Consider the following 55,991-nt stretch of genomic DNA (forward strand, 5'->3'; position numbering starts at 1 on the left):
GACCGCCGAGGCCAAGCCCCGCCGGACCCGGAAGACCACCGCCGCCGCCGAAGCCGCCGTGGACACCGCCGAGGCCACCGAGGCCAAGCCCCGCCGTCGCACCCGTAAGGCAGCGGAGCCGGCCGCCGAGGCCGCGTCCGTCGTGGCGGAGGCCCCGACGGAGGAGCCCGCCCCGGCGACCAAGCCGCGCCGCACCCGCAAGACGGCCACTGCCGCCGAGACGGCCACGGCCACCACCGAGACCGCCGAGGCCAAGCCCCGCCGGACCCGGAAGACCACCGCCGCCGCCGAAGCCGCCGTGGACACCGCCGAGGCCACCGAGGCCAAGCCCCGCCGCACGCGGAAGACCGCCGCCGCCGCACCCGAGGCCCCCGAGGCCGAGGCCAAGCCGCGACGGACCCGCAAGACGGCCGCTGCCGCGCCGGAGACGGCCGAGGCCCCCGAGGCCGAGGCCAAGCCCCGCCGGACCCGGAAGACCACCGCCGCCGCCGTCGACACCGCCGAAGGCGCGGAAGCCAAGCCCCGTCGTACGCGGAAGACCGCCGCCGCCGCACCCGAAGCCGCCGAGGCCGAGGCCAAGCCGCGACGGACCCGCAAGACGGCCGCTGTGGAGATCCCCGCACAGGCGACCGAGGAGCCGGAGGCCAAGCCGCGCCGCCGTACCCGCAAGGCCACGGCGGCCGTCGAGGCCGTCGAAGGCTGATCCGGCACACCGTCACCGACGGCCCGGTCCACTCAGGTGGGCCGGGCCGTCGCGTTTCCGCCCGCACCGGCCCGATAGCCTCTCCCCATGAGCAGGCCCGCCACCTTCGTCCCGCCGCCCGGTGCCCGGGCGTACTCCCTGCGGACCGCGCGGGGGGAGTTCGCCGTCGTCGACGCTCCCGTGGCCGACGGGGTGGAGCCCCGAGGGGTCGCGCTGTTGCTGCCGGGGTTCACCGGGAGCAAGGAGGACTTCAATCCGCTGCACGTGCCGCTCGCGGAGCGCGGGTACCGGACCGTCGCCGTCGACGGGCGCGGCCAGTACGAGTCGGACGGGCCCGAGAGCGATCAGTCCGCCTATGCGCAGGAGGAGTTGGCGCGGGACGTGCTGGCCCAGGCCGAGGCGCTGGGGCAGCCGGTGCATCTGCTGGGTCACTCCCTCGGCGGGCAGATCTCCCGCGCCGCCGTGCTGCTCGATCACGCCCCCTTCCGGTCGCTCACCCTCATGGCGTCCGGCCCCGCACAGATCTCGGAGTCCCAGCAGCAGCGCGTGAAGCTGCTGCGGGACGCGCTCGCGGTGATGTCGATGGCGGAGGTCTGGGACGCGATGCGGGCGATGGAGACGCCCGAGGAGACCGAGACGGCCGCACTCGACGGCGGCCTCGACGACCGGGACGACCTGCGGCGCCGCTGGCTGGGCACCCGGCCCGCCCAGCTCCTCGCCACCGGGCGCCAGTTGTGCACGGAGCCGGACCGGGTCGCGGAACTGGCCGCCGTACCGCTGCCGTTCCACATCCTGTCCGGCTCCCGGGACGACACCTGGCCGCTGCCCCTGCTGGACGACATGGCGGTACGGCTGGACGCGCGGCGGACGGTGATCGAGGACGCCGAGCACTCCCCCAACACCGACCGGCCCCTGGCCACGGCGCGCGCCCTCGCCGACTTCTGGGACACCACGGGCGGAGAAGGTTAGAACTGCGCCTGCAGATGCCCCCAGAAGCCGTCCCTGAGGGCGCGGCGCAGGTCCGCCTGGCCGCGCAGGGAGTACTGCAGCAGGCTCTCCGCCTCGACCAGCAGGTCCTGGTCGACGGAGCCGGGCAGGTAGGGGTGGCCGGGGAGCAGCTCGACGAGGGCCTCGCGGCCCCGGGAGGCCAGCCACTTGGCCGCGATCTGGGCGCCGACGAAGCGGACGTCCTCGCGGGTGGGGCGGGCGCCGGCGGTGGCGTCGTAGGCGGCGGCCGTGCGGCGGGAGACGTACGGCTTGAAGAACTCCAGGTCGAGGGTGCGCTGGCTGTCGACTTCCCAGAGCAGCGGCTCGGCCTGGTTGCGGCCCTCGGGCGCCTCGATGCCCCACAGGTGGACACGGGCGCCGTACCCCTGCGCCGCCTCGACCGCCGAGACCAGGTCCTCGTCGCCGCCGAGGAGCGCCGCGTCGCTGATGGCGCGGTGCCGGGCGAGGGACTCCAGGTCCGTGCGGATCAGTGAGTCGACACCCTTCTGCTGGTTGTTGGCGTTGAGGTTGCCCAGGCGGACCTTGACGTCGGGCAGTTCGGCGATGGCCTGCTGCTCGGCGGTGTGGATGCGGCGGCGGGCGCCGTCGTACCAGTAGACGCGCAGCAGGCGGCTGTCCGCGAAGACCGAGCGGGCCCGGTCGATGAGGGCCTCGATCAGGCCCTCGGCGTCCAGGTCGAAGGCCCGGCGGTCCTCGGTCCCCGCGACCAGCCGGCCCACCGCCGCGTACAGATAGCCCGCGTCGACGAAGATCGCGTGGGTGGAGGGCGTCTTCGCCACCTCGGCGAGCATGCGCTTCAGCAGCTCGTTCGTGTGGTCGATGCGGGCGCCCAGGGCCGCGAGTTCGTCGTTCATCGCGACCATTGTCCTGGTCGTCACAGTGCGAACACAACCGGTCCCGATCGGTCCCGGGGAGCACCGAGGGGACCGACTTACCGGTCAGTAATTAGTCGTTCGAAAAATTTCTTTAGCGTAGGGAATGTTTGTAACAAGGAACGTGTTGACTCCGTACGACACCGGATACACAACCGGTGCGCCAAGTAGTTCTCCGCAGGAGGATGACCAGACGAAGGGAGAAGCCCTTGCGCTTCGAGATCATGCGACTCGACGAGGTCGACGGCACCACCGTGGACAGCACCGTCGTGGACGCCGCCTCCGTCAACCGGATCGTTCAGCAGGCCGCCGCCATCGGACAGCGCCTGTGGATCCGCCCGGCCGAGACCAAGGCCTCGTAACGCTCACGCGTTCCGCGCCACTCAAGCCTTCCGGGGGAGCCGAGCCGACGAGGGCTCAGCTCCCCCGGATCACCTGAGTGATCCCGTTGATGATCTGCTGCACCGCGATCGCGGAGAGCATCATGCCCGCGAGCCGGGTCACCAGCACCACACCGCCGTCCTTGATGACGCGGATGATCAGCAGCGAGTAGCGCATCACCAGCCACAGCACGACATGGATCGCGAGGATCGCGGACCACACCGAGATCTGCGTGGACACGCTGTCGGCCTTCTGCACGGCCAGGATCACGGACACGATCGCCCCGGGCCCCGCCAGCAGCGGCATGCCCAGCGGTACGAGCGCGACGTTCACGTCCTTGGTCTGCTTCGGCTCGTCGGTCTTGCCGGTGAGCAGGTCCAGCGCGATCAGCAGGAGCAGCAGACCGCCCGCGATCATCAGCGCGGGGACGGAGACGTGCAGGTAGTCGAGGATCTGGTGGCCCAGGACGCCGAAGGTGGCGATGACCCCGCCCGCCACGCACACGGCCTGGAAGGCCATGCGCTTCTGCACCTTGGCCGGACGGCCGGCGGTGAGGGCGAGGAAGATCGGGGTGATCCCGGGGGGATCCATGATGACGAAAAGGGTCAGGAACAGGGAGCCGAAGACGGCGATGTCGAACATGGGGGAAGTACTGGCCTTGCTGGAAAAGGGTGAACTACGGGCGTGTGAGGGCCGCTGACGGCCTCAGGCTCCGCCGGTGCCCGGCACCGGGAACGCGCCGGTCGCCCGTCGCGTGATCTCCCCGTACACCTCGGGGTCGGTCGTGTACGCGCCCAGCGACACGGTCTTGCGGCTGCCGTGGTAGTCCGAGGAGCCCGTGACCAGCAGGTCCAGCTCCTTCGCCAGGCCCCGCAGCCGCTCGCGCGCCTCGGCGTCGTGGTCCATGTGGTCGACCTCGACGCCGTCGAGACCGGCCGCGGCCATCTCGGCGATCGCCGCCTCCGGGACCGTACGACCCCGCTTGGCGGCAGCCGGGTGCGCGAAGACACAGACCCCGCCCGCGCCCTTGACCAGCCGGATCGCCTCGAACGGGTCGGTCTCGTGCTTCTCCACGAAGGCCCGGCCGCCGTCGGCCAGCCACTGCTCGGTGAACGCGTCGCTCACCGTCGGTACGACGCCCAGCTCGACCAGCGCCGTCGCGACGTGCGGGCGCCCCACGGAACCGCCGGCCGCGATCCGCTCGACCTGCTCCCAGGTGACCGGCACGCCCAGCGCGTTGAGCTTGGCGATCATGCCCTTGGCCCGCGGCACCCGGTCGTCCCGCACCAGCTCACGCTCGGCGAGCAGAGCGGGCTCCTCGGGGTCGAAGAGGTAGGCGAGCAGGTGCATGGAGACGCCGTCGATGCGACAGGACAGCTCGGCGCCGGTGACCAGCGTCAGCCCCTCGGGCAGCGCGGCGACCGCCTCGGCGTGTCCACGGGTGGTGTCGTGATCGGTCAGCGCGACGACGTCCAGCCCGGCGGCGGCGGCATTGCGCACGAGCTCGGCCGGGGTGTCCGTACCGTCGGAGGCCGTGGAGTGACAGTGCAGATCGATGCGCACGGTGACTCCAGACGGGAACATGACGGACGGGGACACCTAAGGATAGCGGGATTTTCCAGCCCCGCTGTCACACCCGAACCCATCGAGCGCCCCCTACTGCAGCCCCCTCAGGGGCGCGGGGAACTGCGCGAGCAACCACAACGCACCCGCACCCGCCACCACACAGCACCCGGCACCCGGCACCCCAGTGGGCGCTACGGCCGAAGCAAGCGCGGCGACAACGCTCCGCAGGGCACCAGATCCAGCTCCGCCCCCGCCTCCCGCAGATCCGTCAGCACCAGCTCGTCGTACATGAGCAGCCCGGACTGCTCGGGCCACATCACCGCCCACAGCCACATCCCGAGCGCCTCGCCGGCGAAGACCGCACGGTCGTCGGGGGTGCGGTAGACGTGCCAGAGCGGGGTCGGCCGGCCGGCGGCCAGGACCTTCGCCTGGGGCGGCTTCTCGATGTTCATGTAGGACCCCGGGTCCGGGCCGTCGATGCCCGCGTACCGCGCGCCGAGACCGACGCCGAGCTCCTCGGCGACCAGGATCAGCTCCCCGGGGCCGCCGAGCGGGCCGGGGCCGGAGCAGGCCACGGCGGTCGCGCGGCCACCGCTGCGGTCGTCGCCGGCGTAGGCCACGCCCGTGAAGAGCCAGCCGACCGGCAGCGGCCAGGGCATCCACAGCGGGACATGCGTGCGGTGCACGACGGCACCGAGGGCTTCGACGCTGGGCGGGATCACGGGCTGCAGCGGATACACCGTGCCGTGCACATCACACTGCCACGCATCGGCGAAGAGGCCGGGAGCCCTGACCCGGCCACCACACCGCGGGCAACTGGGTTCGCCCCTCATAGGGCTCCACGGTCCTACCCCTGCCCGCCCACGTCAAGGATGATCACCCGTCCGGACGGAACACGTCGCCCCGGCGCCTGCCCGCCCCTGCCCGCGACGCCGCCGACCGTTTCGCCGCCCCGTGGCCGGCCGGGGCCTCGGCAGGGCCAACCGGCCGCACCGGGACGTCAGTTGGTGAGGTTGCTCACGCCGGCGCCGCCTAGTCCAACGGGGCGGATCTGCGGGCGGGGTCGCGCAGGTCCGTCCCGTTCGCGAGCCAGCGCTCCTGGAGGGCCTGGGCGCCGTGCACCCGCTTCCAGGCGGCCTCGTTGGGGGTCATCGGCAGCAGCGGCAGGAACCGTACGGGCTCCATCGGGTCGTCCAGCTCCAGGTCCTCCACCAGGCCGCCGGGCTCGCCCACCAGGACCGAGGTGAAGGGGGCGCCGGGCCACAGCGGGTCGCCCACGTCCAGGGAGGCGCCCGGGGTCACGATCAGCCCCTCCACCTGCGGGGACGCGGCCAGCACGGCGAGCGGACGGAGCACCTTGTCGGTGTCGGCGGCACCTGCGCGGACGGAGAGGACCAGCTCGGCGCGGGGCCCCTTGACCGGGTCGGCGAGCATCGCGGTGGGGTCGGTCATGGGGTGCGCGGACATGCCGAGGGTGGCGTACCGGACCACGTCCCCCTCCTGGAACCGGAGCACCTCGATGCGGTCCGTGCCGAGGAAGGTGACGGCGGCGCGCGCGTCCGGTTCGCCCAGCGCGGTGGTCAACCGTGCCTCGACCAGAGGAAGAACATCAACCATGCGGTGAGCATAGAACTCGTCAGTAGCGGGCAAAGCGGCACCTTGACACATCGGGCGACTGCTACGCTGAGCCGGTGGTTCGGGGCAGCCCGCAGAGCGTGCCGTCAAGTCCCGACACTCAGACTCCCTTACGAGGGACCGGCCGGAGGAGGTGGGGCTGTCATGGATCGAAGTCGACCGTGCAGTACCACTCGCTCTTCCGCCCGCTGAATCTGCTCACTGGCTGGTTTCCGGCTGTTCGACGCGTCTCGCCGTGTCCGCCCTTCGGAAGAGCACTTCGTCCTGCTTTGCCTGATCTGCATCAGTTCTGCATCAGTAGCGAAGTCGCCACCGCGACGGTGCGGTGCTCCCCGCTTTGTGGACGTGCCAAACATCCGCAGTGACAACGTCCCCATTCCGGGTAGTTCCACCCGTCGCCGGCGGTCTTTCGTTGCCTGTCGCGAAGGAGCCTGCCCATGTCGATGATCCGCGACCTGCGCGCCGTGGTCCGCCCGTCCCGCGTCTCGCTGCGCAAGACCACGGGCGCGTCGAGCCCGTCGTACGACACCACCCGCGACCCCGCCACGCCCTCGGCGGTCGTGGACTGCGCCGTGTACCGCGACGGTGCCCGGGTCGCCAGCGCGAAGCCGCTCACCCCACACGAGGCGATGCGGCTGGTGCGGCGCGACGGCGGCTTCGTGTGGATCGGGCTGCACGAGCCGACCGAGGCCGAATTCGCCGGTATCGCGGGCGAGTTCGGACTGCACCCACTGGCCGTCGAGGACGCGGTGCAGGCGCACCAGCGGCCCAAGCTGGAGCGGTACGACGACTCGCTCTTCACCGTCTTCAAGACCATCCACTACGTCGAGCACGACCGGCTCACCGCCAACAGCGAGGTCGTCGAGACGGGCGAGGTCATGTGCTTCACCGGGCGGGACTTCTTCATCACCGTCCGGCACGGCGGCCAGGGCTCGCTCAGGGCGCTGCGCCACCGTCTGCAGGACGACCCGGAGCTGCTGGCCAAGGGCCCCTCGGCGGTGCTGCACGCGATCGCCGACCATGTCGTGGACGGCTACATCGCGGTCGCCGACGCGGTGCAGGACGACATCGACGAGGTGGAGACCGAGGTCTTCTCGCCGGGCCGCAAGGGCGGGGTGTCCCGGGGTGTGGACTCGGCGCGGATCTACCAACTCAAGCGTGAGGTGCTGGAGTTCAAGCGGGCGGTGGCTCCCCTGCTGCGGCCGATGCAGCTGCTGAGCGAGCGGCCGATGCGGCTGATCGACCCGGACATCCAGAAGTACTTCCGGGACGTCGCCGACCACCTCGCCCGGGTCCAGGAGCAGGTGCTGGGCTTCGACGAGCTCCTCAACTCCATCCTCCAGGCCAACCTGGCGCAGGCGTCCGTCGCGCAGAACGAGGACATGCGGAAGATCACCGCCTGGGCCGCGATCATCGCCGTACCGACGATGGTGTGCGGGGTCTACGGCATGAACTTCACGTACATGCCCGAGCTGCACTGGAAGTACGGATACCCGGTGATCATGGGCATCACGGTCGTCATCTGTCTCGGCATCCACCGCACGCTGAAGCGCAACGGCTGGCTGTGAGCGGGCGCTGGATAGGCTGGGCACATGACAAGCGAGCTGCTCGACCGGGCCCTCATCGAGGAGGCCGCGAAGAAGTCCGGCCTCATCTGGGTCAGGGCCGCCGGTGCCCCGGCCGCGCGTGCGCTGTGGCACGTGTGGCACGAGGGCGCGGTGTGCCTGGTCGGCGACGGGCCCGGTGAGCAGCCGCTTCAGGGGCTGGCCGACGGGGGCTCCGCCGAGGTGACCGTGCGCAGCAAGGACAAGGGCGGCCGGCTGGTGACGTTCCCGGCGACCGTGTCCGAGCTGGCGCCCGGTACCGAGGAGTGGCAGGCGGCGGTCGCCGAGCTGAAGGGCAAGCGCCTGAACGCGCCCGACGGCGAGGAGATGCCGGCCCGCTGGTCCCGCGAGTGCCGGGTGCTGCGCCTGGCTCCGGCGGGGCCGGTGGCGCCGTTGCCGTCCGGCAGCCTGGCGGCGGCACCGGTGGCGACGCCGGCGACCACGCGGATGCCGGTCCCGGCGGGCCTGCCGAGGCTGCTTGCGAAGCGGCGGAAGAAGTAACGGCCGGACCGGAGCTTCAGCCGGCCCGGACGGGAACTCCCGGCCCCCGGCTAGGAGGCCGGCAGCTGCCTGCCGTAATCCACGGTCTCATCCTTCGCGGGCTCCGCTACGGCGAAGTCCTTGCCCCAGTCGGAGAAGGTGAGCGTGCCCGCGCCGCCGGCGCGGACCAGGCGGACGGGATACGGCGTGCCCTCCAGGGAGACGTCGAGGCTGCCGCCGGAACCCTTGTCGCCGGTGATGCGGATGGTGCGGGTACCCGCGTCGTCGTGGTGGCCGTCCGTCGCCAGTGTGCCGTGCAGTGTCAGCAGTCCTTCGAGAAGGAGGTCCTTGTCCGTGAAGCCGCTGAACTTCCGGTACGCGGGGTCTCCCTGCGGCACCTTCACATACTTGCCGTTCAGCGTCCCGGCCGTACCGTCGCCGCCGCCCTTGCCGCCGGCCTGGTTCCAGAAGTCCGCGTCGGCCTTCAGATACAGCTGCTTCCCGACCCTGAGCAGCTTGAAGGTCGCCCCCTTCGAGGTCACCGACCCGGTGCCGCCGTCGGCCTTCAACCGCATGTCCAGCTGGTACGTCCGCCCGCTGGTGACCACGGTCCCGGCCAGCCGTACCGCCGGTGCCCCCTGGGCGGCGGCCCGCGTCTTCGCCTGGATCCGGTCGGCGGGCAGCTTGCCCACGCCGTTCGTCCCCGCGTCCGGATCGCCGCCCCCGCACCCGGCCAGCACCGCCGTCCCCGTCACGGCGAGTGCGCAGAACGCGGTCACCCGCGCCGCCCGGCGGGCACGGCCCTGGGGAATCACAGTCACAGGTGGGGGCGCCTTTCTGACGGTTGCGGAGCGGAGTACCGCAGCGTACCGGTGCCCGGGCCGTCCGGCGGAGCCAGTCCGTCCGGACCCCCCACCAGGGCGTATCCGAGCAGTACGGGCTAGCCTGAAGCGCACCCGAGCGGGCAAATCCGAGCAATTCACAAAGAAAGCGGAACACCCGATCAAAGGGCGATTCCCAGGCACGTCAGCAGAGGAAGCACAGTCATGGCAGCCGGCGCCCCCCGGATCTTCGTCTCGCACCTCGCCGGGGTCCCCGTCTTCGACCCGAGCGGCGACCAGGTGGGCCGCGTCCGCGATCTGGTCGTGATGCTGCGCGTGGGCCGGCGGCCCCCGCGCCTGCTCGGACTGGTCGTCGAACTGGCCACCCGGCGCCGTATCTTCCTGCCCATGACCCGGATCACCGGGGTCGAGTCCGGGCAGGTCATCACCACCGGCGTGATGAACGTCCGGCGCTTCGAACAGCGGCCCACCGAGCGGCTGGTCTTCGGCGAGCTGCTGGACCGCCGCGTGCGGCTCGCGGAGACCGGCGAGGAGGTCACCGTCCTCGACGTGTCCGTGCAGCAGCTGCCCGCCCGCCGGGACTGGGAGGTCGACCGCGTCTTCGTCCGCAAGGGCCGCAAGGCGACCGCCTTCCGGCGGGCCAGGGGCGAGACGCTGACCGTCGAGTGGTCCGCCGTCACCGGGTTCTCCCTGGAGGAGCACGGGCAGGGCGCCGAGAGCCTGCTCGCCACCTTCGAGCAGCTGCGCCCGGCCGACCTCGCCAACGTCCTGCACCACCTCTCCCCCAAGCGGCGCGCCGAGGTCGCCGCCGCGCTCGACGACGACCGCCTGGCCGACGTACTGGAGGAACTCCCGGAGGACGACCAGATCGAGATCCTCGGCAAGCTGAAGGAGGAGCGCGCGGCGGACGTCCTGGAGGCCATGGACCCCGACGACGCGGCCGACCTGCTCTCCGAGCTGCCCGAGGAGGACAAGGAGCGGCTGCTGAGCCTGATGCAGCCGTCCGACGCGGCCGACATGCGCCGCCTGATGTCGTACGAGGAGCACACGGCCGGCGGTCTGATGACCACCGAGCCGATCGTGCTGCGCCCGGACGCCACGGTCGCCGACGCGCTCGCCCGGGTCCGCAACCCCGACCTCTCCCCCGCCCTCGCCGCCCAGGTCTACGTCTGCCGCCCGCCCGACGAGACCCCGACCGGCAAGTACCTGGGCACCGTGCACTTCCAGCGGCTGCTGCGCGACCCCCCGTACACCCTGGTCAGCGCGCTCCTGGACGAGGACCTGCAGACCCTGGCCCCGGACGCGGCGCTGCCCGTGATCGCCGGGTTCTTCGCCACGTACGACATGGTGGCCGCGCCCGTGGTGGACGAGTCCGGGTCGCTGCTGGGAGTGGTGACCGTGGACGACGTACTGGACCACATGCTGCCGGAGGACTGGCGGGAGACCGAGTTCCATCTGGCCGAGGGAGAGGGGGCGGCCGCACATGGCTCCTGAGCGTGAGAGCACCCGTGAGCGCACCACCCCGGCGGGCGCGACGGCCGCGACCCGGCCCCGTACGCCCCGCCTGGACCAACCGCGCCCGCCGCGCCGCCGGTTCCTGCCCGAGTGGGACCCGGAGGCCTTCGGCCGGCTGTCGGAGCGCATCGCCCGCTTCCTGGGCACAGGACGCTTCATCGTCTGGATGACGGTCGTCATCATCGTCTGGCTGACCTGGAACATCACCGCGCCCAGCCATCTGCGCTTCGACCCGTACCCGTTCATCTTCCTGACGCTGGTGCTGTCCCTGCAGGCCTCCTACGCGGCCCCGCTGATCCTGCTCGCGCAGAACCGGCAGGACGACCGCGACCGGGTCAACCTGGAGCAGGACCGCAAGCAGAACGAGCGGTCCATCGCCGACACCGAGTACCTGACCCGGGAGGTCGCCGCGCTGCGCATGGGCCTGGGCGAGGTGGCGACCCGCGACTGGATCCGCTCGGAGCTGCAGGACCTGGTCAAGGAGCTGGAGGAGCGCCGCCGTCACGACGGGCACCCCGGCCATGTCGTATTCCCGGCGGAACGGGCAGAACGCCCGCCGGGACGTGACACAGACGACCGCTGAGGGGCATCCCTCCGGCCCCTCGGCGCGCCGTACCATCGTCCTTATGGCTACGGAAGACGCGGTGCGCGAGGCGCTGGCGACGGTGAACGACCCGGAGATCCACCGACCCATCACCGAGCTGGGGATGGTCAAATCGGTGGAGATCGGCGCGGACGGGGCGGTCGCGGTCACCGTGTACCTGACGGTCTCCGGCTGCCCCATGCGCGACACCATCACCCAGCGCGTCACCGAGGCGGTCTCCCGGGTCGAGGGCGTCACCCGCGTCGACGTCACGCTCGACGTCATGAGCGACGAGCAGCGCAAGGAGCTGGCGACGGCCCTGCGCGGCGGCCAGGCCGAGCGCGAGGTCCCCTTCGCCAAGCCCGGCAACCTCACCCGGGTCTACGCGGTCGCCTCCGGCAAGGGCGGCGTCGGCAAGTCCTCGGTGACGGTCAACCTGGCGGCGGCGATGGCCGCCGACGGCCTGAAGGTCGGCGTGGTCGACGCCGACATCTACGGCCACTCGGTGCCGCGCATGCTGGGCGCGGACGGCCGTCCCACCCAGGTCGAGAACATGATCATGCCGCCGTCGGCGAACGGCGTGAAGGTCATCTCGATCGGCATGTTCACCCCGGGCAACGCCCCGGTCGTCTGGCGCGGCCCGATGCTCCACCGCGCCCTGCAGCAGTTCCTGGCGGATGTCTACTGGGGCGACCTGGACGTCCTGCTCCTGGACCTCCCGCCCGGCACCGGCGACATCGCCATCTCGATCGCCCAGCTGATCCCGAACGCCGAGATCCTGGTCGTGACGACCCCGCAGCAGGCGGCGGCGGAGGTGGCCGAGCGCGCCGGCTCCATCGCGGTGCAGACCCACCAGAAGATCGTCGGTGTGGTCGAGAACATGTCCGGGCTGCCCTGCCCGCACTGCGGCGAGATGGTCGACGTCTTCGGCACGGGCGGCGGCCAGCTGGTCGCCGACGGCCTGACCCGTACGACGGGTACGACCGTCCCGGTCCTCGGCTCCATCCCGATCGACGTGCGCCTGCGCGAGGGCGGCGACGAGGGCAAGCCGGTGGTCCTGACCGACCCGGACTCCCCGGCGGGCTCGGCCCTCCGCGCGATCGCGGGCAAGCTGGGCGGCAGGCAGCGGGGGCTGTCGGGGCTGTCGCTGGGGATCACGCCGAAGAACAAGTTCTAGGCTTCCACGACGAAGGGGCGCCGTCCTTCACGGACGGCGCCCCTGCCCATGCTCGTGCCCCGGGCACAGGTCAAGCGTGGTGCACAGCATGATCTCCTGGCAGGAGCCGGCTGCGGGCTCCCCACCCCGTCCTCGGTCGGCGTGCGGCACGAACCGCCACTGCGATGCTTTGGCGTGCCGTGTCCTGTCCGCCTTCTCCACGTGAGCGTGGAGCGTGCGAGCCTCCGGGTCGTTCGTCTCCACCAGCACCTCGTCCGCGGCGAGCGGGAAGTGGTCGTGCAGCAGGCACAGGCCGAAGCGGTTCAGATTCCCGTGCCTGGCCAGCACCGCCACCAGGTCCTTGACGAACTCGGCATCCTGCGGCCCCAGTCCCTCGGCCTCCTCGAAGCGGGGAAGCGGATTCCGCGGGGCGCCCACCTCGGTGTCGGTCATGGGTCCTCCGTCAATCGGTTGACGGTCACCGAGTTCCATTGTCGGCCGCCGCTCTAGCCCCCGCAAATGCCACTGGCACACCCCCAATGGGGTGCGTGCCAGGGCTGCGCCGGGTGTCTGTGCATGGCATGTACAGCGTTTTGTCTAGATTCGGCGGGGACACGGAGAGGTGCCGGCCCTGTGGCGATGACTCGATGGTGGCGGCTGTTGTTGCCGCTCTTGGTGCTGTTGGCCTGTGCAGGCGAGTGCGGAACAGCGCAGGCGCGGCAGCAGGATTCCAGCGCCGAGTGTTCGTCGGACAGCCTCAAGGGCAGCACCGTCAAAGCCACATTGCGGTTGGAGCACCACGATCGCTCCGTTCCCTGGCTCACTTCCGACATGACGGTGTGGGTACCGAGGCGGTGGCCACTCGCCAAGCAACTGACGTTCGGGGAGAAGTCTCCTCAGTACCGCCAGGCGATGCGATGCCTGCTGCTCGGGGACGAAACCCCCGGGTCGCGGAACGAGTGGCATCCCCATGACCCCGTGGTGACCGCCACCGACTCCTCCGTCAAGGTGCACTACGTCGCGTACAACTGGATCACCACAGAGAATCCCGTCCTCGTGGGCCCTTGGGAGATCATCCCCACCGGGAAGACATGGATGATCTATCTGTGGCCGCCGACGCTTCAGACCATCCGGTGGAAGAAGGTCGAGGCCGATCTGGGCGGCCTCAACTTCGACGACCTCGTGGAACGGGCATCCTCTTCCACCGGGACGCAGCTGGTGTGGAAGGACAAGCTGCCCGAAGACGTACAGGTGGAGGTCGATCCGCCCTGGCAGCGCTGGCTGCCGGTGAGGTACGGCCGGTCGCTCTTGGCCACCGCGGGCATCGGCTCATGGTGGCTGTGCGCCTCGGTCCTGATCGCCGTGGCCGCACGCCGCGCCAGGCGCGACGAAGCAGCCGCGCGCGGGGCGGCACGTCAGCCAACGGAAGGAGAGGTCGCCCGGCGATCGACGGCGGATGTCCCGGACACCGACGCCCGATGCGACCTGAGCCCCACGCGCACGGTGTGGGAGTGGGCCGGGCTCGGCGCGGGGGTCGCCCTGGCACTGCTCCTGTCCCTCCGATACGAGCAGGTTTCCCCCCGGTGGCACGCGCTTGCCTGCATCCCCGCGGGCTTGGGTCTGGTCCTCGCCGCCCGCCCCTGGTGCCTCGGCGCGTCACCGACCGCACCTGGCGCCGTCCCTGACGAGCTGGCCCGGCCCGGAGACATCCGGCGTCGTCAGGCACGTGCCGTCATCTCCACCGCGTCTGCGGTCGCATGCATCGGGCTGGTGGTGCTCCTGACCCACGACGCCTTCGGACTTCCGGAGAGCCTGAGGCCGAGGACGACGAGCGCCTTCGGGCGCACCGCGCTCGCCGTGCTGGGCCTGACGACCGTGTGGCTGTGGTTGGCGGCCATGGTCTCCTGGGCCTGGCGCTTCGCGCGCGAAGGAGGCTTGCTGCGCGAGCCCTGGACCAGGCGGTGGGACACGGTCCCGGCCAAGTGCGTGGCAGCCGTCGGGTGCCTGCTGGCGGTCGTCGCCGGAGCACTGCTCGCATGCGCCTGGTGGGTGAACAGACGACGGTGGGAGCGCGTCAACTGGCTCGTCGACGAACATGACCCTTCCGGTTACGACGCATACCTGAGCAAGATCTTCGAGAATTTCTTCTACACCGATCTGACCTGGCTTTTCGCCTACAGCTGGGTTCTGACGGGAGTCGCCCTGCTAGCCCTGCTGCGCTTCCGCAACAGGCCACCCGGAGCACATGACCACGGCGGCGACGAGCACTTCCCCCTGGGGCCGAGCGGGCCCGACCTCCTGCTGACGGTCTCCTTGTTCGCCCTCTTCGTCGGCCTGCGGGCCGCGAAATTCGCGGGCGCCAGCGCCCTCTACGGCGTCTGGCTGGGCCTGAACATCCTCGCCCTGTACGCCGTTGTCGCCGTGGGGCGTGCGCGTCGGTGGTCCGTGCTGAGCCGGATGGGAGAGCGTTTCCGCAAAGAGCGTCTGGGCGCCCCGGAGCACCGAAGTGAATTGCTGAGGAAAGCCCACGAATACCGCACCGCGAACCACCAGATGCACTTGCTGGATCACGGCCATGCCGAAGGGGTGACCTATGAGCAGTTGGAAGAAACGCTGCACGATCTGCATGAGTGGCTGGTCAGCGAGTACGAAGGAGACGATCCACCGCAGCACATTTCGGTGCAGGACGTCGCCCTCGCCTGGGGACCGGAGGGACGTTGGTGGTCCAATGCGGTTCGCGCAGCGCGTCTGGCCTTCTGGTTCGGAACGCCGGCCACCGCGCTGCTTCTCTACTACCAGGCACAGGACCCCTACGGGCGACAGCAGATCCTGTACTCCGCCATCGGCCTTCCGGAGTTCATCGCGGACCTGATTCTCTATCAGATGGCGTGGGCGGCCGCCGGCTTCACGCTCGGGACGCTGTGGCGTCTGCTGCCCGGACGCCGGAGCCAGGTGCGGGCATGGCTCCTCACCGCCGCCTGCGGCGTCCCCGTGGTGCTGGCCGCTGCGCTCATCCACATCCTCGACACGGATCCTCGCCAGCTCCTCCTGTACACCGCCCTCCTCCTCATCGTCCTGACACTCACCAGCATCTGGATGGACATGGCGACGTTCCGGGAGGAGCAGCAGTACTGGCCCAGCAGCTTCACCCTGCTGCTGTCCGTCTACCAGCTGCGCGGCGTGTCCGGTCAGATCACTTGGCTCCTGGCCCAGATCCTGGCCGTCGCGACGATCTTGTACAACCTGACGCACTGAGCGGACGGCCCGCGGGGCCCGGGAGACATCGCACCCGGGCCCGACACGTCAGGCGTAGGCGGCGATGTCCTTGACCACCGAGAACCCGAGTCCGTACGCGCTCATGCCCCGCCCGTACGCGCCCAGGTGCACGCCCGTCTCCGTCGTGCCGGCCAGCACCCAGCCGAACTCCGACTCCCGGTAGTAGAACGAGGCCGCGGCCCCGTCCACCGGCAGGGAGAGCTGGGACCACTCCGGGCCCTCCAGATCGTCGGCCAGGGCCCACGCGGTCTCCGTCTGCTGGTCCAGCCAGTCGTCCCGCAGGGTGTGGTCCATCTGCCCGGGCCAGGTGAACGACAGCAGCCCCACCCCGGCCAGCCACGCGGCCGAGGAGACCGAGGTGGCCTCCAGCAGCCCCGTGCCGTCGGCGCTCCTCCGGGAAGGGTGCGCGGCGACGGTGACGACCACCGCGAACTTCTCCCGCGGCTCACCGGCGGAGCCGGCGTCGCCCCGGACGGAGGGCTCGTCGCCGTGCCCGATCGAACCGTGCTCGACGGCACCGTCGGCTGCCGTGCCCACCTGCATCAGCCAGCGCGGCCCGGTGAACGCCTCGTCGAGGCCGTACCACGGGAAGGGCGCCAGCAGGTAACCGTCGACCGCACGCCGGCCGGAGGGGGCCTGCTGCGCACCCTCCGCGGCCGGCGCCTTCGCGCCCACCCGACTCGTCGTCTCCATCTGCCCGGACGCCTCCTCGCTCTCGTCGGACCGGGGCGGCCCGCCCCCCTTCGGGCGTACTCCTCCGGTCCGCACAACAACTCGGCAGCATATCCACACCGGTGGGAGCCGCAGGGCAGGCGCTGGAGGCGTGGGTCGCGTGAACGCCCTGTTCACGACGTGTGCGACGGGTGCGTGCTATGAAACGCGTCACGTGCGCGGCATGCGCCCGCGTGCGCGTGTCGACCTGGCGGCGGGCTCGCGGCTAGGTGGCGTCCGCGTCGAAGGGCGGCCGCTCGTCCTTGCCGGGCTCCTCGGGCTTCTTGGTCATGTCGATGCGCGCACCGGAGACCGAGGGCGCCGAAGAAGACGTGGCGGAAGCCACGGAAGGGTCGGTGTCCCGGCCGTTGACGGCGTCCGTGACCTCGGCCATCTCCTTCTTCAGGTCGAACCCGTTGCGGATCTCCTTCAGCCCCAGCTCGTCGTTGTCCAGCTGCTTGCGGATGAACGTCTTGGGGTTGAGGTCCTCGAACTCGAAGTCCTTGAATTCCGGACCCAGTTCGCTGCGGATGTCCTGCTTGGCGCTCTCCGAGAACTCGCGGATCTTCCGGATCGTCCGCGTCACGTCCTGGATGACCTTCGGGAGCTTGTCCGGACCGAAGACGAGCACGGCGAGCACAATGATCGTCACCAGCTCCAGTGGCCCTATGTCATTGAACACCTGACGCTCCTTGCGATGTCCTCGGTCGCTCAACGGTACCCGGCGTTCCTGTCCGACCGGTACCGTCCCAAGGTGAGACTTGTGTCAGTTCTGCCCTAGGGGTGTCAGTTCTGCCCCGCGGCGCCCAGCCGGAGCGGGACCTCCCGGTCGGTGCCGGCGCGCTGGACCGTCAGCCGCAGCCGGTCACCGGGCCGGTGGGCGCGGATCTTGACGATCAGCTCCTCGGCCGTGTGCACCCGCTCTCCGTCGACCTCGGTGATGACGTCACCGGGCTTCAGACCGGCCTGGTCACCGGGGCCGCCCCGGGTCACGGCGGGCCCGCCGCCCGCGCTCTTGCCGTCGATACGGGCGCCGTCGCCGGTGTACGCCATGTCGAGGGTGACGCCGATCACGGGGTGGGTGGCATGGCCGTCGTTGATCAGTTCCTCGGCGACGCGCTTGGCCTGGTTCACGGGGATGGCGAAGCCGAGGCCGATGGAGCCGGCCTGGCCGCCGTCCGACTCGGAGCCGCTGTCGGCCGAACGGATAGCGGAGTTGATGCCGATCACCTGGGCCCGGGAGTCGAGGAGCGGGCCGCCGGAGTTGCCCGGGTTGATGGGCGCGTCGGTCTGCAACGCGTCGACGTAGCTGACGTCGCTCCCGTCGCCCTCCTCTCCGCCCGCCGTGATGGGCCGCTCCTTGGCGCTGATGATGCCGGAGGTGACGGTGTTGGCGAGGTCGAAGGGGGCGCCGATGGCGACGACGGGGTCACCGACCCGGACGTCGTCGGAGTTGCCGAGGGTCAGCGGGGTGAGCCCGTGCACGCCGTGGACCTGGACGACCGCGAGGTCGTAACCGCTGTCCCGGCCGACCACCTTGGCCTTGACGGTGTCGCCGCTGCTGAAGGACACGGTTATCGCGCCGCCCGATCCGGCGGGCGCGACGACGTGGTTGTTGGTGAGGATGTGGCCCTGGGTGTCGAGCACGAAGCCGGTGCCGGTGTCCGCCTGGTCGGTCCCGGTGACGTGCAGCGTGACGACGCTGGGCAGCGCCAGCGCGGCTATCGCGGCCACGCTGCCCTGCGGCCGTCCGGCGGGCACGCCTCCGGCCTGCGGCGGACGCCCGTCACCGCCGAGGGCCTCGCGTTCGACATAGGCGCCGACGACCCCGCCGATGCCGGCGGAGACGACGGCGACCACGAGGGTCCACACGAGCGCGAGCCGCCTCGCCCGCCGTTTGCGCTGCCCGACCGTCAGCACCCCGGCACCGGTCTGCTGCAGCGCCCCGTGCACCAGCCCCGGCTCCGCGGGCGAACCGCCGGCCCACGGGTCATAACGCCGAGCCCCGTCGGGGGCGTGGGCGCCGACGGATGGGGCGCCGGCTACGGCGGTGTGCGGCGCGGGTGCGACTCCGGCGGCCGGAGTGTGCGACCCCGGTACCGGCGCGGGTGCGGGTGTTCCCTGGGCCGAGGGGGTCGCCGGGTGCTGTACGGGCGGTGCGGGCGCCCAGGGGCCGGGCTCGCCGTAGGGCGGGGTGCTGTAGGGGTCGGGGTCGTGCAACGGCTTCGGCCGCTCGGCGGGGGCCGCCTGGGGGGACTCCCCTTGTTCGAGCGGCTCGGCCGGCGCCGGGCCCGGCGCCGGCTTGGCCAGTTCGAAGTCGCCGTCGGCCACGGCCCCGGGCTCTTCCGCCCCGGCCCGGTCCGAGCCGGCCTCCGCCACCTCGGCCTCCGCCGATCCGGCCGGACGTGCCAGGGCGAAGTCGCCCGACGCGACGTCAGCCGCCCCGGAGTCCGCCGAAACCGGATCGGGCTGTTCGGGAACCGTCGGCTCGGCTCCGGCCGGGCCGTTGCCGCCCGGCGTTCCGTCCCGCTCCGTGGTCTCGCGTGCCACGCCCGCCGCTCCCTCCGGTCCGGTCTCCGGCGGGACGCCGTTCCCCTCGTCCATGCTCTCCCCACGGCTGGCCGTGGCCGCGCGCTTCGGCGGCGGCCACGGAACGTCGACTACGCCCCCGGGTCATCGCCGCGGGAACGGCCCTCACCGGATTCAACCAGGTTCGCGGGCCGTGGGGCAGCGGCCGGTCAGGGCGTCGGGCGAGGGGCGGAGGAGGAGGGGGCGGGAGCGGACGGGGTGTCGGGGACGGGGGCGGGCAGCAGGCCGGAGGCGGACGCTCCGGGGACCGTGGACCAGGCGGTGAGCGGGTAGACCACGGTGTCGTCGAGCGGACGTATCAGCGGGGAGACGGCGGCCGCACCCGCCGTCACCGGAGCGGTCAGGCCACGCATGGCGTCGCCCTGGGTCTGGCCGGTGCCGCGGAACGGCAGTCCGGGCATCAGCGGCGCGGACATCGAGGTCGGGGCCGCCAGTGTCCGTGCGAGCTGTGCGCCGCCCTGGGCGAGCAGCGGTCCCGCCACACGACGGCGCGGGCCGTCGGCCGTGGCGGCGCCCGTGCCGGTGCCGGCCGAGCGCGCCGGGACCACGTTGCTGCCGGTGCCGGATCCGCCGCGGGCGTCCGCGGTGGTGTCCCCGGGGATGGCGGTGGTCACGCCGCCGAGGGCGACCGCGGCCAGCGAGACCGCGCCGGCGGCGGCGAACGCGAACCGCAGTCCGCGCGAGGCGGAGCGGCCGTCGTCCGGGCGGCCGACGGGGTGGATGCGGAAGCCGCGTTCCGCTGGTGCCGGGACGGCGTGATCGGAGCCGACGGGGGCGGTGCCGTGCGGGCGGGCGGGGACGTATCCGAACGCGAAGCGGTCACCGCGCCTCACTCCGAAGACCCCGAAGACGCCGAAGGCACCGAAGGCACCAGAGGTTCCGGCCGATCCGCCGGAACCGGCGGTGTCGTCGTCGGGGCCGTCTCCGAAGAGTCCGCCCCCGTGCGGCGACATGCCGTCGCCGCCCGGGTCACCTCCCCCGGGCAGGCCCTGGAGGCGGGCCAGGAGGCTCGCCGAGGGCGGCGGCGGGGCCGCCTCCGCGAACACGTTCTTCAGCGCGCGCTGGGCGTCCGCCTCCGCCTTGCACCGGGCACAGGTGGCCAGGTGGGCGAGGACACGCTCACGCGTCTCATGACCGAGCTCTCCGTCCACCAGGGCGGAGAGCCGGTCTCCCAGGTGCTGCTCTGCGAGGTGTGCCTCGACAGGTTTCGGCCGTGATCCACTCACGCGGTCGCGCCCCCTCCCCCCAGAGCGGGGACACGGGCCAGGAAGGTGCGCCGCTCGGCGGCGCGGGCCTCCGGGGAACGGTGCGCGAGAGCCTTGCGGAGCTGGGAGCGGCCCCGGTGGATACGGGAGCGGACGGTGCCGAGCTTCACGCCGAGGGTCGCGGCGATCTCCTCGTACGACAGTCCCTCGATGTCGCACAGGACGACGGCGGCGCGGAACTCGGGCGCGAGGGTGTCCAGCGCCTGCTGGACATCGGCGTCGAAGTGCGCGTCGTTCAGGAGCTGCTGCGGTGTGGGCTCGCGGCTGGCCAGGCGCTCGGCCGCGTCTTCACCGAGGGCGTCGAAGCGGATGCGCTGCTTGCGCCGGACCATGTCCAGGAAGAGGTTGGTGGTGATGCGGTGCAGCCAGCCCTCGAAGGTGCCCGGCGAGTACGTCGACAGGGAGCGGAAGACACGGACGAAGACCTCCTGGGTGAGGTCCTCGGCGTCGTGCTGATTGCCCGTCAGGCGGTAGGCCAGCCGGTAGACCCGGCCGCTGTGGGTGCTGACGATCTCCTCCCACGTGGGCGGAGTCCACGCCTGCCCGTCCGCGTCGGTGGAGAAGGTCGCGGTCTGGGCCTCGCCTGCGGCGAGACCGGCGTGGTGGTCAGCAGCGGTGTCGGTCACGGATTTCGGCCTGCCCGCCGACCCGAGGAAGCGCCGCAGCACTCCGCCCCGATCCCCGGGCGCAGCCGCACCTCCCCTGTCGGCTCTGGTGGTGTCCAGTGGAGCCCCTACCATAGCCACCTCGCCCGTTAGCTCCGGATAAGCGGTTTTACGAGAATTTGATACTCGCTGATACGGCTCGTGCGGCTGCGTCAGGAGTTGCTCGGTGTCCTCATCCACCTCTTCGCCCCCGTCGCGTCGCCGGCCACCGTCTCATCCCTGTAAACGCCCGGTCCCATCTGCGGGTTCCCGACGCCAACGGATACAGTCACGCCCAGGCAACCATGGGGACGGGAGAGGGTCATTACCGGCAACCGGCAGACGAGCTGGGCGTTCGCCGACGCCTTTGTCGCCGAGGACGAAGCGCTGCGGTGGGCCCGTGACCGGGCCCGCGAGGCAGGGCTGCGCTCGGTGTCGCCCGGCACCGGTGCCGCGCTGCGTCTGCTCGCCGCCTCCGTGGACGCGAAGGCGGTCGCGGAGATCGGCACCGGCTGCGGGGTGTCCGGGATCCATCTGCTGCACGGGATGCGCCCGGACGGGGTGCTCACCACGGTCGACCCGGAGCCGGAGCACCAGCAGTTCGCCCGGCAGGCCTTCCGCGCCTGCGGCTTCGCCAGCAACCGGGCCCGTTTCATCCCCGGCCGCGCCCTGGACGTACTCCCGCGTCTCGCCGATGCCGGTTACGACCTCGTCTTCTGCGACGGGGACCGGCTGGAGTACCTGGACTATCTCGCTGAATCGTTGCGCCTGCTCCGGCCCGGCGGTCTGGTGGTCTTCGAGGGCGTCTTCGCGAGCGGCCGTACGGTCGACTCGGGGCCGCAGCCGACGGAGGTGCTCAAGCTGCGCGAGTTGCTGCGCACGGTGCGCGAGAGCCAGGAGCTGGTGCCGTCGCTGCTGCCGGTGGGCGACGGTCTGCTGTGCGCCGTCAAGCGGTGAGCGGCCCGGGGCCGGCACCCGCGGACGCGACTGCCCCGGCACCGCGTACGGCGCCGGGGCAGTCGGAAGGACACTGTCGCTGGGGCGTCAGACGACGACCTTCTTGAGGGCGTCGCCGAGCGCCTCGGCCTCGTCAGGGGTCAGCTCGACGACGAGTCGACCGCCGCCTTCGAGCGGAACGCGCATGACGATGCCCCGCCCCTCCTTGGTCACCTCGAGCGGGCCATCACCCGTCCGCGGCTTCATGGCCGCCATGCTCGTTCCCCTTCCTGAAACCAGCTCATCGTCTGCCGAGAGCCCTCGGAGGGCATCCGCGGTTCCGAGACGGACACGCGACACCGGCATCGAACACATTGCTTCCCAGCCATTATCCCGCATGGCAGGACCCGATGACCAACATCAGTCGGCATCGCTTGGGCAACGCGCGCGAGCAAAACCACTCAATTCGGGGATGTGGCTGCGATACTGCACCGCCGCGCGGAGAGCGGCGGACCGACTCCGCTCCGGTTTTCTTTGACACAGGTCACACGTCCGGTCCGGCCCTCGGACGGCGATCTCCGTCATGCTGTCCTTCGTACAGGGACGTACTGAGCGGTACGTCATCCGCGACACCGGAGGGGATGCGCCATGGCCGACACCGTGCTCTACGAGGTGAGCGACGGGCTCGCGACGATCACGCTGAACCGCCCCGAGGCGATGAACGCGCTGAACATCCAGGCCAAGGTCGCCCTCCGGGAGGCGGCGGAATCCGCGGCCGGGGACACGGCCGTACGGGCGATCCTGCTGACCGCCGCCGGGGACCGGGCGTTCTGTGTCGGCCAGGACCTCAAGGAGCACATCGGGCTGCTCGCATCGGACCGCGAGACGGGGTCCGGGCAGACGATGAGCACGGTCAGGGAGCACTACAACCCGATCGTGCGGGCCCTGGCCGGGGCGGCCAAGCCGGTGGTCGCCGCGGTCAACGGCGTCGCGGCCGGGGCCGGCTTCGGCTTCGCGCTCGCCGCGGACTACCGCGTCGTGGCCGACACGGCGTCCTTCAACACGTCGTTCGCCGGCGTGGCCCTGACCGCCGACTCCGGGATCTCCTGGACCCTGCCCCGGGTGATCGGCCCGAGCCGCGCCGCCGACCTGCTGCTCTTCCCGCGCAGCATCAGCGCCCAGGACGCGCTGGAGCTGGGCATCGCCAACCGGGTCGTCCCCGCCGCCGCGCTGCGGGCCGAGGCCGAGAAGACGGCGCGTGCCCTGGCCGCGGGCCCGACGGTGGCGTACGCGGCGATCAAGGAGGCGGTGGCCTACGGCCTCACGCACTCCCTCGCCGAGACCCTGGAGAAGGAGGACGAGCTGCAGACCCGCGCGGGCCGGTCCGAGGACCACGCGATCGCCGTGCAGGCGTTCGTGAACAAGGAGAAGCCGAAGTACCTGGGCCGGTGAGCCGTGCCGGTCAGGCTCCCGTGCTTCTCGCGGCGCATGCCTCCAGGTGATCGTTGACGAGTCCGCAGGCCTGCATCAGCGCGTACGCGGTGGTCGGGCCGACGAATCTGAGGCCCCGCTTCTTCAGGGCCTTGGACAGGGCCGTCGACTCCGGGGTCACGGCCGGGACGTCGGCGAGGGTCTTCGGGGCCGGGCGGCCGGCCGGGTCGGGGGCGTGCGACCAGATCAGCTCGTCCAGCTCGCCCTCGGCCCAGCCGGCGAGCACGCGCGCGTTGGCGAGCGTGGCGTCGACCTTGGCGCGGTTGCGGATGATGCCGGGATCGGCGAGCAGCCGCTCACGGTCCGCGTCCGTGAACGCGGCGACCTTCTCGATGCGGAAGCCCGCGAAGGCCGCGCGGAACCCCTCACGACGGCGCAGGATCGTGATCCAGGACAGGCCCGACTGGAAGGCCTCCAGGCTGATCCGCTCGAAGAGGGCATCGTCGCCGTGGACCGGGCGGCCCCACTCCTCGTCGTGGTACGACACATAGTCCTCGGTGGACAGGGCCCAGGGGCAGCGCAGGGCACCGTCGGGCCCGGCCAGGGCCGCTCCGGCGGTCATCGCTGGTCCTCCGGGTGGTCGCCCTTGTCCTGGCGGGCGTGTGCGGCGGCGGCTCTCGCGCCGGCCAGCGCGGACTCCAGGTCGGCGATACGGGCGTCCCGTTCGGCGAGTTCGGCGGCGAGCCGGCCGAGGGCGTCGTCGACGTCCGCCATGCGGTAGCCCCGCGGGGTGACGGGGAAGCGCAGGCTCTCCACGTCCGCGCGCTCCACCGGCCGGTCCGCGGGCAGCGGGTCCTGGAGCCGCTCCGGCGCCACCTCGGGCAGCGGGCCGCTCCCGCCGCCGCCCACCACGGCGAGGGTCACCGCGGCGACCACGACGGCCAGCGCGACGACCAGGAACAAGAACATCACCATCGCCAGGGGTCCCCACGCTCTCTGCCGGACGTTGCTCCGGACGCCGTATCTCTCAGGGTCCGATCGTGCCATGCGAGTCTGACAGTTAGGGTCGCAGGCGGCCGTACTGCGGACGTACTAGGAGAGGTCACAGCGGATGCTCAGGCTGGGCAGGCGGGAATTCGGGCCCCGCGAGCCGGTGATCATGGCGATCGTGAACCGGACTCCGGACTCCTTCTACGACCAGGGAGCCACCTTCCGCGACGAGCCGGCCCTCGCACGCGTGGAGCAGGCGGTGGCCGAGGGCGCCGCGATCGTCGACATCGGCGGGGTGAAGGCCGGGCCGGGCGAGGAGGTCACGGCCGAGGAGGAGGCGCGGCGCACGGTCGGCTTCGTGGCGGAGGTCCGGCGCCGCTTCCCGGACGTGATCATCAGCGTGGACACCTGGCGGGCCGAGGTCGGCGAGGCGGTGTGCGAGGCGGGGGCGGACCTGCTGAACGACGCGTGGGGCGGCGTGGACCCCGGGCTCGCGGAGGTCGCCGCGCGGTACGGGGTGGGGTTGGTGTGCACGCACGCGGGCGGTGCGCAGCCGCGTACGCGTCCGCATCGGGTGGTGTACGACGACGTGATGGCCGACATCCTGGACGTGACGGTGGGGCTGGCCGAGCGGGCGGTGTCGCTCGGGGTGCCGCGTGAGTCGGTGCTGATCGATCCCGGGCACGACTTCGGGAAGAACACGCGGCACAGCCTGGAGGCGACGCGGCGGCTGGACGAGATGGTCGCCACGGGGTGGCCGGTGCTGGTGTCGCTCTCCAACAAGGACTTCGTCGGTGAGACGCTGGACCGGCCGGTGAAGGAGCGGTTGATCGGTACGTTGGCGACGACCGCGGTGTCGGCGTGGCTCGGGGCGCAGGTGTACCGGGTGCACGAGGTGGCCGAGACGCGTCAGGTGCTGGAGATGGTCGCCGCCATCTCCGGACACCGGGGTCCCGCGGTGGCGCGCCGGGGTCTGGCCTGAGCACCCGGGGGGCTCCGCCCCGGGGGCGGAGCCCGAGTGCTGCCGGCTAGCGGGCCGCCTCCTTCGACACCAGGGCCACCGCCTCGTCCACCTCGTCCGTGACGTGGAAGAGGAGCAGGTCCTTCTCGGCCGCCTTCCCCTGCGCCACCAGCGTGTTGCGCAGCCAGGACACCAGGCCGCCCCAGTACTCGCTGCCGAAGAGGACGATCGGGAAGCGGGTGACCTTCTGGGTCTGGACCAGGGTGAGCGCCTCGAAGAACTCGTCGAGCGTGCCGAGGCCGCCGGGCAGGACCACGAACCCCTGGGCGTACTTCACGAACATCATTTTGCGGACGAAGAAGTAGCGGAAGTTGAGGCCGATGTCGACATAGGGGTTCAGCCCCTGCTCGAAGGGCAGTTCGATACCCAGGCCGACCGAGACACCGCCCGCCTCGCACGCGCCCTTGTTGGCCGCCTCCATCGCGCCCGGGCCGCCGCCCGTGATCACCGCCCAGCCGGCTTCCACCAGGCCCCGTCCGAGCCGCACCCCCGCGTCGTACTCCGGCGAGTCCACCGGCGTACGGGCGGAGCCGAACACACTGATGGCGGGCGGGAGTTCCGCCAGCGTGCCGAAGCCCTCGATGAACTCCGACTGGATGCGCAGCACGCGCCAGGGGTCCGTGTGGACCCAGTCCGTGGGGGCGCGCTCGTCCAGCAGCCGCTGGTCGGTCGTGCTGGGCATCACCTGGCCGCGACGCCGGAGGACCGGTCCGAGCCGCTGCTCGTCCGGCGGCTGCTTCTTCCCCTCGGGGTTGCCGGTAGCCATGTGCGCTCCCTCCGCTTGCCGGTAGTTCGATCTCAGACTAGATCCACGCCGGTTGCGGAGGGGGGACGGTGAGCATGTCCGGCCTGCGGCACCGGGCGGTGGGGCCTTACGCGGTGAGCCAGTTCCGCAGGCGCTCCTCGCCCGCGAGGATCTTCGCCGTCTCCACCCGCTCGTCGCGCTTGTGGGCCAAGTGCGGGTTGCCGGGGCCGTAGTTGACGGCGGGCACGCCCAGCGCGGAGAAACGGGAGACGTCCGTCCAGCCGTACTTGGGCTTCGGGGTGCCGCCGACCGCCTCGATGAAGGCCACGGCGGCCGGGTGGGAGAGGCCGGGCAGCGCGCCGGGGCTGTGGTCGTCGACCACGAACTCCGTCACCCCGCAGTCCGCGAACACCTCGCGGACGTGCGCGATCGCCTCCTCCTCGGTGCGGTCGGGGGCGTAGCGGAAGTTGACCGTCACCACGCACTCGTCGGGGATGACGTTGCCGGCCACTCCCCCGCTGATGCCCACCGCGTTCAGGCCCTCGCGGTACTCCAGGCCGTCGATCAGCGGCCATCGGGGCTCGTAGGACGCCAGGCGGGCCAGGATGGGCGCCGCCGCGTGGATGGCGTTGGAGCCCATCCAGCCGCGCGCCGAGTGGGCGCGCTCCCCCTTCGTCTTCAGCAGCACCCGCAGGGTGCCCTGGCAGCCGCCCTCGACCTCGCCGTCGGAGGGCTCCAGCAGGACCGCGAAGTCGCCCCGCAGCCACTCGGGGTGGGCCTCGGCGACGTGCCGGAGTCCGTTGAGGTCGGCGGCGACCTCCTCGTTGTCGTAGAAGACGAAGGTGAGGTCGCGGTTGGGGGCGGGGACCGTGGCCGCGATGCGCAGCTGCACCGCGACGCCCGACTTCATGTCGCAGGTGCCGCAGCCCCACAGGACGCCGTCCTCGTCCAGGCGCGAGGGCACGTTCCCGGCGATCGGGACCGTGTCGATGTGGCCGGCCAGGATCACGCGCTCGGCGCGGCCGAGGCTCGTGCGGGCGATCACGTTGTTGCCGTAGCGGTCGACCGTGAGGTGCGGCAGGGCGCGCAGGGCGGTCTCGATCGCGTCCGCGAGCGGCTTCTCGGTGCCGCTCTCGGAGGGGAAGTCCACCAGCTGCGCGGTGAGCGCGGCGGCGTCGAGCGTGAGGTCAAGCGAGGTGTCGGCCATGGCGTCGACCCTAACGCGCCAGGCCGGGGGACCGGGGGTAAGCGCTGTCCGGCAACCCCGGGCGAGGGCCCGGCGGCCCTCCAGTACCTTGTAACGCGTGCCAGAGCCGTCCCCCACCCGTCCCAAACGCCGCGGCCGCCTCTTTCGTTTCGCGGCGGCCCTGTTGGTCCTGTGCGGTGTCGCCGCGTACCTCGTGGTGCAGTACGTCACCGGAGGCGGTGGCGCGCGCGGCTGCAAGGTGGTCTCCGCCGACGGCGACGGGACGTCGTACGAGTTCACGCCGGAGCAGGCCGTGAACGCGGCGACGATCGCCGCCGTGGGCACCGGGCGCGGGATGCCCGAGCGGGCCGTGACGATCGCGCTGGCGACCGCCCTGCAGGAGTCCGGGCTGCGCAACATCGAGCACGGCGACCGGGACTCGCTCGGCCTGTTCCAGCAGCGGCCCTCGCAGGGCTGGGGCACCGAGCGGCAGATCATGGACCCGGCGTACGCGGCGGGCATCTTCTACGCGCACCTGGCCAAGGTGCCCGACTACGCGGACCTGCCGCTGACCGAGGCGGCCCAGGAGGTGCAGCGCAGCGGCTATCCGGAGGCGTACGCCAAGCACGAGCCGGACGCGAAGCTGCTGGCGGCGGCGCTGACCGGCCGCGCGGCGGCCACACTCACCTGTGACGGACGCCCGGAGCCCGGCGCCTCGGCGACGGGTCCGGAGGCGGTACGGGCGGCGCTGGTACGGGACTTCGGGCGGGACGCGCTGCAGGAGACCGGCGCGCAGGTGGGCGGTACGCCCGTGCCGTCGCCCTCTCCCTCGCCGAGCGTGACCGCGACCGCGCACGGGCGGACGGTGACCGTTCCGGTGCCGCAGGGCACCGGCACTGACGCGAGCGGGCGCACCGGGCGCGAGCGGGGCTGGCAGCTGGCGCAGTGGGCGGTGGCGAACTCCTCGGCACTGCACATCCAGCGCGTGTCGTACGCGGGGCGGGAGTGGACCGCCGGGAACGGCGACGACCAGTGGAAGGCGGCCGCCACGGGCGGGGGCGGCGGTGCGGAGAAGCCGGTGGACGCCGTCCGCATCGTGGCCGGACAGTAGTACGAGTGATCACTCCGGCGGGTTGTACGACGCCGGTTCGGCACGCATACCGGGGCAGGAACGCCGTCGCATCCTGAATCCCTTGGAAATCAAAGGCTGTAAGGATTCTGCGGGCTTTCGGGCGGACGTTCTTTTGCCCGTTTTTATCCACACCCGATAATGCGATGCGTTATCCATTCTTTACCTGGGGCGTCCGCAACCTTCGGGGGCTTCGAGCGGTAGTCACGGCGTCCGAGCCGGAAACGAGCCCGGACCACACACACCGTTCTCTCCCGTCGAATGGAGCATCATGTCCCTCCCTCTGACCCGCCGGATCGCCCGTGCCGCGCTGATTGTCGCAGCGGGAGCGGCTGCCGGGGTCGGTGCGGCCGGCTCCGCCGGTGCGGCCACGAACCAGCCGGTGGCGACCCCGAACCTGAGCGGCGTGGCCACCCCGGACGCGGCGAACGTCGGCAACACCGTCGAGGGCGCCGCGCAGAACGCGACCACGCTCGCGGCCACCACGGGCGGCACCGCGGTCGGCAAGACCGTGCCGGGCGCGGCCAAGACCGGCACCCGTGCCGTGAACAAGACGGCGCCGGTGGCGCGGAAGGCGGCTGGGGAACTGGCCGGGGCGACCGGAAGCATCGTCGGGGACACGGCGTCCTCCACGGCGAAGAGCGGGCTGCCGCAGCTGCCGGTGCAGGGTGGGCAGCTGCCGCTCGGCTGAGCGCCCGGCTTTGACCGGCGGACGGGGCCCAGGGAACTCCCTGGGCCCCGTCCCGTTCTTCCCCCAGGGCCTCAAGGGCCTGGGGGAAGAACGGCCGCCCACGGCGGTTACAGACGGTCTACCGCCGCCTGGACGCGTTCGTCCGTTGCCGTCAGGGCCACTCGGACGAAGTTCCTGCCCGCCTCGCCGTAGAAGTCCCCCGGTGCGACCAGGATGCCGAGGTCGGCCAGGTGGGCGACCGTCTCCCAGCAGGACTCGTCCCTCGTGGCCCAGAGGTACAGGCTGGCCTCGCTGTGCTCGATGCGGAAGCCGTGGCCGAGCAGGGCGGCACGCAGGGCCTCGCGGCGGGCCGCGTAGCGCTCGCGCTGTTCGTGCACGTGGGTGTCGTCGGACAGCGCCGCCACCACCGCCGCCTGGGTCGGCGCGGAGGTCATCATGCCGCCGTGCTTGCGGATCTCCAGCAGCGGGCCGAGGACGGCCGGGTCGCCGGCCACGAAGGCCGCGCGGTAGCCCGCCAGGTTGGAGCGCTTGGAGAGGGAGTGGACGGCGACGACGCCGTCGTAGGAGCCGCCGTTGACGCCCGGGTGCAGGACCGAGACGGGGTCGGCCTCCCAGCCCAGCTCCAGGTAGCACTCGTCGGAGACGAGCAGGACGCCGTGGGCGCGGGCCCAGGCGACGATCTCGGTGAGGTCCTGCTTCGGGATGACCCTGCCGGTGGGGTTGGACGGGGAGTTCAGCCAGAGGAGCTTCAGACCCGTGGGGTCCAGCTCGCGCGGGTCGTCGTAGACCTCGTAGCCGGCGCGGGCGAGGCGGGCGCCGACCTCGTAGGTGGGGTAGGCCAGGCGCGGGTAGGCGACCTTGTCGCCGGGGCCGAGGCCCAGCTGGGTCGGCAGCCAGGCCACCAGTTCCTTGGAGCCGACGACCGGCAGGACGTGGCGGTGGGTGACCTCGCGGGCGCCCAGACGGCGCTCCAGCCAGCCGGTGATCGCGTCGCGCAGCGCCGGGGTGCCCCAGACCGTCGGATAGCCCGGGGAGTCGGCCGCGTCGATCAGGGCCTTCTGGATCAGGTCGGGCACCGGGTCGACCGGGGTGCCCACCGAGAGGTCGACGATCCCGTCGTGGTGCGCGGCGGCCGTCTTCTTGTACGGCTCCAGCTTGTCCCAGGGGAAGGCGGGGAGCCGGTCGGAGACTGCGGACACGGGAATCAGGCTCACTTTCGTACGGTGCGGCAAACGCCTCGGTCCCGTACGGCGGTGATCAGGCCGACGGGGGCTGATCGGGCCGTACGGGACCGAGGCGGCGCGGTTTGCGGGCGGCCGCTAGGCGCTCGGAACGGTCACTCGCCCTGCGGCGGCAGCGCGGCGACGACGGGGTGGTCCCGCTCGATCAGCCCGAGCTTGCTGGCGCCGCCGGGAGAGCCGAGCTCGTCGAAGAACTCGACATTCGCCTTGTAGTAGTCCTTCCACTCCTCCGGGACGTCGTCCTCGTAGAAGATCGCCTCGACCGGGCAGACCGGCTCACAGGCACCACAGTCGACGCATTCGTCCGGGTGGATGTACAAGGACCGGGAGCCCTCGTAAATGCAGTCGACCGGGCACTCCTCGATGCACGCCTTGTCCTTCACGTCTACACAAGGCTGCGCGATGACGTAGGTCACGCTGTCGTTCCTCCTCGATAGGGCGCTGGCGGGCCTCCTCAGGCTCCGCCGCCTGGCGCGCGGGAGCGCGGCGTCGTCGATGCCCGCCCCTAGTATCTCCGTTCCGGAGCATGATCCGAACAGGAGGGGTGAACTGACCAGTGGAATTCTCGGCGGCAGGACGGCTGGAAGTCCGGATCACCCCGTCTGACGTGGGAAAACGAGTCTCCGTACGGCGCTTGAGCGAACCTGGGGCGACGCAGGAGAAGTTCACCGACACGGTCGGTGTTCTCACATCATGGGACAACGGCGTGCTCATGATCACACGACGGGACGGCCGGAGTGTCCGGATCGCCGAGTCCGCCCTGGTCGCGGGCAAGGTGGTACCGGCCGCTCCGGCGCGCCGCCGGGGTCCCGCCGCGTCGTACGGGGAACTCGCCGCCGTCGTCGCGCGCGGGTGGCCGCCGCTGGAGACCGAGCGGCTCGGGCAGTGGGAGCTGCGGGCTGCCGGCGGGTACACGCGGCGGGCCAACAGTGTGCTGCCGCTCGGCGATCCGGGCGTTCCGCTCGACGCGGCCCTCGCGGCCGTACGACGCTGGTACGACGAGCGTGGCCTGCCCGCCTACGTCCAGACGGCCACCGGAGCCGAGGGCACGCAGGAGCTGCTGTGCGCGGAGCTGGAGCGGCGCGGCTGGGTGCGGGAGGTGACCGCCGAGGTGTGGACGGGTGCCCTGGCGCCGGTCGCGGACCGGGCCGGGGGCGCCGGTGTGGTGCTGTCCCGGCAGGCGGACGAGGCGTGGCTCGCCCGGTACCAGCGCAAGGGGGTGAGCGAGGTGGCCCTGCGGGTGCTGCACGGTGGTCCGTCGGTGTGGTTCGCGTCCGTGCCGGGCGCGGCGGGTGAGCCCCTGGCGGCGATCGGGCGGTGTGTCGTGGACGGGCGGTGGGCCGGGTTCGCCGCCGTCGAGGTGGATCCCTGGCGGCGCCGCCAGGGACTCGCCACCGAGGTGACGGCCGCGCTGGCCCGGCGGGCGCTGGACGAGGGCGCGTCGGCGGCCTGGCTGCAGGTCGAGGCGGACAACGACGGCGCCCGCGCGCTCTACGCCGCGCTGGGCTTCGTACCGCACCACGCGTACCACCACTACCGGGCGCCGGAAGAGCAGAGCGACACCCGTGGAAGGGTGTGAGCCCGCCATGCGTCCTCCGTATCTGCCGCCGCCGTATCCGCCCCCGCCGGAGCGGTCGGCCGAGTTGCGCCGGAGGTTCGCCGAGGAGGCGCGGTCCGAGCGGCCGGATCTGTCGGCGCTGTGCCTGCTGATCGGCGCCGAGGCGGACGGCTCGCTGGACGAGACCGGCATCGACGCGGCCCAGGCGGAGCTGGACCAGCTCGCGGGCGAGCTGCCGTACCGGCCCGGCGGGCCGCACGCCTGGGCGGAGGCCGTACGGCGGCTGCTCGGGGCGCGCTACGGGTTCCACGGGACGCCCGGCGACTACCAGCGGCTGGAGTCCTCCCTGCTGCACGAGGTGCTGCGGCGCCGGCGCGGACTGCCGATCCTGCTGTCGGTGGTGTGGCTGGAGGTCGCGCGGCGCGCGGGGGCGCCGGTGTACGGGGTCGCGCTGCCGGGGCACTTCGTGGTGGGGTTCGGCGCGGCCCGGGAGCAGGTGCTGGCCGATCCGTTCGACGGCGGGCGGGTACTGACCGGGGCCGACGCGGAGATGCTGGTGGCCGGGGCCACGGGGGCGCCCCTGGACGCCGCCATGCTGGAGCCCGCGGCGCCGCTCGACGTGGTCCAGCGGATCCTGAACAACGTCCGCGCGTGGGCCACGGCCCGGCCCGAGCGGTCGGACGTGGCGCTGTGGGCCGTGGAGCTGGCCCTGCTGGTACCCGCGCATCCGGCACGGCTGCGGTACGAGCGGGGGCAACTGCTGGTGCAGCGCGGTGAGTTCGTGTCGGGCGCGGAGGAGCTGGAGTACTACGCCGAACTGATTGAGGTGGTGGACGAGCCGGCCGCGCACAAGGTGCGCCAACAGGCCCACACGGCTCGGGCCATGCTCAACTGACATGCTCGACCGAGCTGTCAGAGCCAGCCCTTCTCGCGGGCTGTCCGCACCGCCTCGGCCCGGTTGCGTACCGCGAGCTTCTGGATGGCCGTGGAGAGGTAGTTGCGGACCGTGCCCTGCGAGAGGTGGAGGGCCTTGGCCAGTTCGGCGTTGGTGGAGCCGTCGGCCGCCGCACGGAGCACCTCGCGTTCGCGCTCGGTCAGCGGGTTGGCGCCCTCGGCGAGCGCGGCGGCGGCGAGCGTGGGGTCGATGACCCGCTCGCCGGACAGCACCTTGCGGACGGCCTCGGCGAGCTGGGCCGCCGGGGCGTCCTTGACGAGGAAGGCGTCGGCGCCGGCCTCCATGGCGCTGCGCAGATAGCCGGGGCGGCCGAACGTGGTCAGGACGACCAGCTTGACCCGCGGATACTCCCGGTGGACCCGGGCGGCCGCCTCGATGCCGGTGCAGCCGGGCATCTCGATGTCGAGCAGCGCCACGTCCACGCCGTGCGCGCCGACGGCCGCGAGCACCTCGTCGCCGCGCGCGACCTGGGCGACGACCTCGATGTCCTCCTCCAGGCCGAGCAGCGCGGCCAGGGCCTCGCGGACCATCGACTGGTCCTCGGCGAGGAGAACCTTGATCGTGCTCGTCATGCCCCGGATCCTACGTCCCCCGCACGGACCGCCGGGACGCGGGCGACCAGCCGGAACCCGTGCCTCGTGCGGCCCGCCTCCAGCGTGCCGCCGGCCTTCTCCAGCCGCTCGGTCAGGCCCGTCAGACCGTTGCCGGGCCCGTTGTTCGTGCCGCCGGCTCCGTTGTCCTCGACGGAGAGTTCGAGCATCGGGCCGTCCAGGGTCTGGCGGTGGGTGAACCGGACGAGGCACTTGTCGGCGCCGCTGTGCCGGACCACGTTGGTGACCGCCTCGCGCAGCGCCCAGCCGAGCGCGGACTCCGCCTCCTCGGGGACACCGGTGAGGTCGGGCTCGGCGGGCATCTCGGCGGTGACGCCGGCGGCGGTCAGCGCGACCTGGGTACCGGCGAGTTCGGCGGCGAGCCGGGGCCGCCGGTAGCCGGTGACCGCCTCTCGTACGTCGACCAGCGCCTGCCGGCTGACCTGTTCGATGTCGGCGACCTGCTGGGCCGCCTTGTCGGGGTGGTCGGGCAGCATCCGGCCGGCCAGCTCGCTCTTCAGCGTGATCAGGGAGAGGGAGTGGCCCAGCAGGTCGTGCAGGTCGCGGGCGAGGCGCAGGCGCTCCTCGTTGGCGGCGAGATGGGCGACGGTGGCCCTCGCCTTGCGCAACTCGACGGTGGTGCGGACGAGTTGGCCGACGCCGACCATCGCGAACCCGATCAGCGGGACGAGGAGCAGGCTCTCGTCCGCCTTCTCGTGCCAGCGCATTCCGATGAGGAACATCGCCGCGGTCGCCGCGGGGATCGCCGCGAACGCGGCCCGGACCGGCAGGGTGGCCCCGCAGGCGACCGACAGGTAGATGAACAGGCCGAGCCATGCGCCGCCGAAGGCGTACGCCAGCAGGGGGGCGAGGACGCCGAGGACCGAGAGCAGCGAGACGACGAGGCGGGGGCTGAAGGACCGGCCCATGTTACGGATGACCAGCGTCAGGTAGGCGGCGACGAAGGCCGTGAGGCCGATCGCGCCGGCGGCCGTGGCGGCCGTGGTGTGGTGGCCCGAGGCCAGGTCCTTGACCGGCGAGCTGAGGAAGACCAGCCAAACGCCGATCCACAGCAGCTTGACCGCCAGCTCACGCCGGTTGAGGGGTGCCTGGCCGATCCGCACCTGCTGCTCCGGCCGCTTCTCGCAGCCCCGCGGGTCTTCCGTCATCGCGCTCACGCCTTCAGCGTGTCCTTCCGGTACAGCCAGGCCGCGCCGCCCGCGAACAGGACGAAGTAGACGGCGAGGATCGCGATGTCCGTCGCACTCGGAGCCTGGCTCTGTTCGATGGCCCGTCCGAGAGCAGCGTACGCGTGCGTGGGCAGCCACTTCGCGATGTCCTGCAGGAACTTCGGGAAGGTGGTGGACGGCATCCACAGGCCGCCGAGGATCGACAGACCGAAGTAGACGATCATCGTGATGGGGCGGACCGCGTCACCGGAGGCGAGGTAGCCGAGGGCGACGCCGAGCGCGGCGAAGACCAGGCTGCCGGCCCAGATGACCCCGGTGAGGGCGAGCCACTGCCAGGCGTCCAGGTGGACGTGCTTGATCGCGGCGGCGGCCACGAACACCACGATGATCGACGGCAGGCTCACCACGGCCGCGCTGGCGGTCTTGGCGAGGACGTAGCCGCGCCCGGGCAGCGGGGTCAGCCGCAGCTGCCGTACCCAGCCGTTCTCGCGCTCCTTGGCGATGCGCTCGCTGTTGCCCATCAGGACGGCGGTCAGGGCGCCGAAGGAGGCCATGGAGACCATCAGGTAGGTGGCGACGGTCAGGCCGGTGCCGTCGACCTTCTGGCCGGAGCCGGAGCTGCTGGAGAAGATCAGGAACAGGATCGCGGGGTAGAGCACCGAGAAGAACAGGAACTTCTTGTTGCGCAGGGCGCGGGCGAGTTCGAGCTTGATGAGCGCGGTCATGACTGCTTGGCCTCCTCGGCCTCCGTGATGGCGACGAAGGCCTGCTCCAGACCGAGCCCGGCGACTTCGAGGTTGCGGGGGTAGACACCGAGGCCGTACAGGGCGTGGACGGTGGCGTCGGCGTCGGACGACTGGATGCGGACGGTCTGGCCCGAGACGTCGATGGACGTCAGGAAGGGCAGGGCGCGCAGGGCGGCCTCGTCGATCTCGCCCTCCAGGTCGAAGGCGACCCGGCGGGCGCCGGCCTTGGCCTTGATCTCGGCGGCGGTGCCGTCGGCGAGGAGCCGGCCGCGGTGCAGCACCAGCACCCGGTCGGCGATGGCGTCGGCCTCTTCGAGGTAGTGGGTGGCGAAGAGGACCGTACGGCCCTGGTCGGCCTGTTCGCGCATGGTGGCCCAGAAGGCCTGGCGGGCGGAGACGTCCATGCCGGTGGTCGGCTCGTCCAGGATGATCAGGTCGCTGTCGCCGGCGGTGGCGAGGGCGAAGCGGACGCGCTGGGCCTGGCCGCCGGAGAGCTTGTTGACCTTGCGGTCGGCGATCTGCGTGATGCCCGCGCGGGCCATCACGTCCGCGGCCTTGTACGGCTTCGGGTGCAGCGAGCAGCCCAGCTTCACCAGTTCCTCGACGGTGACCTCGTCCATCAGTCCGCCGCTCTGCAGCATGGCCCCGACCCGCCCGGCGACGATCGCCTCGCGCGGGGTGCCGCCGAACAGGCTCACCGTGCCGGCGTCGGGGTGCTTGAGGCCGAGGAGCAGGTCGAGGGTGGTGGACTTGCCGGCCCCGTTCGGGCCGAGGAGGGCGACGGTCTCGCCCGGGTACAGCCGGAGCGAGAGCCCGTCGACGGCCTTCACACTCCCGTACGTCTTGGTCACCTGGTCGAAGCCGACCACCGGGGTGGTGGTGGCCGGTGCCGCAGTTGTCGTCATGGCGTCCATGCTCGCGGCGCGGACGGGGTGCCGGGCAGTGTCGGGGGTCCTGAGTGCCGGATGACAGATGTCATGCCGATCGGGTGACGGGCATGCCGAAGGGGGCGCCCGGTGTCGCTGGGCGCCCCCTGTACGGCCGGGCTAGCTGGGGTTCGTCTGGATGACCGCGACCCGGTTGGTCTTGCTGATCAGGGCCTGGCGGAGGGCGACGTAGACGTCCTGCGGGGTGACGGGGGTCTTCTTGTTGGTGCCGCGGGTGATGAGTACGCCGTCGAAGGCCTTGCCGTACAACTGCCTCAGGGCGTTGAGGTCGGGCTTGTCGACCAGCTTGCCGTCCGCCGTGGGCACCACCCTGAGGAACTTCCAGAGGGATTTCTCCGGGCTCATCAGGACCACGTGCCCGGCGCCCGCCGACACGGTCACGTTGCCCGACATCGCCGGCTCCGCGAACTCCTTCAGCTCGCGGTCGACCTCGGCCTTGGACACCGTCGGCTGCTTGGTGGCCGTCGGTACGGTGACCGGGGCCGCCGTGTCCGTCTCGACCATGGTGCGGTAGGCCTGTTCGACCGCCTGGGTCGACTGGGCCGCGTCGATGGCCTGGCCCGCCTTCCCGTAGACGGCGACGGCCTTGCCGGGCTTGAAGTCGATGCCGCCCTCGGTGACCGAGCCGGAGCCGCCGCCGGTCTGTTCCAGAGCCGCCTGCAGCTTCTCCTGGTCCACGGGCATCTCCGGGTCGATCACCCGCTTCTGCCCGAAGAGCGAGCCGATGACGTGGACCGGGTTGTAGTCGCTGGTCGCGGCCTTGCTCACGGTGGCCTGGAAGTCGAACTGGAGACCGGCGTTCTGCGGGGTGATGCTGACCGTGTGGCCGCCGACGGAGAGCTTCAGCGGCTTGTTCACCCGGTGGCCGAAGGCGTCGTCGAGCTTCTTGACGGCGTCGTCACGGGTGCCGCCGCCGATGTCCACGCCGAGGACCGTGGTGCCCTTGGGGACGTCGGTGTGGTTCATCAGCAGTCCGGCGCCGTAGGCACCGCCCGCGACGACGACCACGCCGGCGCCGAGCAGCACCAGCTTGCTGCGGCCCTTCTTCTTCGGCTTGGCCTGCGCCTTGGGCGCGCTGGACGACTGCGGCTTGGCCGGGGCCTGCGCGGCCGGGCCGTCGGACCGGGCGCCGCCGAACGGGGAGGTGCCCCCGTCGGGGATGACCGGGATGCCGCTGGTGACGGTGTGTCCGGAGACGTTGTCGGCGGGGCGGTAGCCGGGCGTGCCCGGTTCGGGGGCCGGCTTCTGCGGGGTGAGGATCGCGGTGTCGTCGCTGAGCCCACCGCCCGGACCGAGACCGGAGGGGCCGCCGGTCTGGCCGGGACCGGAGGAGCCGCCGGGGCCGGGGTTCGGACCGCGCAGGGCGCCAGGGCCCGTGGGGCCTTCGAGGTCGGCCAGGTCGGCGAGGGCGCTGCGGGGGGCCTGGGTGCTCCGGTCGCCGGGGCCGCCGTAGCCGCCTCCCGTGCCGGGCGAACCGCCGGGACGCGGACCGTCGCCGAAGGGTTCACCGCCGTCCCGGCCGCCGGCCGGCCGGGCGAAGGGGCCGTCGCCGGTGACCGGGCCGCTGGTGGGGCCGGCTGGGCCCTGCGGGCCGCCGGGACCGCCCTGGCCACGCGGGCCGTTGAAGCCGCTGGCACCGCCGGGCCCGCCGGGGCCGTTCGCGCCCGCCGTACCGCCGAGGCCGTCGTGGCCGCCGGCGCCGCTCGCGCCGCCCGCACCGGTCGCGCCCGTGGCGCCGAAGGTGTCCTGGCCGCCGCCGTTCTCCGAGAAGTAGGGCAGGTCGTCGCGGCGCGACTCGCCGCCGGCCGCGCCCGCGCGGGAGCCGCCGCCCAGCGGGCCGGCGGCCAGTGCCTCGGTCACGTCGAAGGAGCCGGTGCCGCCGCCGTGTCCGGGGGCGACGGGGCCGCCGGTGGCGCCGGGCAGGCCCTTGCCGTTCGTGCCGCCGGAGCGGGAGCCGCCCGGGACGCTCATGGAGCCGACCACACCGCCGGGACGCCCGCCGCCGGGGCGTGCTCCGGTGGTACCGGCCGCACCCGATGCACCCGGACCACCCGAACGGGTGCCCGACCCGCCGGAGGCGGGGGTGGAACCGCCGGGGCTTCCGGCCCCGTTCGTGCCGCCGCCGGCCGGACCGCCCTTGCCGGCGCCGGACTTGCGGGGCGCGAACCAGTCGCTGGTCTTCTCCCCGGCCTGGGGCGCGGGCTCGGCAGCGGGTTCGGCGGTGCCGGTTCCGGCGCCGGTGGCGGTCCGGTCGGCAGCGGGCCGCGTGTCGGCGGGCGTCTCGTCCCCGGCGCCGTCGGCGTCCCCGACGGGCTTGCGCACGACGACCGGCGGGATGGGCCGGGATCCGGGAATGTTGATGCGGATCCGGGTCGTCAGCGTGGTCTCGGTCTTCTTCTCCTCCGGCCGCGTGCCCGAACGGCCCGCGTCCGCACCGTCGCCGGAAGCCATGGGGGTCCCGTACGGCGGCGTGCCGGAGGGGTATGCGGCTCCGCCGCGCCCGTTGGGCCCGGAGGACGGAGTGTCAGTTTCACGACTCAAGGCAGGTTCTCCCAGTTGGCTCCACCGCCCGACACGACCTCACGATGGGGGTCCCCCCGCTCGAAGAAGCCGGGAGCGGGGGAGGCTCGGCGGCGCGCACCACCATACTGGCCACCTCTGGCGCGTATCCCATGACCGCTGAGGAAACCCACACCGGACTCGCACGTGCACCGCACGGCGAAGTGGTACGTCACTTGCCAAGTCGGGCGGCGCCGCCGCGAGGCTGCCGCCCGGCACCAACGGTGGCGCAGATCACAGCGAGGGCCATGCCGCCGAGCAGGAAGAGGTAGGAGCCGCCTCCCGCGCTGAACAGGAAGTCGCCTTCGGGGCGCGAGGTGGTGAGCAGGATGACGGCGACGATCCAGCCCACCACCGGTGCGACCGCACCGCCCCGGCCGCCGGTGGCGTACGCCCCGCCGAGGAAGAGCCCGGCCGCGCCCGCGAGGGCGAGCAGCAGTCCGCCGGGGAACCAGGCGGCCTGGACGAGGGTGCCGGCGACACCGGTGAGGGCGCCGAGGAGGAAGAGGCCGGCATGGGCGGCGGCCCGTCCGGCGGAGGGCGGTCGCAGCGGCTGGGCGAGCAGCGGGCCCTGTCCCGGGTCGCTCATGATGTCTCCTCCAGGTCGAGTCCGGCGAACAGGTCGGTTTCCCCGGGCTGCGCCGTGCCGTGCACCAGCTCGTAGTACTCGGTGGTGAACAGCGGCTGGGCCAGTGCGTTGGAGAGCGCGAAGTACGGCTCGGCCACGTCGATCTGGGTGGCGTGGGCGCGCATCGCGGCGGCCTTGGCGGCGGCGTGGGCGGTGCCGTCGACGGCGGTGGTGATCCGCTCGTCGTCGACCACGCCGGGTACGTCCTCCAGGGACGCGCTCTTGTCGAACGGCAGTACGGACAGCTCGTCCTGGAGGCGGGCGAAGGCTGCCTCGGCGACGGAGCGCGGGACGCGGTTCCAGTAGACCTTGGCGATCCGGTGGCCGCGCCCGGCGGCGAGGTCGACGGCGCGCATGGCGACGCGGTGGGCCTGGATGTGGTCGGGGTGGCCGTACCCGCCGTGGTCGTCGTAGGTGACGAGGACCTGGGGGCGGACCTCCAGGATCACCTCGGCGAGGTGCCCGGCGGCCTGGTCCACATCGGCCTGCCAGAAGCACCCGGGGTCCTCGTTGTCCGGGACGCCCATCATGCCGGAGTCCCCGTACCGCCCGGCCCCGCCGAGCAGCCTGGCGTCCGTCACCCCCAGCTCGCGCACGGCGGCGGCCAGCTCACCGCGCCGGTGCGCGCCCAGCGCGGGGCCGGTCAGATGCCGCAGCTCGGGCGGGATGACCTCGCCCCGCTCCCCGAGGGTGCAGGTGACCAGGGTCACATGGGCGCCCTCGGCCGCGTACCTGGCCATGGTCGCGCCGTTGTTGATCGACTCGTCGTCCGGGTGCGCGTGCACCAGCAGCAGACGCCGGGCTGGCAGTTCCGTCATGGGACCACCCTACGAGGCGGGCCCGCCCGTGCACCGCGGCAGGCCGTTCGCCGGGCCGGTCCCGTCCGGCGGAGGACCGTGAGGGGCGGATGCTCAGAACTTGATGCTGCCGATCATGCTGGCGACGTTGGTCGTCAGCTGGCTGATCGTCGGAGCGACGGTGGACGAGGCGAGGTAGAAGCCGAGCAGCATGCACACGATGGCATGCCCGCCCTTGAGCCCTGACTTCTTGATCAACAAGAAGACGATGATCGCCAGCAGCACCACCGCCGAAATCGAGAGTGCCACGGCGGCTCACCTCCAAAGATCGCCAGATCTAGATCAGTTGAGCAAATCCATGCAGACGCCAGCAGGTTCATACCCACACAGCGGTAGTGATCATAACTATGAGTGCTCGCGCATCGCTCGGCGCACGGCCGCACAAGGGGGCGCATGGCCAATATGGTCGGGGTATGACGACCGAGCCTGACTCCTTCCCCCGTCGGCACGCCCGGACCCAGCGGTTCACGCTCGGCGCGCCGCGCGCCTTCACCGTGGCGCCCGACGGTTCGCGTGTCGCGTTCCTGCGCTCCGGCTCCGGCACCGACCGGGCCAACTCCCTCTGGGTCATGGACCTTCCGGGGGGCGGAGAGCGCCTGGCGGCCGATCCGGGCCCGCTTCTCGGCGGCGCGTCCGAGGAGCTCCCGCCCGAGGAGCGGGCGCGCCGGGAGCGCAGCCGGGAGGGGGGTGCGGGCATCGTCGGCTATGCCACCGACGCCGCGGTGGAGTTGGCGTCTTTCGCCTTGTCGGGGCGGCTTTTCACGGCCGAGCTGCGGGCCGGCACGACGCGTGAACTCCGGGTGCCGGGACCGGTGATCGACCCGCGGCCCTCCCCCGACGGCAGGCACATCGCCTATGTCGCGCAGGGTGCGCTGCGGGTCGTGGGTGCCGAGGGCGAGGACGACCGGGCGCTCGCCGAGCCGGAGCCCGCGGAGGGACCGGGGCAGGTCGCCTACGGGCTCGCGGAGTTCGTCGCGGCCGAGGAGATGGGGCGTTCGCGCGGTTTCTGGTGGGCGCCGGACGGGCGCCGGCTGCTTGTGGCGCGCGTGGACGACACGCCGGTGCGGCGGTGGTGGATCGCGGATCCGGCCCATCCGGAGCGTGCGCCGCACGACGTCGCGTACCCGGCCGCCGGCACGCCGAACGCGGATGTGCGGCTGTTCGTGCTCGGGCTCGACGGGGAGCGCGCGGAGGTGGCGTGGGACCGGGACCGCTACCCGTATCTGGCCCGTGTGCACTGGTCAGCGGCGGGTGCGCCGCTGGTGCTGGTGCAGGCGCGGGACCAGCGCAGCCAGCTGTTCCTGGCGGTGGACCCGGACACCGGGGCGACGCGCATGGTGCACGCGGACGAAGATCCAAGTTGGCTTGAACTGTTCGCCGGAGTGCCCTGCTGGAGCCCCTCCGGGCAGCTTGTCCGGATCGCGGACGAGGGCGGCGCACGGGTGCTGACGGTCGGCGAACGCCCTTTGACCAGCGGCCAGTTGCACATGCGCGCGGTGCTGGACGTGGGCTCCGACGACGTGCTCGTTTCCGCCTCGGCGGGCACGGAGGCGGAGGCGCCCGAGATCGGCGAAGTCCATGTGTACCGGGTGAACGAGCTGGGCGTGGAGCGCGTGTCGCAGGAGCCCGGCGTGCACTCGGCGGTGCGCGCCGGGGGCGTGACCGTCCTCGTGTCGGCGAGCCTGGACAGGCCGGGCACCCGTGTCCAGGTGCTGTGTGACGGAAAACCGGCGGCGACTGTCCGGTCGTACGCCGAAGATCCCGGTTTGTCCCCGCGGGTGACGCTCACCCAGGGGGGCGCACGCCGAATCCCGTGCGCCGTGCTTATGCCGCGGGACTACCACGGTGACACGCCCCTGCCCGTCCTGATGGACCCCTACGGCGGCCCGCACGGCCAGCGGGTGCTCGCCGCGCACAACCCCCACCTGACCTCGCAGTGGTTCGCCGACCAGGGCTTCGCGGTGATCGTGGCCGACGGGCGCGGCACTCCGGGGCACTCGCCGGCCTGGGAGAAGGCGGTCCGGGACGAGCTGGCGGCCGTCGTGCTCCAGGACCAGGTGGACGCGCTGCACGCGCTCGCCGGGGACTTCCCGCTGGACCTGGGCCGGGTGGCGATCCGCGGCTGGTCCTTCGGCGGCTATCTCGCGGCGCTGGCGGTGCTGCGCCGCCCGGACGTCTTCCACGCGGCCGTCGTCGGCGCCCCGGTCACCGATCTGCGCCTGTACGACACCCACTACCAGGAGCGCTACCTCGGCGACCCGGGCGAGCAGCCGGAGGCCTACCGCCGCAACTCGCTGGTCGACGACGCGGGGCTGGTCGACCCGGCCGAGCCGCACCGCCCGATGATGATCATCCATGGCCTCGCGGACGACAACGTGGTCGTCGCCCACTCCCTGCGGCTGTCCTCCGCCCTGCTCGCCGCGGGCCGCCCGCACGAGGTGCTGCCGCTGTCCGGGGTGACGCACATGACCCCGCAGGAGACCGTCGCCGAGAACCTGCTGCGGCTGCAGCTGGACTTCCTCCGGCGGGCACTGCCCCAGCCGGGAAAATGACCGCCAACTGCGTTAACATGCAGGCAACTTCACGGAAGCCGCACCGATATACGCACGCGCGAGGCTGATCGGCGTACGGCCGTGCGGGTGCCGTGAACGGGCCGGGGTGCGCCATGTCACCCCGGCCCGTTGCCGTACTCGCCCTCCGCCGGTACCACCTGCCGCTCCTCCGCGAAGTGGCAGGCCGAGGCGTGGGCCGCGGGGCCGGACGTGCCGCGGAAGGCGGCCGGTACCGCGAGGGCGGGGACCTCCCGGGCACAGCGTTCCTGCGCCTTCCAGCAGCGGGTGCGGAAGCGGCAGCCGGAGGGGATGTTCGTCGGGGACGGCACATCGCCGGTCAGGATGATCCGCTCACGGTGTTCGCGCGCCTCGGGGTCCGGGACCGGGACCGCCGAGAGCAGCGCCTGGGTGTAGGGGTGCGTGGGATGGTCGTAGATCTCGGCGTTCCCGCCGGTCTCCACGATCCGCCCGAGGTACATCACGGCCACCCGGTCGGAGATGTGCCGGACGACGGACAGGTCGTGCGCGATGAAGACATAGGAGAGGTCGAACTCCGACTGGAGGCGGTCCAGGAGGTTGATCACCTGGGCCTGGACCGAGACGTCGAGGGCGGACACCGGCTCGTCGGCGACGATCACCTCCGGGCGCAGGGCCAACCCACGTGCGATGCCGATGCGCTGGCGCTGGCCGCCGGAGAACTGGTGCGGGTAGCGGTTGACGTACTCCGGGTTGAGGCCGACCACGTCCAGCAGCTCCTGGACCCGGCGGCGGCGGTCCCCCTTGGGCGCGGCCTCGGGGTGGATGTCGTACGGCTCCCCGACGATGTCCCCGACCGTCATACGGGGGTTGAGGGAGGTGTACGGGTCCTGGAAGACCATCTGGATGTTGCGGCGGACCGCCTTGAGGGCCTTGCCGGACAGCCGGGTGATGTCCTCGCCCTTGAACCTGATGGAGCCGGCCGTGGGACGTTCGAGATGGCAGAGCATCTTCGCGACCGTCGACTTGCCGCAGCCCGACTCCCCGACGATGCCGAGGGTCTCCCCCCTGCCGAGGGTGAAGTCGACGCCGTCGACGGCCTTCACCGCGCCGACCTGCTTCCTGAACAGGACGCCCCGGGTGAGCGGGTAGTGCTTGACCAGTCCGGTCACCTCGAGGATCGGCTCAGTGGGCGCGGCCATGCAGGCACTCCCTCCAGAAGTGGCAGGCGCTGCCGCGTACGCCGGAGACCTCGTACAGCGGGGGTTCGTCGGTGCGGCAGACGTCCCTCGCCATCGGGCAGCGCGGGTGGAAGGAGCAGCCGGGCGGGATGTCCGTCAGGTTCGGCGGCAGGCCCTTGATGGCGTACAGCTCCTGTCCCTTCTGGTCCAGGCGGGGGACGGAGTCCAGCAGGCCGCGGGTGTAGGGGTGGGCGGGTGCCTTGTAGATGCCGTGCACCGGCGCCGACTCGACGATCTTCCCGGCGTACATCACGGCGATCCGGTCGGCGACGTCGGCCACGACGCCCAGGTCGTGGGTGATGAGGATGAGCCCCATGCGGTACTCGCGCTGCAGCTCGGCGAGCAGGTCCATGACCTGGGCCTGCACGGTGACGTCCAGGGCGGTGGTGGGTTCGTCGGCGATGACGAGCGCCGGTTCCAGGGCCAGCGCCATGGCGATCATGATGCGCTGGCGCATACCGCCGGAGAACTGGTGGGGATAGTCCCGCACCCGCTGGGCGGCGGCCGGGATGCGCACCCGCTCCATCAGCTCGACGGCCTTGCCGCGCGCGTCCTTCCTCGACATCCCTCGGTGCACGACGAACATCTCGCCGAGCTGGTCCCCCACGGAGAGGACGGGGTTGAGGGCCGACAGGGCGTCCTGGAAGATCATCGCCATTCCGGCGCCCCGGATCCTGCGCCGCTCCTCTTCCTTCAGCTTCAGCAGATCCCGCCCCTGGAACAGGATCTCGCCCCCGGTGATCCTGCCCGGCGGCATGTCGAGGATCCCCATGACGGCCTGCGCGGTGACGGACTTGCCCGACCCGGACTCCCCGAGCACGGCCAGCGTCTCCCCCGCACCGACCTCGTAACTCACCCCGTTGACGGCATGCGCCACCCCGTCCCGCGTCCGGAACTCCACGCACAGCCCCCGCACTTCGAGCAACACCCCACCATCACCTCAGCTTCGGATCGAGGGCGTCGCGGATGGCGTCGCCGAGCATGACGAGGACGGACACGGTGATCGCCCATGCGCCCGAGGGCCACAGCGCACCCGCGCCGCCACCCATGCCTCCCACCCCGCCCCCGGCGGCCGGGCCCACCCGCGGATCGCGGCATCGCAACACCCCACCATCACCTCAGCTTCGGATCGAGGGCGTCGCGGATGGCGTCGCCGAGCATGATGAAGGCCAGGACCGTGATGGCCAGGGCGCCCGAGGGCCACAGGAGGGCGTGGGGGGCGTTGCGGATGTACGGGGAGGCGTTGGAGATGTCGATGCCCCAGGAGACGCTGGGCGGCTTCAGGCCCACGCCGAGGTACGACAAGGTGGCCTCCAGCGCGATGTAGGTGCCGAGGGCGATGGTCGCCACCACGATCACCGGGGCCACGGCGTTCGGGGCGATGTGGCGCAGCAGGATGCGGGAGTCGGAGGCGCCGAGGGCGCGGGCGGCCTGGACGTAGTCGTTCTGTTTGGCGGTGATGACCGAGCCGCGGGCGATGCGGCTGATCTGCGGCCAGCCCAGCAGGACCATGAAGCCGATCACCGGCCAGACCGTGTTGCTGGTCACCACCGAGAGCAGGACGAGACCGCCCAGGACCACCGGGATCGCGAAGAAGATGTCGGTGATCCGGGACAGGACCGAGTCCCAGACGCCGCCGAAATAGCCCGCGAGGGCGCCCAGTACCGCGCCGACGACGGCCACGCCGAGGGTCGCCAGCACGCCCACCGTGACGGACGTACGGGCGCCGTACACCGTGCGCGTGTAGACGTTGCAGCCCTGGCCGTCGTAGCCGAAGGGCGCGCCCGGCCCCGGGCCGTCCTGGGCCCTGGCGAGGTCGCACTTCAGGGGGCTGCCGGAGGCGATCGCCGAGGGCCAGAGGGAGATGAAGACCAGGAAGACGATGACCAGGGCGGAGATCAGGAACACCGGGTTGCCGCGCAGGTCCCGCCAGGCGTCGGACCACAGCGAACGCGGCCTGCCCTCCGGGCCGCCCGGCGTCCGCTCCAGCGTGGCCGCCTCGCTCGCGCCCAGGTCCATCGCCCCGCCCATGCCGGTCCCGGCGATCGCGCCCTCGGGCTCGTACGGCTGCTCAGGCATAGCGGATCCTCGGGTCGAGTACGGCGTACAGGAGGTCGACGAGGAGGTTGGCGACCAGGAAGACCAGCACGAGGACCGTCACGAAACCGACCACCGTCTGGGTGTTCTGGCGCAGGATGCCCTGGTAGAGCTGGAAGCCGACGCCATGGATGTTGAAGATCCGCTCGGTGGCGATCGCTCCGCCCATCAGCGCGCCGATGTCGGCACCGATGAAGGTGACCACGGGGATCAGGGAGTTGCGCAGCAGGTGCCGGACGATCACCCGGCGCCGGGGCAGGCCCTTGGCGATGGCCGTACGGACGTAGTCGGACCGCTTGTTCTCGGCGATGGCGGTGCGGGTCAGCCGGGTGACATAGGCGAGGGAGACGGAGGCGAGGACGAGGCCGGGCAGGATCAGCTCGTCGTAGCTGCCGTAGCGCACGGACGGGCTGATCCACTGCCATCGGATGCCGAGCAGCAGCTGCAGCAGCAGACCGGTGACGAAGGTGGGGACGGAGATCACCACCAGGGTGGCCAGCAGCACCCCGGTGTCGACGGGCCGGCCGCGCCGCATGCCCGTCAGCACGCCCAGCGTCACGCCCACCACGATCTCGAAGAGGATCGCGACGACCGTGAGCCGGATGGTGACGGGGAACGCCGCTCCCATCAGCTCGGTGACCTTCTGGCCGTTGAAGGCGGTGCCGAAGTCACCGGTCAGGACGTTGCCCATGTAGGTCGCGTACTGCTGCCACAGCGGCTTGTCCAAGCCGAACTCCCGTTTCAGCTGGGCGGCCGTCGCCGGGTCGCAGGTCCGCTCCCCGCACAGGCCGGCGATGGGGTCGCCCATCACGTTCACCATCAGGAAGATCAGCAGCGTCGACCCGATGAACACCGGGATCATCTGGAGCAGCCGTCTCGCGACATAGCGCCCCACGGGGATCAGCCGACCTTGATCTCGTTGTAGACCGGCACGCTGAACGGGTTGAGTGCCACGTGGGAGAGCCGGGAGGTGTAGCCGGCGCTGCCGTTCTGGTACCAGAGCGGGATGGCCGCCATGTTGTCCCGGACGACCTCCTCGGCCTGCTGGAAGAGCCTGACGGCCGCCGCCCGGTCGGTCTCGGCGTTGGCCCGGTCGACGAGCCGGTCGAACCGCCTGTCGGACCACTTGCCGTCGTTGGAGGAGGCGCCCGTGTAGTACAGCGGCTGCAGGAAGTTCTGGATCAACGGGTAGTCCATCTGCCAGCCGGCCCGGAAGGGGCCGGTCATCTTCTGGTGGGTGGTCTGGTTGCGGTAGTCGGCGAAGGTGCCGATCGGGTTGCCGACGCAGGCCCTGTCGTTGCCGAGGGCGTTGTTGATGGAGTTGCACACGGCGTCCACCCACTGCCGGTGCGAGCCGGTGTCCGCGTTGTAGGTGATCGTCAGCCGGCCGCCGGGGATCCCGCCGCCCTCCTGGATGAGCTTCCGGGCCTGCGCGGGGTCGTAGTCGCAGGCGTGGCCGCACAGCCCGGGCTTGTAGCCGCCGGCCGCGCCGAGTACCGGGGAGGTCCAGTCGGTGGCCGGGGTGCGGGTGTTCCGGAAGATGGTCCCGGTGATCTGTTTGCGGTTGATCGCCATGGACAGGCCCGTGCGGACCTTCCGTGCGCCACCGGTGTTCCACTTCGGGTCGTAGTAGGGGAAGGCCAGGGTCTGCAGGATGCCGGCCGGGGTGTTGATGTAGCGGCCGTTCAGGTCGGTCTCGACGTTCTTGAGCTGGCTGGCCGGCACGTCGTCGACCAGGTCGAGGTTGCCGGCCAGCACGTCGGTGTACGCGGTGCCGCTGTCGGTGTACACCAGCAGGGTCACCCCGACGTTCCGGGCCGGGTCCGGGCCGGGGTAGGCGTCCCACTTCTTCAGGTTCATCGCGGAGCCCTTGGTGTACGACTCGATCTGGTAGGGCCCGTTGCCGACCGGCTTGCTCACCCAGGCCGCGTGGTCGGTGAAGAAGGCGCGCGGGAGGGGGGCGTAGGCCGCGTAGCCGAGGGTGTCGGGGAAGCTGGAGAACTTCTGGTGGAGGGTGACGGTGAAGGTCCTGGGGCCGGTGACCCTGAGCCCGGACAGGGTGTCGGCGGTCTGCGTGCCGGTGTCGGGGTGGACCTTGTCGTAGCCCTCGATGTAGCCGAAGAAGTACGCGTTCTTCTGGTTGTTGCGCAGGCTCGCCCCGTAGTTCCAGGCGTCCACGAAGGACCGGGCGGTGACCGGTTCGCCGTTGCTGAACGTCCAGCCCTTCTTGACGGTGACGGTGAAGTGCCGCGAGTCCGGGGTGTCGATGCGCTCGGCGAGCATGTTCTGGGCCTTGCCGGTCCTCGGGTCGTACTTCTTCAGGCCCCGGAAGATCATGTCGAGGACCTTGCCGCCCTGCACCTCGTTGGTGTTGGCGGGCTCCAGCGGGTTCTGCGGGTCGCCCCAGGAGGAGGTCAGCACGCCGGGACCGCCGAACCCGGCGCCGCCCCCGCAGGCGGTGGCCATCAGCCCCGCGGCGAGCGCGCAGCCGGCCCACCTGACGCGCGTGACCCGACGCATCCAGTGCCTCCCTCCGCGCTCACCGATCCGACACCGGTCGCCATCCGATCCACCACCGGGCGCCATCAGATCCGATACCGGCCAATATCGGCGCATCCGGCGCTTATCGCATGTGCGTCGCCGGATTGAGAGGCCTTTAGGGGGACACGTCATCCGAATGCAGACAGCCACCTGGGCGAGCGCGGACGATCTTGCGCGGACCGCGCAACAGATCTCTGTGCAACGTTGCCGAAACGTTGGATTGCGACGTGCCGATGTACGCATTTCGACACGTCACCGTCCGCATATCGAACTCATTGCCTGATTCGTCCAGTTAGTCCGATGTGAAGCACGGATTGATTACGACGTACTACCCGCGTAGCTACGGAAGAGTCAAGCCCGAGTAAAGAACGTAAAGACGCAACCAAGGCGACCGAGAATTTATTGACCTTGAATGAATTGCGTTGAAAAAGTCCGGCGTAGCCCGTAGGGGAGCGCCCTGCGGAGCTTGACCACAGGGCACGGAGCATCATGACCCCCCCAACCCCTTCGTCGGCCGCCCCTCTAGAGGTGACCAAAGAAGACAGCGCCACATCGGCGAAGCCCGGCAACCCGAAGGGCACCGAGAGCCGCTCCCCGGGACGGCTGGCCTGGACCCGCTTCAAGCGGGACCGTTCGGGCGTCATATCCGCCTTCGTGGTGATCCTCTTCTTCGTCGTGGGCATCGCCGCGCCGCTGATCGCCAAGCTGTACGGCAAGGACCCGTACACCACGTACGGCATGAACATCCCGGGCCTGCTCAACCAGTTCAACTACCCGATCAAGCCCAACGGCGGCATCAGCTCCGACTTCTGGTTCGGCATCGAGCCGCAGCTCGGGCGGGACGTCTTCACCTTCCTGCTGTACGGCATCCGCAACTCGCTGCTGATCGCCACGGCCGCCGCCCTGCTGACAGTCCTGATGGGCGTCGTCATCGGCATCACCGCCGGCTACCTGGGCGGCAAGACGGACTACTTCGTCGGCCGCGTGATCGACATCCTGCTGGCGTTCCCGCAGACCCTGTTCTTCATCGCCTTCTGGCCGGTGGTCATCGCGATCTTCGTCGCGCCGACGGACAACACGCCGGTCTGGCTGACCGTCACCAGCCTCATCCTCGTGATGACGGCCTTCGGCTGGGCCTCCATCGCGCGTCTGCTGCGCGGCGAGGTACTCGCCCTGCGCGAGCGCGAGTTCGTCGAGGCGGCCAAGGTCACCGGCGCCTCCCCGGCCCGGATCATCTTCAAGGAACTGCTGCCCAACCTGTGGACGCCGATCCTCATCCAGGCGACGCTGCTCCTGCCGACCTACGTCACCACGGAGGCGGCCCTCGCCTTCCTCGGCGTCGGCCTCTCGGACCCCACCCCCGACTGGGGCGTGATGATCCAGAACGGCGCCAAGGTGTACCAGGACGACATCACCTTCATGCTCTTCCCGGGCGTGGCCATGGTGATCTTCGTCGTCGCCTTCAACCTCCTCGGCGACTCGGTCCGCGACGCCCTGGACCCGAAGACCAAGCGCTGAGTTCCGCCCCGGCCGGGCGACGGGGCCCGGCCAGGCGAAGCACCTCTTTTCCTCCACTACGAACGGGTCAGCCATGTCTCTCTCCCGCAGAAACTTCGTCATCGCCACCTCTGTCGCGGCCGCAGGCTCGACGCTGCTGTCCGCGTGCAGCAGCGGCGGCGGGGGTGGCGGCAACAACCCGACCGACGGTGCCACCTCCTACACGGCCGCCAAGGTCGCCATCGGCACCAAGGCCGACTCGACCGGCCCGGCCCCGGAGATCCCCGGCGCGAAGAAGGGCGGCACGATCTACGGCCTGTCGCCGCAGGACTTCTCGCACCTGGACCCGCAGCGCATCTACTACGCGTACAACTCCTCGGCCGCGCTGCTCATGCACCGCTGCCTGACCGGCTACAAGACCGACGCCCAGGGTCACCAGACGCTGGTCGGCGACCTCGCCACCGACACCGGCACCCCTTCCAAGGACAACAAGACCTGGACCTTCACGCTGAAGGAGGGTCTGAAGTGGGAGGACGGCAGCGAGCTGACCGTCGAGGACGTGCGCCACGGCATCGAGCGCCTGTGGGCCCCGTTCATCACCGAGTCCGCCACCTACGTCCAGATGGCGCTGACCGGCAAGGGCGCCAAGTGGCGTGACGCCTACGAGGGTCCGTACAAGGGCAAGCACCTCGACTCGATCGTCACCGACAAGGCGAAGCGCACGATCACCTTCCACCTGGCCGAGCCCAAGCCGGACTTCAACTTCACGCTCGGCATGCACTCGTACGCCGCCACCTCGCCGAAGCTGGACACCAAGGAGAAGTACGACAAGCGGCCGGCCGCCTGCGGTCCGTACAAGATCAAGGCGCACACGACCGACAAGTCGATGGTCCTGGTCCGCAACCCGCACTGGGACCCGGCGACCGACTCGATCCGCAACGCCTACCCGGACAGCTTCGAGTTCTCCTTCGGCATCACGATCCTGGAGTCCACCGACCGCTTCATCGCGGACCAGGGCAACGACAAGCAGGCGGTGTCGATCTACAAGGAAGTCCCGGCCGAGCGCATCCAGAAGGTGCTCACCGACCCGCAGCTGAAGGCGCGTACCTTCAACGGCCTCCTCACCGGTCTGTACTACTACGCGATCAACACCAAGCGCGTCACCGACCTCAAGGTCCGCCAGGCCCTGAACCACGCCTGGCCGCTGCAGCAGATCCGGCAGATCTACGGCGGCCCCACCGCCGGTGACTTCGCGACCTCGATCATGAGCCCGGACCTCATCGGGTACGAGAAGTACGACCTCTACGGCAAGACCGCCAAGCCGCAGGGCGACCCGGAGAAGTCCAAGGCGCTCCTGAAGGAGGCCGGCAAGCTGGGCATGAAGGTCGTCTACGCGTTCCCGAACGACCCGACCTACATGAAGACCAAGGTCGTCATCGAGAACGCGCTGAAGGCGGCCGGCTTCGAGCCGGTCATGAAGCCGATCGACCAGACCACGTACTACGACCAGATCCAGCAGATCGACAACAGCTACGACGTGATGTGGTTCGGCTGGTCCCCGGACTGGCCGACCGCCTACACCGTGATCCAGCCGCTGTTCGACGGTGCCGCCATCGGCAACGGCCAGAACAACATCTCGCAGACCAACATCAGCTGGATCAACGAGGGCATCAAGAAGAACGCGGTGATCGCCGACCAGCAGGAGGCGGGCAAGGCCTGGGCCGCGCTGGACAAGCGGATCATGCAGGAGGTCGCGCCGATCATTCCGGAGACCTTCCAGCGCCGCTACTACCTGCACGGCTCGAAGGTCGGCGGCGCCCAGATGGACCCGCAGTTCGCCTCGACCCTGCTGTACAAGACCTTCGTGAAGGCCTGACGTACGACCCCCGGCGGGGCGGCCCCGGTGCCGCCCCGCCCTCTCCACCCCCTACGGCATCCGTCAGGAAAACCCAACTGCCATGCTCCGCTTCCTCATCCGCCGGACCCTCGGCGCCGCTGTGATCCTGCTGATCATCAGCGCCCTGGTGTTCGTCCTGTTCTACGCCGCTCCGCGCGACCCCGCCCGCATCGCGTGCGGCAAGGTCTGCACACCCGAGACCCTGGCCCTGGTGAAGAAGAACCTGGGGATCGACCACTCGCTCCCCGTGCAGTACTGGGACTGGCTCAAGGGCCTGTTCGTGGGGCGTGACTACACCTCGTACGGGCGCTGCGACGCGCCGTGCCTCGGCTACTCGTTCCAGAACCGCGAGCCGGTCATGGCCACCATCGAGGACCGCTTCCCGACCACGCTCTCCCTGGCCATCGGCAGCTCCGTGGTCTTCCTGATCTTCGGTGTCGGCACGGGCATGCTGGCCGCGGTGAAGCAGGGCAAGGCCCTCGACAAGATCGCGAGCTCGGCCTCGCTGGTCGCGTCCTCGATGCAGATCTTCGTCGTCGGTGTCCTCGCCACGTACCTCCTCGTGGACCAGTTGCACCTGATGGACCGCGCCAGCTACACGCCGTTCACCGACGACCCGGGCAAGTGGTTCAGCGGTCTGCTGGTGCCGTGGCTGGTGCTGTCGCTGATCTTCACCGCCAACTACACCCGTATGACGCGCTCCCAGCTGGTCGAGTCGCTCAGCGAGGACTACGTCCGTACGGCCCGCGCCAAGGGCCTCTCCCGCCGGTCGGTGTTCTTCCGCTTCGCCTGGCGCGGCGCGATGGGCCCGATCATCACCATCTTCGGCCTCGACCTCGGCCAGCTGCTCGGCGGCGCGATCATCACCGAGTGGACCTTCAGCCTCCAGGGCATCGGCGCCCTCTCGGTGAAGGCGGTCGGCACCAACGACCTTCCGGTGCTGCTCGGCGTCGTCCTCGTCGCCGCCGCCGCGATCGTCGTTTCCAACATCATCGTCGACGCCGTGTACGCACTCGTCGACCCGCGCGTGCGCCTCGCCTAAGGAGAGATCATGAGCACCCCCTTCCTCTCCCTGCGCGACCTGCGGGTCCACTTCTCGACCGAGGACGGCGTCGTCAAGGCCGTCGACGGGCTCTCCTTCGACCTGGAGAAGGGCAAGACCCTCGGCATCGTCGGTGAGTCCGGCTCCGGCAAGTCCGTCACCAACATGGCGATCCTGGGCCTGCACGACCCGCGGAACACCACGCTGGACGGCGAGATCCTGCTCGACGGCAAGGAGCTGATCAGCGCCTCCGAGTCCGAGCTGGAGAAGCTGCGCGGCAACAAGATGTCCATGATCTTCCAGGACGCGCTGGCCTCGCTCTCGCCGTACCACACCATCGGCGCGCAGATCGCCGAGACGTACCGCAAGCACACCGGCGCCTCCAAGAAGGAAGCGCGGGACCGTGCGATCGAGATGCTCCGCCGGGTCGGCATCCCCCAGCCCGACACCCGCGTGGACGACTACCCGCACCAGTTCTCCGGCGGTATGCGCCAGCGCGCGATGATCGCCATGGCCCTGGTCTGCGACCCCGAGCTGCTCATCGCCGACGAGCCGACCACGGCCCTCGACGTGACGGTCCAGGCCCAGATCATGGACCTGCTCAAGGACCTCCAGCAGGAGTTCGGCACGGCGATCATCTTCATCACGCACGACCTGGGCGTGATCGCCGACATCGCGGACGACGTGCTGGTGATGTACGGCGGCCGGTGCGTGGAGCGCGGCACCAAGAAGCAGGTGCTGAGCACCCCGGACCACCCCTACACCCTCGGCCTGCTGAACTCGATGCCGAGCCTGGACGGGCCGGTCGACGTGCCGCTCACCCCCATCCCCGGCTCCCCGCCCTCGCTGCTCAACCCGCCCTCCGGCTGCCGCTTCCACCCGCGCTGCGCGTTCCCCGAGAAGGTCGCGGGCGGTCTGTGCTCGACCGAGCGCCCGACGCTGGAGGTGACCGAGGGCCGCGGCTCCGCCTGCCACCTCACCGCCGACCAGAAGCGGGACCTCTTCGCCGACTTCGCCGCAACCCGGCACAACTGACGGACACCAGACGGGACTTCACACCATGAGCAACACGAACCCCCTCCTGGACGTCTCCGGGCTCACCAAGCACTTCCCGATCAAGGGCGGCTTCCCGATCCGCCGTACGGTCGGCGCCGTGCAGGCGGTCGACGGCCTGGACTTCCAGGTGGCCGAGGGCGAGAGCCTGGGCCTGGTCGGCGAGTCGGGCTGCGGCAAGTCGACCACGGGCCGGCTGATCACCCGCCTCCTGGAACCGACCGGCGGCACGATCACCTACCGCGGGCAGGACATCACGCACGCGGACCGCAGGAAGCTCGCCCCGATCCGCTCCGAGATCCAGATGATCTTCCAGGACCCGTACGCCTCGCTGAACCCGCGGCAGACGGTCGGCAAGATCATCTCGGGTCCGATGGAGATCAACGACGTCAACCCGGCCGGCGGCCGCGAGAAGCGCGTCCGTGAACTCCTGGAGATCGTCGGCCTCAACCCCGAGCACTACAACCGCTTCCCGCACGAGTTCTCCGGCGGCCAGCGCCAGCGCATCGGCGTGGCCCGCGCGCTGGCCCTGGAGCCGAAGCTGATCGTGGCGGACGAGCCCGTCTCGGCCCTCGACGTCTCCATCCAGGCACAGGTCGTCAACCTGCTCCAGAAGGTCCAGAAGGAACTGGGCATCGCGTTCGTCTTCATCGCCCACGACCTCGCGATCGTCCGGCACTTCTCGCAGCGCGTGGCGGTGATGTACCTCGGCAAGATCGTGGAGATCGCCGACCGCGACGACCTGTACGGCAACCCGCGCCACCCGTACACCCGGGCCCTGCTGTCCGCCGTACCCGAGGCGACGGTGGACACGGAGCCGCGCGAGCGCATCCGCCTGGTCGGCGACGTCCCGTCCCCGATCAACCCGCCCTCCGGCTGCCGCTTCCGCACCCGCTGCTGGAAGGCGACGGAGAAGTGCGCGACCGAGGCACCGCCGCTGGTCCAGGCCGACGGCAACAAGCCCGGCCACCTGACGGCCTGCCACTACCCGGAGACGACGGAGACGATCCCGGCCCCCCGCACCTCCAAGGACAGCCTCTCCAAGGACCCCGAGGCGGCGGCCTGACACACCCCTTTCTCCGTCAGCCGCCCCTTGCGGAACGGACTTCACCGGCCCCTTGACCCGAGCCCATGAACGTCCGCTTCCAGGGAACGAAGGCCCGCGTCTCCCCGGACGCGGGCCTTCGGCGCACCCTGCTCACTTCCCGTCGAACAGCTCCGTCGCTTCGGTGGCGTGTACGGCTCGCCGGGCCCACTCCTCCAGCCGACCCAGGTCCGCGCAGGCCATCACCCGCTCCCGGACGACATCGGGCACCGGGATGCCACGCCACTCCAGGATGCGGAGCGTCATCTCCTGACGATCCTGAATACGCCCCTGCTCCAGACCTTGCTCCAGACCTTGTTCCCGGCCCTCCTCCCGCACCTGTTCGGCCAGCGGGTGTCGCCAGAAGTACTGAATCGCCGTCATCAGATCCCTCCACGAGAACGATTGGCAGATTTGGTCCACGCCACCAGGCCCACCCATCCCCGCCCCACCCCCACCGACTCCGCCCCGTGGCCCAAAACTGCCAATCGCCCCCTGCTGTGGACCCTCGGGGCCGAGGCGCGCCACGCCCGCGCCCCAGCCCCCACCCCCATCCCCGCAGCCGCTGAACTCAGCCGGCGTCCCTGCGAGGCGCGACCGCGCACCCTGGCCGACGCCACACACGCAGCCGGCCCAAGGGACCGGTACCGGTCAGGGCCACCGCTCTTCCGGGCCGCTCGCTCGCTTCTTCCCCGGGCTGGAGCGAGGTGGGTCAAGGGTGGCCCGCAGGGCCATCGCCGAAGGCGACGCGGGAGTGGAGCGCAGCGGAACGGAAGCGCCC

Annotated in this window: 54 protein-coding genes and 1 pseudogene; 22 read left to right on the forward strand and 33 right to left on the reverse strand. The window is 71.2% G+C overall.

All coding sequences use genetic code 11. The annotated features are described in order from the left end of the window. A pseudogene (locus tag ABT171_RS00905) lies at window positions 1-703 on the forward strand (DEAD/DEAH box helicase); the annotation flags it as partial. An 87-nt stretch (window positions 704-790) separates the two neighbouring features. Next, entirely contained in the window at window positions 791-1,672 is an 882-nt protein-coding gene (locus tag ABT171_RS00910) for an alpha/beta fold hydrolase (RefSeq protein ID WP_351238329.1), read from the forward strand. On the opposite strand, the gene ABT171_RS00915 is transcribed toward ABT171_RS00910, so the two are convergent. Beyond that, a complete protein-coding gene (locus ABT171_RS00915) occupies window positions 1,669-2,574 on the reverse strand; it encodes an NYN domain-containing protein (RefSeq protein WP_351239083.1) in 906 nt (301 codons plus the stop codon). The genes ABT171_RS00910 and ABT171_RS00915 overlap by 4 nt on opposite strands. Window positions 2,575-2,792: 218 nt before the next feature. Between ABT171_RS00915 and ABT171_RS00920 the strand changes: the two genes are divergently transcribed. Beyond that, the gene (locus tag ABT171_RS00920) at window positions 2,793-2,945 is read left to right on the forward strand and encodes a DUF8834 family protein (protein WP_019058373.1); all 153 of its coding nucleotides are present in this window, start codon (window positions 2,793-2,795) and stop codon (window positions 2,943-2,945) included. 55 nt (window positions 2,946-3,000) lie between these two features. Here ABT171_RS00920 and ABT171_RS00925 read toward each other — a convergent pair whose 3' ends face one another. The 4 genes from ABT171_RS00925 to ABT171_RS00940 form a co-directional block, all read right to left on the reverse strand. Then, on the reverse strand, window positions 3,001-3,606 hold the full coding sequence (locus ABT171_RS00925) for a MarC family protein (RefSeq protein WP_351238331.1): 606 nt from the start codon (window positions 3,604-3,606) through the stop codon (window positions 3,001-3,003). Window positions 3,607-3,669: 63 nt separating this feature from the next. Continuing rightward, entirely contained in the window at window positions 3,670-4,527 is an 858-nt protein-coding gene (locus tag ABT171_RS00930; RefSeq protein ID WP_351239085.1) for a PHP domain-containing protein, read from the reverse strand. Between the two features lie 194 nt (window positions 4,528-4,721). Further along, the gene (locus ABT171_RS00935; protein ID WP_351238333.1) at window positions 4,722-5,363 is read right to left on the reverse strand and encodes a DUF6758 family protein; all 642 of its coding nucleotides are present in this window, start codon (window positions 5,361-5,363) and stop codon (window positions 4,722-4,724) included. Window positions 5,364-5,562: 199 nt separating this feature from the next. Next, the gene (locus tag ABT171_RS00940; RefSeq protein WP_351238335.1) at window positions 5,563-6,147 is read right to left on the reverse strand and encodes a suppressor of fused domain protein; all 585 of its coding nucleotides are present in this window, start codon (window positions 6,145-6,147) and stop codon (window positions 5,563-5,565) included. A 455-nt stretch (window positions 6,148-6,602) separates the two neighbouring features. On the opposite strand from ABT171_RS00940, the gene ABT171_RS00945 reads away from it, so the two are divergent. Beyond that, window positions 6,603-7,733, forward strand: coding sequence for a magnesium and cobalt transport protein CorA (locus ABT171_RS00945; RefSeq protein ID WP_351238337.1), 1,131 nt, complete (start codon window positions 6,603-6,605; stop codon window positions 7,731-7,733). A gap of 24 nt (window positions 7,734-7,757) precedes the next feature. Further along, window positions 7,758-8,270 (forward strand): hypothetical protein, encoded by a 513-nt coding sequence (locus tag ABT171_RS00950; protein WP_351238339.1) that lies wholly within the window; start codon window positions 7,758-7,760, stop codon window positions 8,268-8,270. 50 nt (window positions 8,271-8,320) lie between these two features. On the opposite strand, the gene ABT171_RS00955 is transcribed toward ABT171_RS00950, so the two are convergent. Continuing rightward, complete coding sequence (locus ABT171_RS00955; protein WP_351238341.1) at window positions 8,321-9,070, reverse strand: hypothetical protein; 750 nt, start codon at window positions 9,068-9,070, stop codon at window positions 8,321-8,323. Window positions 9,071-9,295: 225 nt separating this feature from the next. Between ABT171_RS00955 and ABT171_RS00960 the strand changes: the two genes are divergently transcribed. The 3 genes from ABT171_RS00960 to ABT171_RS00970 are packed head-to-tail and all read left to right on the forward strand — an operon-like array spanning window position 9,296 to window position 12,366. Then, window positions 9,296-10,585, forward strand: a complete 1,290-nt coding sequence (locus tag ABT171_RS00960; RefSeq protein ID WP_351238343.1) for a magnesium transporter MgtE N-terminal domain-containing protein — start codon at window positions 9,296-9,298, stop codon at window positions 10,583-10,585. Then, window positions 10,575-11,189: a DUF1003 domain-containing protein gene (locus ABT171_RS00965; protein WP_351238345.1), complete on the forward strand. Its 615-nt coding sequence runs from the start codon at window positions 10,575-10,577 to the stop codon at window positions 11,187-11,189. The genes ABT171_RS00960 and ABT171_RS00965 overlap by 11 nt, the downstream gene beginning before the upstream one ends. Before the next feature lie 43 nt (window positions 11,190-11,232). After that, window positions 11,233-12,366 (forward strand): Mrp/NBP35 family ATP-binding protein, encoded by a 1,134-nt coding sequence (locus ABT171_RS00970; RefSeq protein ID WP_351238347.1) that lies wholly within the window; start codon window positions 11,233-11,235, stop codon window positions 12,364-12,366. Window positions 12,367-12,393: 27 nt separating this feature from the next. Here the strand turns inward: ABT171_RS00970 and ABT171_RS00975 are convergent, their stop codons facing one another. Beyond that, on the reverse strand, window positions 12,394-12,798 hold the full coding sequence (locus tag ABT171_RS00975) for a hypothetical protein (RefSeq protein WP_351238349.1): 405 nt from the start codon (window positions 12,796-12,798) through the stop codon (window positions 12,394-12,396). Window positions 12,799-12,984: 186 nt separating this feature from the next. On the opposite strand from ABT171_RS00975, the gene ABT171_RS00980 reads away from it, so the two are divergent. After that, window positions 12,985-15,600, forward strand: a complete 2,616-nt coding sequence (locus ABT171_RS00980; RefSeq protein ID WP_351239087.1) for a DUF6185 family protein — start codon at window positions 12,985-12,987, stop codon at window positions 15,598-15,600. 48 nt (window positions 15,601-15,648) lie between these two features. Here ABT171_RS00980 and ABT171_RS00985 read toward each other — a convergent pair whose 3' ends face one another. From ABT171_RS00985 to sigE, 5 genes are all read right to left on the reverse strand, one after another. Beyond that, entirely contained in the window at window positions 15,649-16,314 is a 666-nt protein-coding gene (locus tag ABT171_RS00985) for a hypothetical protein (protein ID WP_351238351.1), read from the reverse strand. Between the two features lie 244 nt (window positions 16,315-16,558). Further along, on the reverse strand, window positions 16,559-17,014 hold the full coding sequence (locus ABT171_RS00990; protein ID WP_351238353.1) for a sec-independent translocase: 456 nt from the start codon (window positions 17,012-17,014) through the stop codon (window positions 16,559-16,561). Window positions 17,015-17,118: 104 nt separating this feature from the next. Continuing rightward, window positions 17,119-18,936, reverse strand: coding sequence for a trypsin-like peptidase domain-containing protein (locus ABT171_RS00995; RefSeq protein WP_351238355.1), 1,818 nt, complete (start codon window positions 18,934-18,936; stop codon window positions 17,119-17,121). 134 nt (window positions 18,937-19,070) lie between these two features. Then, complete coding sequence (locus ABT171_RS01000; RefSeq protein WP_351238357.1) at window positions 19,071-20,147, reverse strand: zf-HC2 domain-containing protein; 1,077 nt, start codon at window positions 20,145-20,147, stop codon at window positions 19,071-19,073. Next, window positions 20,144-20,854 (reverse strand): RNA polymerase sigma factor SigE, encoded by a 711-nt coding sequence (gene sigE / locus ABT171_RS01005; protein ID WP_351238359.1) that lies wholly within the window; start codon window positions 20,852-20,854, stop codon window positions 20,144-20,146. Before sigE ends, ABT171_RS01000 begins: the two co-directional genes overlap by 4 nt. Before the next feature lie 234 nt (window positions 20,855-21,088). On the opposite strand from sigE, the gene ABT171_RS01010 reads away from it, so the two are divergent. Further along, complete coding sequence (locus tag ABT171_RS01010) at window positions 21,089-21,787, forward strand: O-methyltransferase (RefSeq protein ID WP_351239089.1); 699 nt, start codon at window positions 21,089-21,091, stop codon at window positions 21,785-21,787. 87 nt (window positions 21,788-21,874) lie between these two features. On the opposite strand, the gene ABT171_RS01015 is transcribed toward ABT171_RS01010, so the two are convergent. Continuing rightward, window positions 21,875-22,042: a DUF3117 domain-containing protein gene (locus tag ABT171_RS01015; protein ID WP_018544333.1), complete on the reverse strand. Its 168-nt coding sequence runs from the start codon at window positions 22,040-22,042 to the stop codon at window positions 21,875-21,877. 372 nt (window positions 22,043-22,414) lie between these two features. On the opposite strand from ABT171_RS01015, the gene chcB reads away from it, so the two are divergent. Next, entirely contained in the window at window positions 22,415-23,218 is an 804-nt protein-coding gene (chcB, locus tag ABT171_RS01020) for a 2-cyclohexenylcarbonyl CoA isomerase (protein ID WP_351238361.1), read from the forward strand. A 10-nt stretch (window positions 23,219-23,228) separates the two neighbouring features. Here the strand turns inward: chcB and ABT171_RS01025 are convergent, their stop codons facing one another. Continuing rightward, window positions 23,229-23,819 carry a DNA-3-methyladenine glycosylase I gene (locus tag ABT171_RS01025; protein WP_351238363.1) on the reverse strand — a complete coding sequence of 197 codons (591 nt, stop codon included), beginning with the start codon at window positions 23,817-23,819 and terminating at the stop codon, window positions 23,229-23,231. After that, entirely contained in the window at window positions 23,816-24,172 is a 357-nt protein-coding gene (locus ABT171_RS01030) for a DivIVA domain-containing protein (RefSeq protein ID WP_351238365.1), read from the reverse strand. The genes ABT171_RS01025 and ABT171_RS01030 overlap by 4 nt, the downstream gene beginning before the upstream one ends. 136 nt (window positions 24,173-24,308) lie before the next feature. Here ABT171_RS01030 and folP point away from each other — a divergent pair, with 136 nt between their 5' ends. Further along, window positions 24,309-25,169 carry a dihydropteroate synthase gene (gene folP, locus ABT171_RS01035; protein WP_351238367.1) on the forward strand — a complete coding sequence of 287 codons (861 nt, stop codon included), beginning with the start codon at window positions 24,309-24,311 and terminating at the stop codon, window positions 25,167-25,169. A gap of 46 nt (window positions 25,170-25,215) precedes the next feature. On the opposite strand, the gene ABT171_RS01040 is transcribed toward folP, so the two are convergent. Together ABT171_RS01040 and dapE are read right to left on the reverse strand one after the other, a co-directional pair. Then, window positions 25,216-25,974 carry an LOG family protein gene (locus tag ABT171_RS01040; RefSeq protein ID WP_351238369.1) on the reverse strand — a complete coding sequence of 253 codons (759 nt, stop codon included), beginning with the start codon at window positions 25,972-25,974 and terminating at the stop codon, window positions 25,216-25,218. 106 nt (window positions 25,975-26,080) lie between these two features. Continuing rightward, entirely contained in the window at window positions 26,081-27,160 is a 1,080-nt protein-coding gene (dapE, locus tag ABT171_RS01045; RefSeq protein ID WP_351238371.1) for a succinyl-diaminopimelate desuccinylase, read from the reverse strand. Between the two features lie 97 nt (window positions 27,161-27,257). Between dapE and ABT171_RS01050 the strand changes: the two genes are divergently transcribed. Then, complete coding sequence (locus tag ABT171_RS01050; RefSeq protein WP_351238373.1) at window positions 27,258-28,250, forward strand: VldE C-terminal domain-containing protein; 993 nt, start codon at window positions 27,258-27,260, stop codon at window positions 28,248-28,250. Between the two features lie 289 nt (window positions 28,251-28,539). Continuing rightward, on the forward strand, window positions 28,540-28,959 hold the full coding sequence (locus ABT171_RS01055) for an ATP-binding protein (RefSeq protein ID WP_351238375.1): 420 nt from the start codon (window positions 28,540-28,542) through the stop codon (window positions 28,957-28,959). 107 nt (window positions 28,960-29,066) lie between these two features. On the opposite strand, the gene ABT171_RS01060 is transcribed toward ABT171_RS01055, so the two are convergent. Then, window positions 29,067-30,158 carry a bifunctional succinyldiaminopimelate transaminase/glutamate-prephenate aminotransferase gene (locus tag ABT171_RS01060; protein WP_351238377.1) on the reverse strand — a complete coding sequence of 364 codons (1,092 nt, stop codon included), beginning with the start codon at window positions 30,156-30,158 and terminating at the stop codon, window positions 29,067-29,069. 137 nt (window positions 30,159-30,295) lie between these two features. Further along, the gene (fdxA, locus tag ABT171_RS01065) at window positions 30,296-30,616 is read right to left on the reverse strand and encodes a ferredoxin (RefSeq protein ID WP_351238379.1); all 321 of its coding nucleotides are present in this window, start codon (window positions 30,614-30,616) and stop codon (window positions 30,296-30,298) included. Window positions 30,617-30,756: 140 nt separating this feature from the next. On the opposite strand from fdxA, the gene ABT171_RS01070 reads away from it, so the two are divergent. Further along, window positions 30,757-31,779, forward strand: coding sequence for a GNAT family N-acetyltransferase (locus ABT171_RS01070; RefSeq protein ID WP_351238381.1), 1,023 nt, complete (start codon window positions 30,757-30,759; stop codon window positions 31,777-31,779). A gap of 7 nt (window positions 31,780-31,786) precedes the next feature. Further along, window positions 31,787-32,653, forward strand: coding sequence for a SirB1 family protein (locus ABT171_RS01075; protein ID WP_351238383.1), 867 nt, complete (start codon window positions 31,787-31,789; stop codon window positions 32,651-32,653). 17 nt (window positions 32,654-32,670) lie between these two features. Here the strand turns inward: ABT171_RS01075 and ABT171_RS01080 are convergent, their stop codons facing one another. The 8 genes from ABT171_RS01080 to ABT171_RS01115 all read right to left on the reverse strand — a co-directional run bounded on the left by ABT171_RS01080 (window position 32,671) and on the right by ABT171_RS01115 (window position 40,479). Then, a complete protein-coding gene (locus tag ABT171_RS01080; RefSeq protein WP_351238385.1) occupies window positions 32,671-33,285 on the reverse strand; it encodes a response regulator in 615 nt (204 codons plus the stop codon). Continuing rightward, entirely contained in the window at window positions 33,282-34,472 is a 1,191-nt protein-coding gene (locus ABT171_RS01085; RefSeq protein WP_351239091.1) for a sensor histidine kinase, read from the reverse strand. Before ABT171_RS01085 ends, ABT171_RS01080 begins: the two co-directional genes overlap by 4 nt. Before the next feature lie 5 nt (window positions 34,473-34,477). Then, complete coding sequence (locus tag ABT171_RS01090; protein ID WP_351238387.1) at window positions 34,478-35,218, reverse strand: ABC transporter permease; 741 nt, start codon at window positions 35,216-35,218, stop codon at window positions 34,478-34,480. Continuing rightward, on the reverse strand, window positions 35,215-36,144 hold the full coding sequence (locus tag ABT171_RS01095) for an ABC transporter ATP-binding protein (protein WP_351238389.1): 930 nt from the start codon (window positions 36,142-36,144) through the stop codon (window positions 35,215-35,217). Before ABT171_RS01095 ends, ABT171_RS01090 begins: the two co-directional genes overlap by 4 nt. Window positions 36,145-36,285: 141 nt before the next feature. Continuing rightward, window positions 36,286-38,727, reverse strand: a complete 2,442-nt coding sequence (locus ABT171_RS01100; RefSeq protein WP_351238391.1) for a hypothetical protein — start codon at window positions 38,725-38,727, stop codon at window positions 36,286-36,288. 190 nt (window positions 38,728-38,917) lie between these two features. Beyond that, the gene (locus ABT171_RS01105) at window positions 38,918-39,334 is read right to left on the reverse strand and encodes a DUF6113 family protein (protein WP_351238393.1); all 417 of its coding nucleotides are present in this window, start codon (window positions 39,332-39,334) and stop codon (window positions 38,918-38,920) included. Next, window positions 39,331-40,191 carry an N-acetyl-1-D-myo-inositol-2-amino-2-deoxy-alpha-D-glucopyranoside deacetylase gene (gene mshB / locus ABT171_RS01110; protein ID WP_351238395.1) on the reverse strand — a complete coding sequence of 287 codons (861 nt, stop codon included), beginning with the start codon at window positions 40,189-40,191 and terminating at the stop codon, window positions 39,331-39,333. The genes ABT171_RS01105 and mshB overlap by 4 nt, the downstream gene beginning before the upstream one ends. Before the next feature lie 93 nt (window positions 40,192-40,284). Further along, window positions 40,285-40,479 carry a hypothetical protein gene (locus tag ABT171_RS01115; RefSeq protein WP_351238397.1) on the reverse strand — a complete coding sequence of 65 codons (195 nt, stop codon included), beginning with the start codon at window positions 40,477-40,479 and terminating at the stop codon, window positions 40,285-40,287. A 164-nt stretch (window positions 40,480-40,643) separates the two neighbouring features. On the opposite strand from ABT171_RS01115, the gene ABT171_RS01120 reads away from it, so the two are divergent. Next, window positions 40,644-42,782, forward strand: a complete 2,139-nt coding sequence (locus ABT171_RS01120) for a S9 family peptidase (RefSeq protein ID WP_351238399.1) — start codon at window positions 40,644-40,646, stop codon at window positions 42,780-42,782. Window positions 42,783-42,898: 116 nt separating this feature from the next. Here the strand turns inward: ABT171_RS01120 and ABT171_RS01125 are convergent, their stop codons facing one another. The 5 genes from ABT171_RS01125 to ABT171_RS01145 form a co-directional block, all read right to left on the reverse strand. Beyond that, window positions 42,899-43,960: an ABC transporter ATP-binding protein gene (locus tag ABT171_RS01125; RefSeq protein ID WP_351238401.1), complete on the reverse strand. Its 1,062-nt coding sequence runs from the start codon at window positions 43,958-43,960 to the stop codon at window positions 42,899-42,901. Next, the gene (locus tag ABT171_RS01130) at window positions 43,944-44,927 is read right to left on the reverse strand and encodes an ABC transporter ATP-binding protein (RefSeq protein WP_351238403.1); all 984 of its coding nucleotides are present in this window, start codon (window positions 44,925-44,927) and stop codon (window positions 43,944-43,946) included. The genes ABT171_RS01125 and ABT171_RS01130 overlap by 17 nt, the downstream gene beginning before the upstream one ends. 185 nt (window positions 44,928-45,112) lie before the next feature. Further along, window positions 45,113-46,078, reverse strand: coding sequence for an ABC transporter permease (locus ABT171_RS01135; protein WP_351238405.1), 966 nt, complete (start codon window positions 46,076-46,078; stop codon window positions 45,113-45,115). Further along, a complete protein-coding gene (locus ABT171_RS01140; RefSeq protein ID WP_351238407.1) occupies window positions 46,071-46,991 on the reverse strand; it encodes an ABC transporter permease in 921 nt (306 codons plus the stop codon). The genes ABT171_RS01135 and ABT171_RS01140 overlap by 8 nt, the downstream gene beginning before the upstream one ends. Before the next feature lie 5 nt (window positions 46,992-46,996). Continuing rightward, window positions 46,997-48,616, reverse strand: a complete 1,620-nt coding sequence (locus tag ABT171_RS01145; RefSeq protein ID WP_351238410.1) for a peptide ABC transporter substrate-binding protein — start codon at window positions 48,614-48,616, stop codon at window positions 46,997-46,999. 510 nt (window positions 48,617-49,126) lie between these two features. On the opposite strand from ABT171_RS01145, the gene ABT171_RS01150 reads away from it, so the two are divergent. The 5 genes from ABT171_RS01150 to ABT171_RS01170 all read left to right on the forward strand — a co-directional run bounded on the left by ABT171_RS01150 (window position 49,127) and on the right by ABT171_RS01170 (window position 55,192). After that, complete coding sequence (locus ABT171_RS01150; RefSeq protein ID WP_351238412.1) at window positions 49,127-50,155, forward strand: ABC transporter permease; 1,029 nt, start codon at window positions 49,127-49,129, stop codon at window positions 50,153-50,155. Between the two features lie 73 nt (window positions 50,156-50,228). Then, window positions 50,229-52,010, forward strand: a complete 1,782-nt coding sequence (locus ABT171_RS01155; protein WP_351238414.1) for an ABC transporter substrate-binding protein — start codon at window positions 50,229-50,231, stop codon at window positions 52,008-52,010. 82 nt (window positions 52,011-52,092) lie between these two features. Further along, on the forward strand, window positions 52,093-53,073 hold the full coding sequence (locus ABT171_RS01160) for an ABC transporter permease (RefSeq protein ID WP_351238416.1): 981 nt from the start codon (window positions 52,093-52,095) through the stop codon (window positions 53,071-53,073). A 9-nt stretch (window positions 53,074-53,082) separates the two neighbouring features. Next, the gene (locus ABT171_RS01165; RefSeq protein WP_351238418.1) at window positions 53,083-54,108 is read left to right on the forward strand and encodes an ABC transporter ATP-binding protein; all 1,026 of its coding nucleotides are present in this window, start codon (window positions 53,083-53,085) and stop codon (window positions 54,106-54,108) included. 25 nt (window positions 54,109-54,133) lie between these two features. Further along, window positions 54,134-55,192, forward strand: coding sequence for an ABC transporter ATP-binding protein (locus ABT171_RS01170; protein ID WP_351238420.1), 1,059 nt, complete (start codon window positions 54,134-54,136; stop codon window positions 55,190-55,192). 132 nt (window positions 55,193-55,324) lie between these two features. Here the strand turns inward: ABT171_RS01170 and ABT171_RS01175 are convergent, their stop codons facing one another. Then, window positions 55,325-55,594, reverse strand: a complete 270-nt coding sequence (locus ABT171_RS01175; protein ID WP_503072613.1) for a hypothetical protein — start codon at window positions 55,592-55,594, stop codon at window positions 55,325-55,327. Window positions 55,595-55,991: the final 397 nt, after the last annotated feature.

Origin of the sequence: Streptomyces sp. NPDC001851 (assembly GCF_040297165.1) — a bacterium.
In the GTDB taxonomy this organism is placed as follows: domain Bacteria; phylum Actinomycetota; class Actinomycetes; order Streptomycetales; family Streptomycetaceae; genus Streptomyces.

Coding starts and splice junctions, on each gene's coding strand:
- dapE (WP_351238371.1), bottom strand. CDS start 27,160: ATGGCCGACACCTCGCTTGACCTCACGCTCGACGCCGCCGCGCTCACC.
- ABT171_RS00975 (WP_351238349.1), bottom strand. CDS start 12,798: ATGACCGACACCGAGGTGGGCGCCCCGCGGAATCCGCTTCCCCGCTTC.
- folP (WP_351238367.1), top strand. CDS start 24,309: ATGCTCAGGCTGGGCAGGCGGGAATTCGGGCCCCGCGAGCCGGTGATC.
- ABT171_RS00950 (WP_351238339.1), top strand. CDS start 7,758: ATGACAAGCGAGCTGCTCGACCGGGCCCTCATCGAGGAGGCCGCGAAG.
- chcB (WP_351238361.1), top strand. CDS start 22,415: ATGGCCGACACCGTGCTCTACGAGGTGAGCGACGGGCTCGCGACGATC.
- ABT171_RS01030 (WP_351238365.1), bottom strand. CDS start 24,172: ATGGTGATGTTCTTGTTCCTGGTCGTCGCGCTGGCCGTCGTGGTCGCC.
- ABT171_RS01135 (WP_351238405.1), bottom strand. CDS start 46,078: ATGCCTGAGCAGCCGTACGAGCCCGAGGGCGCGATCGCCGGGACCGGC.
- ABT171_RS00985 (WP_351238351.1), bottom strand. CDS start 16,314: ATGGAGACGACGAGTCGGGTGGGCGCGAAGGCGCCGGCCGCGGAGGGT.
- ABT171_RS00970 (WP_351238347.1), top strand. CDS start 11,233: ATGGCTACGGAAGACGCGGTGCGCGAGGCGCTGGCGACGGTGAACGAC.
- ABT171_RS01105 (WP_351238393.1), bottom strand. CDS start 39,334: ATGAGCGACCCGGGACAGGGCCCGCTGCTCGCCCAGCCGCTGCGACCG.
- ABT171_RS01095 (WP_351238389.1), bottom strand. CDS start 36,144: ATGACGACAACTGCGGCACCGGCCACCACCACCCCGGTGGTCGGCTTC.
- ABT171_RS00940 (WP_351238335.1), bottom strand. CDS start 6,147: ATGGTTGATGTTCTTCCTCTGGTCGAGGCACGGTTGACCACCGCGCTG.
- ABT171_RS00945 (WP_351238337.1), top strand. CDS start 6,603: ATGTCGATGATCCGCGACCTGCGCGCCGTGGTCCGCCCGTCCCGCGTC.
- ABT171_RS01120 (WP_351238399.1), top strand. CDS start 40,644: ATGACGACCGAGCCTGACTCCTTCCCCCGTCGGCACGCCCGGACCCAG.
- mshB (WP_351238395.1), bottom strand. CDS start 40,191: ATGACGGAACTGCCAGCCCGGCGTCTGCTGCTGGTGCACGCGCACCCG.
- ABT171_RS01155 (WP_351238414.1), top strand. CDS start 50,229: ATGTCTCTCTCCCGCAGAAACTTCGTCATCGCCACCTCTGTCGCGGCC.
- ABT171_RS00960 (WP_351238343.1), top strand. CDS start 9,296: ATGGCAGCCGGCGCCCCCCGGATCTTCGTCTCGCACCTCGCCGGGGTC.
- ABT171_RS00935 (WP_351238333.1), bottom strand. CDS start 5,363: ATGAGGGGCGAACCCAGTTGCCCGCGGTGTGGTGGCCGGGTCAGGGCT.
- ABT171_RS01055 (WP_351238375.1), top strand. CDS start 28,540: ATGTCCCTCCCTCTGACCCGCCGGATCGCCCGTGCCGCGCTGATTGTC.
- ABT171_RS01165 (WP_351238418.1), top strand. CDS start 53,083: ATGAGCACCCCCTTCCTCTCCCTGCGCGACCTGCGGGTCCACTTCTCG.
- ABT171_RS01090 (WP_351238387.1), bottom strand. CDS start 35,218: ATGACCGCGCTCATCAAGCTCGAACTCGCCCGCGCCCTGCGCAACAAG.
- ABT171_RS01080 (WP_351238385.1), bottom strand. CDS start 33,285: ATGACGAGCACGATCAAGGTTCTCCTCGCCGAGGACCAGTCGATGGTC.
- ABT171_RS01160 (WP_351238416.1), top strand. CDS start 52,093: ATGCTCCGCTTCCTCATCCGCCGGACCCTCGGCGCCGCTGTGATCCTG.
- ABT171_RS00980 (WP_351239087.1), top strand. CDS start 12,985: ATGACTCGATGGTGGCGGCTGTTGTTGCCGCTCTTGGTGCTGTTGGCC.
- ABT171_RS00910 (WP_351238329.1), top strand. CDS start 791: ATGAGCAGGCCCGCCACCTTCGTCCCGCCGCCCGGTGCCCGGGCGTAC.
- ABT171_RS01040 (WP_351238369.1), bottom strand. CDS start 25,974: ATGGCTACCGGCAACCCCGAGGGGAAGAAGCAGCCGCCGGACGAGCAG.
- ABT171_RS01125 (WP_351238401.1), bottom strand. CDS start 43,960: ATGGCCGCGCCCACTGAGCCGATCCTCGAGGTGACCGGACTGGTCAAG.
- ABT171_RS00965 (WP_351238345.1), top strand. CDS start 10,575: ATGGCTCCTGAGCGTGAGAGCACCCGTGAGCGCACCACCCCGGCGGGC.
- ABT171_RS00995 (WP_351238355.1), bottom strand. CDS start 18,936: ATGGACGAGGGGAACGGCGTCCCGCCGGAGACCGGACCGGAGGGAGCG.
- ABT171_RS00925 (WP_351238331.1), bottom strand. CDS start 3,606: ATGTTCGACATCGCCGTCTTCGGCTCCCTGTTCCTGACCCTTTTCGTC.
- ABT171_RS00915 (WP_351239083.1), bottom strand. CDS start 2,574: ATGGTCGCGATGAACGACGAACTCGCGGCCCTGGGCGCCCGCATCGAC.
- ABT171_RS01075 (WP_351238383.1), top strand. CDS start 31,787: ATGCGTCCTCCGTATCTGCCGCCGCCGTATCCGCCCCCGCCGGAGCGG.
- ABT171_RS01025 (WP_351238363.1), bottom strand. CDS start 23,819: ATGACCGCCGGAGCGGCCCTGGCCGGGCCCGACGGTGCCCTGCGCTGC.
- ABT171_RS01145 (WP_351238410.1), bottom strand. CDS start 48,616: ATGCGTCGGGTCACGCGCGTCAGGTGGGCCGGCTGCGCGCTCGCCGCG.
- ABT171_RS01170 (WP_351238420.1), top strand. CDS start 54,134: ATGAGCAACACGAACCCCCTCCTGGACGTCTCCGGGCTCACCAAGCAC.
- ABT171_RS01150 (WP_351238412.1), top strand. CDS start 49,127: ATGACCCCCCCAACCCCTTCGTCGGCCGCCCCTCTAGAGGTGACCAAA.
- ABT171_RS01015 (WP_018544333.1), bottom strand. CDS start 22,042: ATGGCGGCCATGAAGCCGCGGACGGGTGATGGCCCGCTCGAGGTGACC.
- ABT171_RS01175 (WP_503072613.1), bottom strand. CDS start 55,594: ATGACGGCGATTCAGTACTTCTGGCGACACCCGCTGGCCGAACAGGTG.
- ABT171_RS01085 (WP_351239091.1), bottom strand. CDS start 34,472: ATGACGGAAGACCCGCGGGGCTGCGAGAAGCGGCCGGAGCAGCAGGTG.